The sequence below is a fragment of the Glutamicibacter sp. AOP12-B1-11 genome (genome assembly GCF_052379245.1).
In the GTDB taxonomy this organism is placed as follows: Bacteria; Actinomycetota; Actinomycetes; order Actinomycetales; family Micrococcaceae; genus Glutamicibacter.
On the sequence record NZ_JBQSYL010000003.1, the window covers coordinates 1 to 56,082 of the forward strand.

A 56,082-nucleotide genomic window follows, 5' to 3' on the forward strand; every position below is an offset into this window, starting at 1 on the left:
CAGCGCGCCGCTTTATCTAGAGATCTGGCGGCGCGCTGGCATTTAATCGGCGCTTAGGAACTTGGCCACAGGTCGAGTGACGCATCGATTACTTCGGTTTCCTCGGCCGTGGTGTCATAAACGCTGAAGCCTCGTGCTTGGTAGTTCGGGATGGCCGCTTCCCCATCCAACGAGCAGGTGTGCAGCCACACCCGGCCCACCGGCGGGAGATCTTCGAAGCGCGTGTGCAGTTCCCAAGCCCGACGATTGGCTTCGCTGAGCAACAGACCACCGAGACCCTGCCCGATGGCTTCGGGGAATAGCCCGAAGTAGTAGATCTCTACCTCGCTCTGGGCCTCGGTCACCTCGGTCACCAGTTCCGCGTACCCCTTCGGCACCCCATCCTGGTAGAGCACATAGGTTTCAGAGCCCGCACGGCGCAGCGTCGCATCCCATTGTTCACGGCTGGAAGCCAGCCGATCTGCCCAGTTCAATTTGCTCCCCACGCTTTGATAGAGGAAGCGGGAAAACTCGGCCGAGATCTGTTGGGCGCGTTCGATCCTCGCATGCTGCGGAAGTTTTCTGGCACTCGGGCGCATTTCGGCACTCGAAAGCTGCTGCAAATAGGTGATGGTCACGACTGGCATACCGAACATCCTAAGGCGGTTGGGCAGTTGTTGCGCAGTCTTGTAACACCCGCGGACTCGTTAGACTTGGAACTGTGAATGCCGCTGAATTTTCTGCCATTGAAGATGCCCCTAGTAGTTACGACCTCGCGTTGCTGGACAAGCTCCATGCCGACTTGACAACAATGAAGTTTGGCTTTGATGCCATCACCGAGCTATTAGGTGATGATGCGGTGGCTGCTTATGGTCGGGATCAGATCCACCCGGCGCTTCGAGTTCTGAACAAGCAGCCCGAAGCCGGTTCCCTGGCGTGCGCCGTTCGGCTGTTCCAGTTGGGACAGGCGGAATCAGTCGCGGCGATCGCCGCGGCATTCCCCACGGTGCGTGCCGACGGGCTGCTCAAGCTCGGGTTGATTGAGCCATGGGCCTCGGGGTACCGGGCTAAGGTGGCGTTGGCGGTGCATGGCTCGGATGTAGATGGTGAATTGTGGGTGGCTCACGACCTGGGTTCGCACCAGCGTCCCGGGGTTCTGCGCACGGACCACGTTTTAGGCATTGGCCATGCTTCGCGCACGCTTGCGCAGGTCACCGTCCGTCCGGACGCTGAACGGGCCCTCGATCTCGGCACGGGATGCGGAATACAGCTATTCCATTTGCTCTCGCACTCCAAGCACGTGACCGCCACGGACCTTTCGGACCGCGCACTGGCGTTCACCCGGTTTAACCTGGTGCTCAACCACCGAGCTTTGAAGCTGGACCCGCAGCGGCTAGAAGAGCGGGTTACGCTATTGCAGGGCAGCCTGTTCGAACCGGTGGCCGGCCAGAAATTCGACTTGATCGCCAGCAATCCGCCATTCGTGATCACACCGCGCAATAAGTCCGAGCGTGAGCAAGACCGCTTCACCTACCGTGATGGTGGCATGGCCGGCGATTCCTTGGTGAGCACGCTGATTGCCCAGGCCCCCGAGCATCTGAACCCCGGTGCACATATGCAGATGCTGTCGAATTGGGAGATACCTCGCCTAGATGAGGAATCCAATGAACCATGGGCGCGGCGGGTCTCCGATTGGTTTGCCGATGACTTGGACGTCTGGGTGATTGAACGTGAACAGGCCACTCCGAGCGTTTATGCTGAAACCTGGTTGCGCGATGCGTCGCAAAGCGAGGACAGCGCCGCCTACGCGGCCGCCTATGACGCCTACCTCGACGACTTCGAATCCCGCCAGGTCGGTGCGGTCGGTTTCGGCATGGTGTATTTCCGCCGGCCCGCGCAACCGGAGGTAACCTTCCGTCTCTTCGAACAGATACCGCACCAGGTGGAACAGCCGCTGGCTCCTGCCTTGGAGCGAGACATTCTGATGGCAGATGCATTGCGCGAAGCCGGAGAAGAATGGAAGCAGTGGCACCTGCTAGTCGCAGAAGATGTCACCGAGGAACGTCATCAGCGCCCCGGTGCCGAACATCCAGGAGTGATCCTCTTGCGCCAGGGCGCGGGGATCCGCCGAACCGAAATTTTGGACTCGGCGCAGGCCGGATTCCTGTCGGCCTGCGATGGTGAATTATCGGTCGCGCAGTTGGTTGTAGCCCTTGATTCACTGATCGGTGAGGGCGAGGAGAATTTCACTGAAAGGCTTTATGAAGCTATTGCTCGCCTTCTGCGGCATGGAATGCTTCGTAAAATCTGAAACAAAGGCTAAACTTTTTCGTTATGACACGGAACACAGTCGAGGAAGACGGCGCGCAGCGCGCCGACGCGGAAGATCAACCCCCACAAGTGGTCTCGATCACCGACCCGCAGGCGATCCGCGCGCTGGCCCATGATGCTCGGCTGATCGTGCTCGACGAGCTTTTCGCATCGCAAACCACGCGCACCGCAACGGAGCTGGCATCGATGTGCTCATTGACGCCCAGCGCCATGAGCTATCACTTGCGCGCACTGGAGAAATACGGGTACGTGGCGCGCGCGGCCAGCGAAGGCGACGCGCGAGAACGCCGGTGGCGCGCCGCGGGCGAAAGGCTGGAGCTAAACACCCAGATCGATTCGACGAACGCGAAAACGGCCTACCTCAACGTGCAGTTGAACGCGTTCCGCACAAGGCTGAATGCCGAAGTGGAGCGGCGCGAGGCGGAAGCCAAGTCGGGAATCGAGCCGGATGCCGACCGCCCACCCTTGCTGACCAGTGGTTTAGTGTTTCTTCCCGAAGCGAAGCAAAAGGAGTTTAATCGGCGATTATTGGACCTCGTTTACGAGTATGAGGCAATGGCCACGGCCGAAGAACGCAACATCGACTCAAAGCGTATGTTCTACTTAATCTCACTACTACCCGAGTACCAGCACCCGGGTGGAGATGCGAGCTAGAGAAAAGTTGTGCAGTTCTTCGGTGTAAGATCATCGGGAATTGCGACTGATTCTGGTCGCAAGGAATGGTGCTGCGATTGCCGCCCGAGCGTTACCTCGCTGGGAAGCGTTCGGAACCGCGTTGTATAAAAGGAGAGCTGTGCCCGCAAAGGCCAAGGAAAAGACCGGCAAGAAACTCGTTATCGTGGAGTCTCCTGCCAAGGTAAAGTCAATCGCCAAATATCTGGGCGAGGGCTTCGACGTGGACGCCTCGGTGGGCCACATCCGCGATCTTCCCCAGCCCTCCGAGCTTCCCACCGAGCTCAAGAAAACTTCCGTGGGCAAATTTGCGGTCGACATCGATAACGACTTCGAACCCTATTACATGGTGTACCCGGATAAGAAGAAGCGCGTTTCGGAGCTGAAGGCCAAGCTCAAAGATGCCGACGAACTCTACCTCGCAACAGATGCGGACCGCGAAGGCGAAGCCATCGCGTGGCACCTGCTCCAGGTGCTTAAGCCCAAGGTCCCGGTACGCCGTCTTGCCTTCACCGAAATCACCAAGGAAGGTATCGAGCGCGCCCTGGGCTCGATGCGTGAGCTGGATACCGATCTGGTCGATGCGCAGGAAACCCGCCGCGTCCTGGATCGCCTCTACGGTTACGAGATCTCTCCGGTTCTGTGGCGCAAGATTGCCCGCGGGCTCTCCGCCGGCCGTGTCCAGTCGGTCGCCACCCGGCTGGTGGTTGAGCGCGAACGTGAGCGCATGGCTTTCGTCTCCGCCGGGTACTGGGATGTCAAGGGAAGCTTCGCCACCACCGTTGGGGAAACCTTCGCCGCCAAGCTCTCCTCGGTGGACGGCAAGCGCGTCGCCTCGGGCCGCGACTACGATGACCGCGGCCAGCTGAAGACCACCCGCAACCCGGTCGCGGAGCTGAACCAGGAAGCCGCCGAATCATTGGTCAGCAATTTGGCCAACAGCGACTTTGCCGTCACCTCCGTGGAGGACAAGCCCTACACCCGACGTCCGGCAGCGCCCTTCACCACTTCGACCTTGCAGCAGGAAGCCAGCCGCAAGCTACGCTGGAGCTCGAAGCTGACCATGCAGATCGCGCAGCGTCTGTACGAAAATGGTTACATCACCTACATGCGTACCGACTCGGTATTCCTGTCGAATGAGGCCGTCCGCGCCGCCCGCACCCAAGCCACCGAACTTTATGGCTCGGATTCGATTCCCAAGAGCCCCCGCGTGTACAAGGGCAAGTCCGACTCCGCTCAAGAAGCCCACGAAGCAGTTCGTCCGGCCGGTGACATGTTCCGCCGCCCAAAGGACGTCCGCTCCCAGCTCTCCAAGGATGAATTCACCCTGTACGAGCTGATCTGGAAGCGCACCGTCGCCTCGCAGATGGCAGATGCCAAGGGATTCACCGCCACCATCAAGCTCGCGGGCACCGCTAGCGATCAGCGCGTTGCCGAATTCTCTGCCTCCGGTACCGTCATCACCTTCCGCGGTTTCCTCTCGGCCTACGAAGAAGGCAAGGACTCCGAGAGCGACGCGGCAGATAAGCCGGAGAACGCCGAGGCACGCCTGCCTCAGCTCGCCGTGGGACAGGGGCTGACCGGGGATGAGCTGACCGCACTGGGCCACGAAACCACCCCGCCGGCGCGCTATACCGAAGCGTCCATCGTCGCCGAGCTGGAAAAGCGCGAGATTGGCCGTCCCTCGACCTACGCGCCGACCATCTCCACCATCATGGATCGCGGCTACGTGACCAAGCGCGGCGGCGCCCTGGTGCCAAGCTGGATCGCGTTCTCGGTAATCCGCCTGCTCGAAGAGCACTTCGCCAAGTACGTGGACTACGACTTCACCGCACGCTTGGAAGACGACCTGGACGAAATCGCGCAGGGCAACCGTGCGCGCTCCGACTGGTTGAACATGTTCTACTTCGGCGGCAAGGGCGAAACCAGCCCGGAGGGCCTGAAGCACGTGGTGGACAACCTCGGCGACATTGACGCTCGGGCGATCAACTCCATCAAGATCACCGATGACATCACCTTGCGCGTGGGCAAGTTCGGCCCATACCTGGAACGCGCCATCCCGGAAGGCGCCGAAGAAGGCACCGACCCGCAGCGCGCGAATGTGCCCGAGGAACTGGCTCCGGACGAGCTGACCGCGGCGAAGGCCGAGGAACTGTTCGCCACCGCCCAGGTCTCCGAACGCGAGCTGGGCATCGAAGAGGCTACCGGCCGCAAGATCGTGGCCAAGGACGGCCGTTACGGCGCCTACGTCACCGAGATCATCCCGGAGCTCACGGAAGAGGAAATCGCCGCGCAGCCGGTGGAATACTACAAGAACGGCAAGCCAAAGCCGCCGAAGAAGCCGGTCAAGGTCAAGCCACGCACCGCGTCGCTGTTCAAGACCATGACCGTGGAAACCGTCACCCTGGATGAGGCTCTGCAGCTGATGAGCCTGCCCCGGGTGCTCGGTGCCGACGCCGAGGGCGAAGAGATCACCGTGCAGAACGGCCGCTTCGGTCCGTATCTGAAGAAGGGCAGCGATTCGCGTTCCATCGACAGCGAAGAGCAGATCTTCACCATCACCCTCGACGAGGCGCTGGCGATCTACGCACAGCCCAAGCAGCGTGGCCGCCGCGCCGCGGTGCCGCCGCTAGCCGAGTTCGGGGTGGACCCGACGAGCGAGAAGAACATCGTGGTCAAGGATGGCCGCTTCGGCCCATACATTACCGACGGCGTCACCAACATCACCGTGCCGCGCACAACCTCCTTGGAGGAGCTGACGCGTGAGCAAGCCATTGAGCTGCTGGCGGATAAGCGCGCCCGTGGCCCGGTGAAGCGCACGGCAGCGAAAAAGGCTCCCGCGAAGAAGCCCGCAGCCAAGAAGGCCCCGGCCAAGAAGGCGACCACGGCGAAGAAAACCACCGCCAAGAAGAGCGAGAAGTAGACTTCGTCTCTGAGTTGAGGAGCGCACCATGAGACTTGGCGTTTTGGATATTGGTTCGAATACCGTCCACCTATTATTGGTGGACGCCTACCCAGGCGCCCGACCGGTCTCTTATGCCTCGCATAAACGACCGTTGTCGCTGGTGCGCTACCTCAACGAGTATGGCGCCATCACCGAAGAGGGGCAGCAAGAACTCATCGCCTTCATCAAGGAGGCAGCCGAGTTCGCCAAAAGCCATCGGGTCGAAGACTTCATGGGATTTTGCACCTCTGCCATTCGGGAATCCTCCAATGGCGTAGCGGTGCTCGAACGGGTGAGCCGGGAAACCGGTGTGAGCCTGATGGAGCTTTCCGGCGAAGAAGAAGCCGGAATGACCTTCTACTCGGTGCGCCGCTGGTTCGGCTGGTCGTCCGAATCGATCCTCAACCTGGATATGGGCGGTGGTTCGCTCGAACTTGCGGTGGGCACCGACGAATTCCCCCAGGTCGCCTTCTCCGTGCCGCTGGGCGCCGGCAGGCTGACCCGCGAATGGCTGCCCAACGATTTGCCTTCGATCAAGGAAGTCCGGGAGCTGCGCAACTACGTGCGTGATGTGCTCACCGACCCGACCACCGAACTGCGCCAATACGGCAAGCCCACGCTGGCCACGGCCACCTCGAAAACCTTCCGGTCGCTGTCGCGGATCACCGGATCCGCCCCCAGCGGGGAGGGGCCATACGTCAAACGCGTGCTGCACCGCGATTCGCTGAAACTCTGGACCAACCGGCTGACCGCGATGAGCTGGGACGAACGCGCCGAACTGCCGGGCGTTTCGGAAATCCGCGCCCCGCAGCTGCTCGCCGGTGCGATCGTTGCTCATGAGGCGATGAGCGCATTAAAACTCAAAAGTGTCCGCATCTGCCCTTGGGCGTTACGCGAAGGTCTCATGCTGCGACGTTTTGATCACGTGATGTTTGACTCTTCGACACCGCTCAGTAGTAGCGTGGGGGTAGGAGAGGTTGCCTTGGGCTCGTTGAAGACCTTAAGTCTCGGCGAACCTACGGCCTAGCGCTTCACTGGAAAAGGCGCCGCTATGCAGCGGCGCGACGAGGAGGGGTCGGATATGGAAGACCAGCAGCGTGTACCTCGGGTACCGGTGACACTATCCAGTGCCTCGGTCTATCCGCTGACCGTACATGACGCCTTCGCGATAGCCAAGGACGTGGGCTACGACGGGCTTGAGGTGTTGGTGACCGGCAACCAGGCCAGTCAGTCAGCCACCGCGCTGATGGCCCTGATGGACAAATACCAATTGCCTATTATGGCGATACACGCGCCAACCCTGCTGCTTACCCAGCAGGTCTGGGGTTCGGCGTGGGCAAAAATCGAGCGATCGGTGATCCTGGCGAAAGCGGTAGGAGCCAGCGTGGTTGTTGCGCACCCGCCGTTTCGTTGGCAGGGGAACTATGCCGAAGGATTCGTCGAGGGCGTACGCCGGCTGACCGACTCCACGGGCATGAAAATCGCGGTTGAAAACATGTACCCGTGGCGCAGCCGCGGACGTGAATCCTCCAAGATGTATCTGCCGCATTGGAACCCGGTCCCCGAGGACTATCGCCATGTCACTTGGGACTTTTCCCATGCGGCCATTGCAACGATGAACTCTCGCCAAGCGTTTGAGGACCTGGGGGACAGGTTGACCCACGTCCACCTGTGTGATGGGTTGGATAACGGCAAGGATGAGCATTTGGTGCCCGGATTGGGTACGCAGCCGGTCGTTGAATCGCTGAATTTCTTGCGCGATTCCCAGTGGGATGGCGTGGTCGCGGTGGAAGTATCAACGCGCAAGGCCAAGCAGGCGGGGCAAAAAGAAGAATGGCTGGGCCAGACGCTCGAATTTGCACGCCAGCATCTGTCAATTAATCAAGACTCTGAACGGGGGACAAAATAACTGTATGAGCGAAGCTACGAATAATCTCCGACTCGCATTTTTGGGCACGGGCTCAATGAACGGAGCGATCCTGCGCGGTATCTTGGGCGCCGGACATGACCCGAAGAAAATTACCGCAACCCTGCGCAGCGACAACCGTGCCGCGCAACTGCGCGAACTGGGCATCAACGTGCTGATCGGCGACGAAGATCCCGAAGCGAATTCGAAGGCCGCCGCCGAAGCGGACATCGTTTTCCTCGGGGTGAAGCCGGTAGGGATTACCGCGCTCTGCGCCGAGATTTCCGAAGCCTTGCCTGCGCAGACCGTGGTGGTCTCGGTGGCCGCGGCGATTACCCTCGCCACCATGCAGGGGCAGCTGCGCGACGGACAGCCGGTGATCCGTTCCATGCCGAACACGCCGCTGATGGTTGGTTCCGGAGTCGTCGGCTTGAGCGCAGGCCAGGCGGTGAGCGAGACGCAAATCAACCTTGTCGCCGAGCTCTTTGCCGGTTCCGGGGAGGTCCACGTGATCGACGAGTCGCAGCAAAACGCGCTCGGGGCGATCTCGGGCTCCGGCCCGGCCTATGGCTTCTACCTGGCCGAAGCGATGACCAACGCCGGTATCGCCATGGGGCTCGACGAGAAGCTCGCCATGGATCTGGCCCGTGCCACCGTGGCCGGGGCCGGCAAGATGCTCGCTGACCCGCAGGCCAACCCGGCAGATATGCGTCGTGCGGTCACGAGCCCCAAGGGCACCACCGAGCAAGCGATTCTGACCTTCGATGCGCAGGGGATTCCAGCGATTATCGAAGCCGGGGCCAAGGCCGCCGCCGCGCGTGCCGCGCAGCTCAGCGCAGAACTCGGCTAATCCAGCGATTAAAAGTTCTATGGCGCCGGCACCCCGAACTGGGGGAACCGGCGCCATAGCCGTCTTAACGCCCGTTTAGGGGCGGGCGGCGAAGCGTTCGAGCAGGTCCACGTGCCCGGAGACGATCAATATGTCACGCCTCGTGACCATCGTGTCCGGCACCGCGTAGGTGAAGTCCTCGCCCGGGGTTTTCACCCCGACGATGGTGATCCCGTATTTGGAACGCACCTGCGATTCGGCCAGGGTGAAGCCCTGGGTTTCCTTTGGCGGGTACATCTTCACAATCGCGAAGCCATCATCGAACTCGATGAAGTCCAGCATGCGTCCACCGACCAGGTGGGCCGCGCGAACCCCGGCATCGGCCTCCGGATAAATCACATGGTTCGCGCCGATGCGGGTGAGGATCTTGCCGTGGGAAGGCGTAATCGCCTTCACCCAGAGGTGCTCGATCCCCAGATCCACCAGATTCACGGTAATCAGCACCGAGGACTCGATCGAGGTGCCCACCCCGACCACCGCGGAGCTGAACTCCTGGGCGCCCAGCTGGCGCAGCGCATCGATATTGGTGGCGTCGGCCGCCACCACATGGGTCAGCGTGCTGGCCCACTGCTGGACCAATTCCGGGCTGCGTTCGATGGCGAGCACCTCGCGGCCCTGCTTGACCAGGGTTTCGGCCACCGAGGCGCCGAAGCGTCCCAGTCCGATGACGAGCACCGGTGCGTTGTGCTCCATACTTTTCTCAGCCAATGATCGGCCTTTCTTCGGGGAGGCTATACAGCGTATCGCGATGACGCATGGTCAAGGCGCTGGCCAAGGTGATGCTTCCGATACGTCCGGCGAACATCAGGGCGCTCAGTACGTATTTACCTGCGGGAGGCATCTCTGCGGAGACTCCCATGCTCAGTCCTACGGTACCGAATGCGGAGATCGATTCGAACAATGCGCGGGAGAAACCGACCTCCTGGTCGATGGCCAGCAGCAAGCCGGTGGACACCATCACCAAGGTGGCGCCGAGGGCGACCACCGACACCGCCACGCGCATGGTGCCTTCCGGGATGCGCCGGCCGAAAGCCTTCGCATCGCGCTCGCCGCGCACCTCGGCCATGATCGCCAGGAACATCACGGCGATCGTGGTGACCTTGATGCCGCCGGCCGTGGAGGCCGAACCGCCGCCGGCGAACATCAGCGCATCGGTGATGAGCACCGATACCTGGCTCATGTCGTTTTGGTCCACGAGGTTGAATCCGCCAGAACGGGTCATCACCGAGGCGAACAGGCCGTGGACGAGCTTGTCGCCGGAATCCATGGTCCCAATGGTGCGCGGGTTGTTCCATTCGACCACGAGCCACAGCAGGGCGCCGGCGACCAGCAGGATCAGGGTCACCATCAGGGTGAGCTTGGTGTGCAGATTCCATTTCTTCGCATTGAACCGGTGGACGAGCAGCACCATGATCACGGGGAAGCCCAGGGAACCCAGGAACACCCCGAACATCAGCGGGCCGAGGATCCACAGGTCCGTTCCGTAGGGCACCAGCCCGTCGGAGTGCGGGGTGAAGCCGGCGTTGTTGAAGGAGGAGACCGCGTAGAACACGCCGTGCCAGATGGCCGAAGGCAGGTTTTCGCCGAGCACCGCGAAGCGCGGGACCAGAAGCAGCGCAATCAACGCCTGCAGGCTGACCGCGGTCAGGATCACGATGCGCAGCAGCGAGCCGACCTCGCCCAGGGCGGAGGCCCCGGTGGTGTTCATGGAATTCTGCGCCATCAGCTTGCCGCGCACGCCGAGCTTGCGCGAGACCGCCAGGGAGAGGATCGAGGCCAGGGTCAGGATTCCCAGCCCGCCCATGAAGGCGCCGATGATCATGATCAGCTGCCCGGCGAAGGACCAGTGGACCGCGGTGGAGACCGTGGTCAGGCCGGTGACGCAGACCGCCGAGACGGCGGTGAACAGCGCGTCGTGCAATGCGGTCGCTTCCCCGGAAGCCGAGGAGAACGGGGCTGCCAGCAGGGAAGTGAAAATCGCGATGGCCACGAGGAAGGCGCCTAGGGCCAAGCGGGCGGGGGAGCGGACCGTGAAGTCGGCGATCCGCACGCGCAACGCCAACCACTGTTTGCGCCGCTTTTCGCGTAATTCAGCTACCCGCGCCTTGTCGCGCGGTTCGCTCTGGGTGCTCATCGCCTTAATTCGCCATTTCGTTGGGACGGAGGGTTCTCCTTGTAATTTACGCGTTCGCAACCAATTGCGCTCGTCTTAGCCCCGCGAAACACGTGCAAAATGTCCCGGACGGCCATAAATGGGTTACAAGGATCACAATCGGGTAGCCTACAAAGGTGTTAGAACCTCGACATGCGCCGCAACCCACCCTGGTGCTCTGGGATGAAAAGTACTTGAAGTACAAGTTCAGCGACTACCATCCGATGCACCCCGCCCGGCTTGAGCTGACCCATCGGCTCAGCAAGCAGCTTGAAGTTTATGATGCTCCGACGGTGAGCATCTCGGCCCCCGAGGTCGCCAGCGACGCCGTGCTGCGGACCGTTCACGACCAGGGCTACCTGGACCAGGTGAAGCAGGTCAGCGCCGACCCCACGCTGATCGCGGTCGACTTTGGTTTGGGAACCGAAGACGACCCGGTCTTCGCCGGGATGTATGAGGCGGCCGCGCGCATCGTGGGCGGTTCGGTGATCGCCGCGGAGGCGATCATGGATGAATCAACCGTGCGCGCGGTGAACTTCGCCGGCGGGATGCATCATGCCAAGCGCAACAAGGCCAGCGGCTTCTGCATCTTCAACGACGCCGCCGCAGCCATTCACCGCATGCTGGAGCGTGGTGCGAAACGTGTTTGCTATATCGACGTCGATGCCCACCACGGTGACGGCACCGAATCGATCTTCTGGGACGATGACCGGGTCTTGACGATTTCCATCCATGAGTCGGGGCTTTCGCTCTTTCCCGGCACCGGGTTCGCCAACGAGACCGGAGGCCCGCAGGCCGAGGGCAGCGCGGTGAATATCGCCTTGCCCGCGATGACCGGGGACGCCGCGTGGATGCGCGCCTTCCACGCGGTGGTTCCGCAGCTGGTGCGCGCCTTCAATCCGGAGGTCATCGTGTCCCAGCACGGCTGCGATGCCCATCGCGATGACGACATGACCAATCTGAAGCTATCGGTGGACGCCCAGCGCCAGGTGGCTCTGGATATCTCCCAGCTGGCGGACGAGGTTTGCCAGGGCCGCTGGCTGGCTACCGGAGGCGGCGGCTACAACGTCACCGCCGTCGTGCCGCGCACGTGGACCCACCTGACGGCGATCGCCGCCGGCAAGCCCATTGCCTTGCGTACCTACGTTCCGGAGGGCTTCCGGCGCCATGTGCTGGAAACCTACGGCCGGGCGGTGCCCTATCTGATGGGGGATGACGCCCAATTGTGGTGGCGGAACTGGGAGGTCGGTTATGATCCGGCCGATCCGGTGGACCGTACGATTATCGCCACGCGTAAGGAAGTTTTCCCGCTCTATGGGCTGGACCCGTGGTTTGACTAAGGCGTTCGCTTTCCTGTGATCAATCTCGACCCTCAACAGGGGCAAAAAATTCGTTCCTGTAAGGCCATCTGCCGATAGGGTAATGTCTGTGGCTATTGACGACGTATTTTCTGCATTGGCAGAACCAACCCGACGCAAGATCATCGAGGCGTTAAAGATCGAGCCGATGGCGGTTGGTGCCTTGGTGGTTCAGTTGGAGATTTCTCAACCGACCGTCTCCAAGCACCTGAAGGTTCTGCGTGAAGCGGACCTGGTCAGCATGACAGCCCAAGGCCAACGCCGCATCTACAGTGTGCAGTGCGAAGCGATCGACACCCTGGTGTCCTGGTGCGTAGAGTTTTTGCCGGCCGAGGAGCCGGCGGCGGAGCTGATGCCGGTGGATCTGGACCTGATTCAAGATCCGCAGGACGCCAACGCACTTCCAGCCGCAGCTCATCAGCTCGGACGCAGTGTAGGGCGGGGGCTCGAACAAGTCACGGGACGAGCGCAAGAAATATTGGAGCGCTTCCCACGCTTCGGCCGTCGACGTTAGCTATCTGACCTGACTAAAAGCGGATTCGGGCATTGCGGTCGGTGATATTTAAGTTACGCAGGCGAGCGCTGTATGTAACAAAGAATTTTCATTGAGAATGTCAGGCATGGCATTCTCTTGCGTGGGGCAGAGTTGCCGGGCCGGTGGGCTTTTGCGCGCCCCTGAGGCCTGCCCCAAGTGATGAGGAGAAAAACTTGGACAAGCAACTAGCGAGTATTCGCGACGAAGTCTTCCGCCGTAATCCCGGTGAGGCAGAATTCCACCAGGCCGTGACCGAAGTCTTCGAGAGCCTCGAAGCGGTGTCACAGAAGCACCCAGAGTATGCAGAGGCTGCTATTCTTCAGCGCCTGTGCGAGCCAGAGCGCCAGATCATTTTCCGCGTGCCTTGGGTAGATGACCAGGGTCGTGTGCAGATCAACCGCGGTTTCCGTGTCGAGTTCAACTCCGCGCTGGGCCCATACAAGGGCGGACTGCGTTTCCATCCTTCGGTTTATCTGGGCATCGTCAAGTTCCTTGGCTTCGAACAGATCTTCAAGAACTCCCTGACCGGCATGCCAATTGGTGGTGGCAAGGGCGGCTCGGACTTTGACCCGCGCGGGAAGACCGACGGCGAGGTGATGCGCTTCTGCCAGTCGTTCATGACCGAGCTCTACCGTCATATCGGCGAATACACCGACGTTCCAGCCGGTGACATTGGTGTCGGTGGCCGTGAGATCGGCTACCTCTTCGGCCAGTACAAGCGAATCACCAATCGCTACGAGTCTGGCGTGCTGACCGGCAAGGGGCTGAGCTGGGGCGGCTCATTGGTACGCCCGGAAGCCACCGGCTACGGCGCGGTGATCTTTACCGAAGAGATGCTCAAGACCCGCGGGATGAGCTTCGACGGCCAGCGCGTGGTCGTTTCGGGGTCCGGAAACGTGGCGCTGCATGCCATCGAGAAGGCTCAGGATCTGGGCGCGAAGGTGATTACCGCCTCGGATTCCAGCGGATTCATCGTCGACGAAAATGGCATCGATCTTGATCTGCTGCGCCAGATCAAGGAAGTCGAGCGCGGACGTATCAGCGAATACGCCGAGCGCCGGGGGAGCAAGAAGGTTTCCTACGTGGCCGACGGAAACGTCTGGGACGTGCAGGGCGCGGTAGCCCTGCCGTGTGCCACGCAGAACGAACTTGGAGCAGCCTCGGCGAAGAAGATGGTTGCCGCGGGAACTATCGCCGTGGCCGAAGGCGCCAATATGCCAACCACCGCCGAGGCGACCTCGGTATTCCAGGATGCTGGCATCCTCTTCGGCCCGGGCAAGGCCGCCAACGCCGGTGGCGTGGCTACTTCTGCGCTGGAAATGCAGCAGAACGCTAGCCGCGACTCGTGGACCTTCGAGCACACCGAGCTTCGCCTGACCGAGATCATGGTAGGCATTCACGAGCGTTGCGCAACCACCGCCGACGAATACGGGGTGCCGGGCAACTACGTTGCCGGCGCCAATATCGCCGGCTTCGTCAAGGTTGCCGACGCAATGCTGGCTCAGGGCTTGATCTAGTCCCTCGACCCTCAAGCGACCTCTTGGCCGCTGTTTCGACGCCGTTTCCGGCCTCGGAACGGCGGCCAGCAGCTTTTAAAATCTCTTTTTTGAGATCTAAATGTGGTTCAGGTGTGTTCCGTGATGCAAAAGTTACGTAAGTGCGACTAGACTGGGATCGAGCGAACGTGAATATGATTGCCGATGTTGATCCCAAGTCGTATTTGTTCACGCGAGCAATATAAACGACGAATCAGAGATCAGCGTCAGGAGAAATTCCCCTATGGCGGATAAACAGAATTTTGCAGGAGCCCGTTTCATGACGGTCGCTGAAGTGGCCGAGATGATGCGTGTTTCTAAAATGACGGTTTATCGCCTGATTCATGCAGGCGACTTGCCTGCTGTTCAATTCGGTCGCTCCTATCGCGTTCCGGAAAACGCAGTGGAAGCCTACCTGCAAGCTGCGGCGATTGACCCGCAGCGTGGAACAGGTTCCCTCGGTCGATAGCCGCGCGATGGTCAGAGCATGGCCGAAAAGCGGGTAATCTATTAAGGAACGTTTAACGTCCGGTCAACCTTGTAGCTTATGCTTGTTCTTAAGCCTACATTTTGGTTGACATATTTATTTAGTTTGTGAGGAACCACTATGGGCTCTGTTATCAAGAAGCGCCGTAAGCGTATGTCGAAGAAGAAGCACCGTAAATTGCTTCGTAAAACTCGTCACCAGCGTCGTAATAAGAAGTAAATCTGCTTCAAGCAGCATTTGCCTCTTGGCAATTATCGCCACCGTATCAAGGCTTGACCTTGACGGTGGCGATTGCTTTTTCCCCAGCTATTTCCCGCGGCGGCTTGGTAGTGAACGCTTCGCGGCCCACACCGCGCCCAGCACACCGGCCAGACGCAGGCTGATCCGCGCCGCACGCTGTCCGGTGCGGAAGTCGTAGACCTGCCATCCGCGACGCTTGGCGTAGGCCCTCAGCCGCGCGTCCGGGTTGATCGCAACAGGATGTCCCACCGCCTCTAGCAGCGGCACATCGTTGTAGGAGTCCGAGTATGCCCAGGACTTGGAAAGCTTGATTCCACGTTCCTTAGCCAGCGTACGAACGGCCTGAGCTTTTTCGGCCGCATGCAAGATCGGGGTGGCCAGCGCGCCGGTGTATTTACCATCCACATTTTCAACCACGGTCCCCAAGGCACCGGTGAGTTCCAAGCGTTCGGATATGACGTTCGCTACTTCTAGCGGGGTCGCGGTGACCAGCCAAACTTCTCGGCCCACGGCGCGATGCTGATGGGCGATGGAGACCGTGCCTTTCCATAACTTAGGCTCAATGTACTCGTCATAGATTTCCTGGCCAATCTGCGCCATCTCGGCGACCGAAATGCCCTTGGCCATCAGCAGCGCACGGTCGCGAATCTGATGGATGTCGCCCAGATGCTCGCCGCGGGCGGCAAAGCGAAGCTGCTTGAGGGCAAACCAAAGAATTTCGCGTAGCCGGAAGAAACGACGCTGATGCATCTTCCTGGCCAGCAGATATAGGGAGGCACCACGGACCATGGTGTTGTCCACGTCGAAGAAGGCGGCAACGACGTCGCGTGGCGCCGACGTGTTCTGGCTGGTGAGGTGCTCTGAAGACTGCATTTGATCCAGTTTATTTCATTGCCGACTTAGACGCTGGTTGCGGCTCGTGAGATTATGGACAGGTGAGTAAAATGCATGAGATCCAGTTACTGGTGCGCCAAGGATGCCATTTGTGCGAGGCCGCCAGGGCGACAGTCAACGACGTCACCGAACGGATGAACATGGAGTTCTCCGAAATAGACATCGACGAGCATCCCGAACTGCTGGCACGCCACCACGAAGAGGTGCCAGTACTCCTCGTTGATGGTCAGGTCCGGGACTTCTGGACCATTGATGCCAAACGGCTTGAACGCCTGTTGGGCAGCTAATGGCATGAGAGGCCCCTTGATGCATTTACCGGCCCGTTCGAAAAGCAGAGCAGCGGCGCATGGCTGAAATTGAACCGCGGGTACTGCCCGAAGCGACGCTGACGCGCCTGACCCAGTATTTGCGGGCGCTCAATGCGTTCGAAGCGCAGGGCGTGGAACGCACCAGCTCGGGTGTGCTGGCCAAGGAAGCCGGAGTGAACCCGGCAATCCTCCGCAAGGACCTCTCCTTGCTTGGTTCCTATGGAACTCGTGGCGTCGGATATGTGGTGACCGAGCTGGCCGAACACATCAACCGGACCTTGGGCCTGAACCAGGACTGGCGTGTGGCCATCCTCGGCGCCGGTAACCTCGGACGTGCGCTGAGCGGCTACGCAGGTTTTGCCAGCCGAGGTTTCCAGGTGCGCGCCATCCTCGATGCGGACGTATCCCTGGTCGGCAGCGAGGTCGGCGAATTTATCGTGGAACCGGTCGGTGAGCTCGGCGAGGTGATTGCGCGGGAGCAGATCAATATCGCGGTCCTAGCGGTTCCCGGAGTCGCGGCCCAGGGGCTGATCGACGCGCTTGCGGCGCATGGGGTGAAGTCGGTGCTCAGCTTCGCGCCACAGCCGCTGCGCATTCCGGCGGGCATGATCGTCCGCCGCGTGGACCTGTCCACCGAGCTGCAGATCCTGGCCTACCACGCGGTACAACGCTAGGCGGCAACCGGGCAGTTAAAATCTAACGGCGTAGGCCGTGGCTCAAATGAGCCACGGCCTACGCCAATTTCAGCGCTGGGTCTGAGGACCCGAAACGGTTTAGCGGTAGCCAGCCCGGCGCGCCTGGCTGCGCTGGGCGATGTACTGCGAGGAAGCCGGCAACCAGGCGAAGACCACGCCGACGACGCCAGCAATGAATCCAAGAGCATAAACCACATTGATCATCGTGGCATCAGCCGCGTTGGCGTACATGCTGAACATCGGCAGGCTGATCAGCATGCCAACGACGGAGATGGCCGCCAGGATCGTGGCGATGATCCGCATCGCGCGGACCCCTCGACCGACGAAGAAGCCGACCAAGAAGTAGGCGATGAGCGTGATGAACATGCCCACCACGGTGAAGGTGGTCATGGTGGAAGTGATCTGCGACAGGAAAGTGTCGGGGTTTTCTATCATGCGTTCGATCTCTGCATTCATCGCGGCGTCGTTGGAAGACTCCATCTGCATGCGCATCTGATCTTCGAACATCGTCCACTGCGAACGCACCATATTGCCGAAGAGGTTGGTGCTGTTGATCAGCCAGCTGGCTGCGGCGCTGAGCACCCCGGCAAGCATGATGAAAATAAACGCCATCTGCAAGGTCTTGGGACGCTCGGCAGGCGGCTGGACCGGAGCGTAGCCACCTTGCTGCTGGAATTGCGGAAGCTGCTGCGCTGCCGGCTGACCGTAGGGGGTCGGCTGCCCACCGTAGGGATTTTCGCCGTAGGGGTTCGGGTTCGAACTCCCGGACCCGGCTAACGGGTCATATGGCTGGCCTGGCTGGTTCGGATCGTTGGTGCTCATGATCGTCCTTTGATTGCTGCTAAACGGTGAGTAACTCTAACTACTAGCCTAGTCCGTGGCGTTTGTGATGTGCCCCTCCGAAAGGATGGTTTTTTGATATGGGAATCCCATGCAGAGGCTGTGAATACTTGATCGTGGCCACAATTTTCATCTTTTAGGTTGATTGTTTGAGAGACTGTAACCATGCCAGTTTCAACCGTTCATTTGTTGCGCCATGGGGAAGTTTTCAACCCGAACCGCGTTTTGTATGGCCGGATCCCGGGGTATGGCCTTTCCGAGCTGGGTTTCCAGATGGCGGATCGAGCCGGAGAGTACTTCGCCAAGCGTCAGGCCGAAGGCGCCCGGGTGGTCCGTCTGGTTGCCTCCCCGCTGCTTCGAGCGCAGCAGACCGCGCAACCTGCGGCCCAGGCTCTGGGCCTGCCCATCATCACCGATGACCGGGTGATCGAGGCAGGCAACAGCTTTGAAGGTCTGGCACAGATCAAGTCCCACCTGAAGAATCCGCGGTACTGGCCGCTGCTGCGCAATCCGCTGAAACCCTCATGGGGCGAACCGTACGCCGCGCAGGTCGCTCGCATGCGACAGGCCATGGACGCCCAGCGCCAGGCGGCGGTGGCCGAACACGGCGACGGCGCCGAGATCATTATCGTCAGCCACCAGTTGCCTATTTGGGTGACCCGGCGCGCCGGTGAAGGCAAGCCGCTCTGGCATGACCCACGCCAGCGCGAATGCACGCTGAGCTCAATAACGAGTTTTGAGTTTGACGGAGACGAACTTCGCTCCGTGAATTACACCGAACCGAGCCCAGACCTGCTGGCGGGCGCGGCGAACATCCCTGGAGCCTAAGCCAAATGAATGAATCCTCGCAGAATCCTCGCTTCCTGAATCGTCGCACCATGCTGCGTTCGATGCTGGTTGCCGCGGCGGCTGTGCCGCTGGCCGCATGCTCGGTCACCGAGGATCCGCTAGCCAAGCAGGCGCGCTCCGGAGACAACAAAAACTACATCGCCGGCGACGGCGCGGTGCAGGAATATCTGCCCGCGAAGCGCAGCGAGCCAATCGAACTGACCTCCGAGACCTATCAGGGCACGCCCATCGATCTGGCGGCCCTGCGCGGTAAGCCGGTGGTGCTGAACTTCTGGTACGCCGCGTGCGCACCGTGCCGAATCGAGGCACCGCACCTGAAAGAACTCTCCGAGGACTTTGGCGAGGACGTTCCATTCATCGGAGTCAACGTCCGCGATGAGGCCGAAGCCTCGCTGGCCTTCGAGCGCAGCTTCGAAATCCCTTATGAATCCGTGCAAGACACCGATGGCCAGATCCAATTGGCGATGACCAAATACGTACCACTGCAGGCGGTTCCCTCCACGCTGGTTCTGGACCGCGAGGGACGGGTTCGCGCCCGCGTCATAGGTGCTATCGAAAAGGGGACGTTGAAGTCCCTGATCGACACCGCGCTCACCGAAGAGTTGTGAGCCTCCCGTTGATCTCTTCGAATCCCTTCGCCGACATTGCGCTCGACGGGTCGCTGCTGCTGGCCGCCCCGGTGGCCATGCTTGCGGGACTGGTTTCCTTCCTCTCACCGTGCGTTCTGCCCTTGGTCCCGGGATATCTCGGTTATGTCACCGGGCTGACCGGCGCCGATCTGCGCGAGCACCGCCGCGGTCGGGTCCTGCTGGGCGTGCTGCTGTTTGTCCTCGGATTCTCGGTAGTCTTTATCGCGGCCGGCGTGCTGTTCAGCCAGGCCACCGCGTGGCTGAAGTTCAACGGCGCCTGGGTAACCCAGGCCTTGGGCCTGGTCGTGGTGCTTATGGGCATCGTCTTCATGGGCGGAATTTCCTGGATGCAACGGGACCGAAAAATTCATCGGAAACCACCGGCAGGGCTCTGGGGAGCGCCGGTGCTGGGGCTGACCTTCGGTTTGGGCTGGGCCCCGTGCATCGGGCCTACGCTCAGCGCGGTGCTGATCATGTCCACTGGCACCGATGCGAACGTTGCCCGCGGAACGCTGTTGACGGTGCTCTATTGCCTTGGATTGGGTTTTCCGTTCATCCTGATCGCCCTCGGATTGCAGCGCGGCATGCAGGCGCTGGCATTCTTCCGCAAGCATCAGCTGCTGATTATGCGTCTGGGTGGGGGAATGCTGATCCTGCTCGGACTGGTCATGATCTCCGGGCTCTGGGGAACCTGGGTCGCTGAATTACAAAACTGGTTTGCCAATGAAGTGAGGTTGCCGATCTAATGGCGAAAAATAAACGAACCGGCAAAGACCGAGGCGACGCACCTGCCCTGGGTTTCCTTGGTTCGCTGCGGTGGATCTGGACGCAACTGACCTCGATGCCAACCGCCCTGTTCTTGCTGCTGCTGCTCGCGGTCGCTGCGGTTCCGGGATCGATCTTCCCGCAGCGGTCGATGAACCCCGAGACGGTCAATGAGTATCTCGAGCAGAACCCGGCAACCGGCCCCTGGCTTGACCGGTTCCAGCTCTTCGATGTGTATTCCTCCGCATGGTTCTCCGCGATTTATATTCTGCTCTTCGTTTCGCTGGTGGGTTGCATCATTCCCCGGGTGAAGAAGCACGCGCAGGCACTGCGCACCCCGCCGCCACGCACTCCCGCCCGACTCGATCGGTTGCCGCAGTACACCTCACTTTCGCTGGTTGAAGATGAAGCGGATACTCCTAGCGATGATGAAGTCATCGATGATGCCTACAAGGTGCTGCGCAAGCGCGGTTACCGTGTTGAGCGTCGCTCCGATGCAACCGGTCGTTCGGTAGCGGCCGAACGCGGCTACACCCGGGAAATCGGCAATCTGACCTTCCACATCTCGCTGATCGGTGTGCTCGTTTCGGTGGCCATCGGCGGAGCCTTCGGCTACGCCGGGCAGCGCGTCATCGTGGAGGGGGAGACCTTCGTGAACTCGCTGGTTTCCTATGATTCCTTCACCCCGGGCACCAGCTTCAACCCGGAGAATCTCACCGCCTATTCGGTGAAGCTGGACAAATTCGACATCGTCTTCGACCGCGAATCGAAGACGCACTTCGGCCAGCCCCTGGATTTCACCGCGCATGTGGAGACCCGGCGTTCTGCCGATGCCGAACCGGTGAAAGAAGAGCTGAAGGTCAACCACCCGCTGCGCATCAACGGCGCCGACGTGTACTTGGTCGGCAACGGCTACGCGCCGGTGGTGACGGTCCGTGACGGCAACGGGGATGTGTCCTTCTCCGGCCCGGTGGTTTCGGTGCCGCAGGACTCGGTGTACACCTCCCTGATGGTCATCAAGGCACCGGACGCGAAACCAGAACAGCTGGGTTTCCAGGGCTTCTTGCTGCCCACCGCCTTGGTCGATGAAACCGGCTTTGGCATCTCCGGGGATCCCAACGCGATCAACCCGCAGCTTCACCTGAACTCCTTCGCCGGAAACCTGGGCCTCGACGACGGCGTGCCGCAGAACGTGTATGTGCTGGACACCGAGAACCTCACCGAGGTGAATTCACGCAATCTCGACTCCGGCGGCATAGTGCTCGAAGCCGGGCAGACCTATGACCTGCCCGATGGCAAGGGGAGCATCGCCTTCGACGACCTGAAGCGCTTCATCGCCGTGGATGTGAATTACGATCCGAGCAAAACGCCGATCCTCATCTTCGCCTTCTTGTCCCTCGCGGGGCTGGCGGTCTCGCTCTTCACTCCGCGCCGACGCGTCTGGGTGAAGCTGAAGAACGAGGACGGGCAGCGCAGCATTGAATACGCGCTGCTGGCCCGCGGCGAGGATCCGCGCCTTGAACGTGAATCCGCAGAGTTGCACAATATCTTTGACAGCAAGTGGCCAGTGGCCAGCCAGAAGCAGGACCAAGGAGAAGTAAATGCCTAACGGCTCAAACCTCGCGCCAATCAACGAAACGCTGGGCAACTACAGCCAGCTGTTCATGTTGCTTTCGGCATTCGTCTACATGGTTGCCTTCATTTTCTTCGCGCTGGACCTGGCCAAGAGCAATAAGAGCATCAGCGAAATTGATGCGGCCGCATTAAAACGCGACTCCGAGATGCTCGTTGGTGCCGGAACGACCGCGGTGGCGCAGCCGAAACGCCCGAAGCGCGGTGCGCAGCCGGCGCGCGCCGACAACGTTGGCGAAGACATCGTCAACGACAAGATGAACTACACCGAGCACTCCTCGACGCGCAATATCGCACGCATCGCGGTGGTGCTGACCTGGCTTGGCGTGGCGATGCATGGCTTCGCGGTCGTCGCCCGCGGCGTCGCGGCGCACCGCGTGCCGTGGGGCAACATGTATGAGTTCTTGTCCACCGGCGCGCTGGTGGTCACCGTGGTGTACCTGGTGGTTTTGTTCTTCAAGGACCTGCGGTTCATGGGCAGCTTCATCATCGGCCTGGTGACCCTGATGCTGTGCGGCGCGACCCTGGGCTTCCCCACTCCGTTGGGCCACCTGGTACCCGCCTTGCAGAGCCCGTGGATTGTCATCCATGTGTCCATCGCGGTATTCGCCGCGGCGCTGTTCTCCATCAGCTTCGCCATGAACGTGCTGCAGCTGATCCAGCACTCGCGGATGAGCAAGCTGGCCGCCGGCCAGCCGGACAAGCTGCCATTCATGCGCTTGGTTCCCGGAGCGGGCGCGCTGGAGAACTTCGCCTACCGGATCAATACCATTTCGTTTGTCATGTGGACCTTCACCGTGATGGCCGGCGCGATCTGGGCCGAAGCGGCCTGGGGACGCTACTGGGGCTGGGACCCGAAGGAAGTCTGGTCCTTCGTGATCTGGGTGGTCTACGCCGGCTACCTGCACGCACGTGCCACCGGTGGCTGGACCGGGCCCCGTTCGGCCTGGCTGTCGATCATCGGCTACGGCTGCGTGATCTTCAACTTCACCATCGTGAATATGTTCTTCGACGGCCTGCACTCCTACGCCGGAGTCTAGCCCACACCCGGGACCCCGGTTGCCGGGGCAGCCCCGAGGGACGGACCACTCAAAGGTCCAGCCCTCGGGGCTTTTCCATGCCCGGAAAGCTCCTTGCCGTGACCAGCCGATCCGGAAGTTGAAGTCCACCGCGGCTAGGCCGCCGCCCAACAGCCGCCAGCGGCAGCTTAGCGGCCTTCCGGGCTTGGAATCAGCAACGGGCTAGCACCGCAGCGAAAACGTTGCGTAGTAAGAACTGCAGGGACCGGCATAAGCCGGGCCCTGCAGTTCGCTTCGCTGAAAATTAGCTGTCCTTGGACGGAGTATCTGAATCGTCCGAAGAATTACCCTTGTTAGGTTTCTTCTTCGCTTCGCGCTCTTTTCGTTTGAGTTCTTCCTCACGTGCTTTGAGCTCGGTTTCGCGCTGCTGCTGGCGCCGCCAGATTTCCAGCTGGCGGAGGAAATCCTCGTCGTCGTCGGGAGCATTCTGCTTGTCCGGGGACTTGCTTGCCCCCGCGGCCGGACGACCTAAAACAAACCACAATCCCGGCCCCAGCAGGGGCAGGAGGATGATGATGACTAACCATGCCGTTTTGGGCAGGGAGCGCACCCGATGTCGCTCGGTGCGTGCACACTCGATCAATGTGTAGATCATGAGCGCCACCGAAATGAGTGCGGCAAAAATAATGATGCGGACCATGCCTCTAGTCTAATGACTTTCTGGCTCACAGGTTCATCGGTAGACTTTAACGTATGCAGTTTGTGAAATATTCGGTGCTTCGGTTGGGTCTGTTCTGCGTTGTCTTCTTGGCAATGTGGAAGCTAATGGCCTGGCCGATCTTCACCTCGGGCCTGATTGCCCTGATAGTCGCCTTTGCCGTGTCCTATTTGTTCTTCAACAAACTACGTTTGGCAGCAAACGAGGACGCGCGCAACGCCTTTGCCAAAACCAGCGCATCGAAGACCGAATCCCAGCTGGCCGAAGAAGCCATCGAGGATTCCTTCGACGAATCGCAGCGACCGGAAAACAAATAAGCGAAGCCTTCCAAAGTTGTTCACTTTGGAAGGCTTCTGCCTTAGAGCCAGGCGTGCAGCATGATGGCCAAGCTGAAAAGCGCGGCGTAGACCACGTTCACCAGGCCCGTCTGCTTGAGCACCAGCACCAGCTTAGGCAGCGATTCTTCGCGCAGCATCAGCCAGCTTGGAGCGGCGGCCGGGATGAAGCTGAGCAAGATGAGCCACATCCAACCGTTTGACCCCGTGAGCAGCAGCGGCAAGACAATGGCGGCGCTCAACATCAGCACGTAGCTCAACCGGGCCGACTGTTCGCCCAGTCGCACCGCCAAGGTAATCTTGCCAACTTCGCGGTCCGTGGGAATGTCGCGGACGTTATTTGCCATCAGCAGCGCGCAACCGATCAGGCCGGTGCCGATCGCACCGAGCAGCGAAGCCAGCGTGAGCTGACCAATCTGCGTGTACGTGGTGCCCAGCGTGGCCACCAGGCCGAAGAAAATGAAGACGTAGAGATCTCCCCAACCGCGGTATCCGTAAGGGTTCTTGCCGCCGGTGTAACCCCAGGCGGCAAAGATCGCCGCGACGCCCACCAAGAGCAGTGGCCACGAAGCGGAAAGAATCACGAGCAGCAATCCGAGAATCGCCGCCAACCCGAAGCATCCGAAGGCCGCGTTTCTCACGTGCTTCGGCTTCGCTAGTTTGGAGCCGGTCAAGCGCAGCGGGCCGACCCGTTCGTCGTCGGTTCCGCGGATTCCGTCGGAGTAGTCATTTGAGTAATTCACGCCGACCTGGAGCAGGAGCCCCACAAGCAGGGCAAGGACAAAGCGGAACCATAAAAATTGGCCGGTTTCGCCCACTGCGGCCGCGGTGCCGATAACTACCGGGGCGATGACGATGGGCAGGGTGCGCAGGCGTGCGCCGGCGACCCACTGGGAAAGCGTTGCCACTTCTCGTTCCTTTCGGCGAGATCAAAAACTCGGACCCCTTAGTTTCCCGCGAAACTTCGGGCAAGGCGAATCGGATCAGCCGCCGGCGCGCAACTCGTCGAGGATTCGGCGTCGATCGAACTTCCCGTTGGGCAGCAATGGAAGCCCGGAAGGGTAGTGGCGGACCCGTTTGGGAACGGCCGCGGATCCAATAGTTTGACGCACGGCTTCGAAGGCATCCTGCGTATTTGTCGGACCTGAATAGGCTAAACCTACGCTTTGGCCCCATTGCGCGTCGGGTACCGGCAGCACCAGGCACTGCTTGAAGAACTCTTCGAGCAGGCCCTCAATTTTCCCGGCCGACAGTTTTACGCCACCGGTATTAATCACATCGTCGATACGCCCGGCGATATTCAGCCGGTTGCCGTCGACGCTGCCCAGATCATCGGTGAGGTACCAGCGCGTGCCTTCGTCGATGACGAAGTGTTCGGCGGTGGCTTCGGGATTATTTGCGTAGCCGTCGGCGAGCATCGGCCCGGAGACCAGGATGCGTCCCTGGCGTTCGGCAAGTTTCACCCCCGGCAGGGCGGTTCCGTTGTAGACCAGACCGCCCGAAGTTTCCGCAGCGCCATAGGTTTGGAAGATCTTCAGGCCCAGATGCCGCGAGCTTTGCAGCAGGTCCTTGCTGGCCCGTGCGCCGCCGAGCAAGATGGCGTCGAAACGCTTCAGCGCCGCAATGGTCCGTGGCTCCGGATTGTCCAGCAGGCGGGCCAACTGGGTGGGGACCAGGGAAGTCAGGCGGCGGGCATCGACCATTTCCTCGGCCGCGTCGGTGAACTTCTGCGCAGAGAAGCTGCCGGTCGTGTCCATCACCACCGGCTTGGTGCCAGCGAACAGGGAACGGGTCAGCACGCTCAAGCCGGCGACATAGTGCACCGGCAAGGCCAGCAGCCACTGGCCTTCAAAGCCGAGGAACTCGGCCGTGGCCTGCGCACTGGATGCCAGCGCCGAGACGCTGAGCACCGTGCGCTTGGCCCGGCCGGTGGAACCGGAGGTGCGCACCACTGCCATGGGCTGCTCGAAGCCCGGCAGGTCCGAGGCCGCAAGGTACTGGATGCGCCAGCCGCGGGGGCTGGACTCATCGGCCAATACCTCAACGGCCGGGCCCTCGTCGTTGGCCGCGTCGGCCAAGGCTGCCAGCAGTTCTGCTAGTTGTGCGTCCATATCCGGTTCTCGTTCCTTCACCGACGATTTAGAAGTAGTAAGGGTAGTTGGACCAGTCAGGGTCGCGCTTGCCCAAGAACGCGTCGCGTCCTTCCACTGCTTCATCGGTCATGTAGGCCATGCGGGTGGCTTCACCGGCGAAGACCTGCTGCCCGGCCAAGCCGTCATCGGCCAGGTTGAAGGCGAACTTCAGCATGCGGATGGCCTGTGGCGACTGGCGGGCAATATCTGCCGCATACTCCAATGCGACCTCCTCGAGGCGGGCGTGCTCCACCGATTCGTTGACCGCACCCATGCGGACCATGTCGTCGGCCGAGTATTCGCGGGCCAGGAAGAAGATCTCGCGAGCGGTCTTCTGCCCTACCTGGCGGGCCAGCAAGGCTGAACCGTAGCCGGCGTCGAAGGAGCCGACGGTTGCGTCGGTCTGCTTGAACTTGCCGTTCTGCTTCGAGGCGATGGTCAGGTCTGAGACCACGTGCAGCGAATGCCCGCCGCCGGCGGCCCAGCCGTTGACCACGCACAGCACCACCTTGGGCATGGTGCGCATCAGGCGTTGGACTTCCAAGATGTGCAGGCGTCCGGCACGGGCCGGGTCGATGGACTCGCGGGTCTCGCCCTCGGCATAGCGGTAGCCGTCGCGGCCGCGAATGCGCTGGTCCCCACCGGAGCAGAAGGCATGTCCGCCGTCTTTTTCCGATGGACCGTTGCCGGTCAAGATCACGGTAGCGACATCGCTGGTCATCCGTGCATGGTCCATGGCCCGGTAGAGCTCATCTACGGTGTGCGGGCGGAAGGCATTGCGCACCTCTGGGCGGTCGAAAGCGATGCGCACGGTAGGCAGGTCTCGCACGATGTTTCCCTGGGCGTCACGCTCCACCTGGCGATGGTAGGTAATGTCGGTGAAGTCGAAGCCTTCAACCAAGCGCCAGCGCTGTGGATCGAAGACATCAGAGACCTTCTTGGGCAAAACGGAATTATTCAGGCTACTCACCCTATGCATGCTAGTCGGTTTCGTGCCGAACTCTAAGAAAGCAGGCGTAGACTTTTCACGGCTTAAGACGCAAATGGGCGCGATATTTCCGCCGCCACGCTTCAGCCCGCCTTTTGGATCACGGGATTCATTTCACGATTTTTGTACCGGTTCAGCCTCTGGACCAGTGAGTCAGGAGTTGATCTATGCCATCTGGAGTGCATCACCGGGAAGATGCAGAAATCAGCGCAGAGGGTTATAAGAAATCCCTGAGCCGTCGCCACGTCCAGATGATCGCCATTGGCGGAGCCATTGGTGTGGGATTGTTCATGGGCTCCGGTGGCCGGTTGGCATCCACCGGTCCGGCCCTGGTGCTGTCCTATCTGGTAGCCGGTGCGCTGGCCTACCTGCTGATGCGGGCGTTGGGAGAGCTGATCATGTATCGGCAGACCTCCGGATCCTTTGTCTCCTACGCGGCTGAGCTCTTCGGTCCCAAGGGCGCTTTCGTTTCCGGCTGGATGTACGTGCTGAATTGGATCATGACCGGCGTTGCGGAGCTGATAGCGATTGGCTTGTACTTCCAATACTTCTTCCCGAATATCCCGGTCACCGTTTCGGCGTTCTGCGCGTTGCTGCTGCTGGTGGCAATTAACCTGTTCAGCGCCAAGGCCTTTGCCGAATTTGAATTCTGGGCAGCGTGCATCAAGGTCACCGCGATTATCTTGTTCCTGGCGGTGGGCATCTACATGGTGGTGACCAATGCGCAGGTAGGGGAGCACACAGCATCGGTTTCCAATCTCTTTATCGGAGACGAGAATGGCCAAGGTGGCTTGTTCCCTCGCGGCTTCTTTGTCAGCATCCTGGTGCTGAACTCGGTGATCTTCGCCTACAACGCCATTGAACTGGTGGGTATTGCCGCCGGTGAGATGGAGAACCCAGAAAAGGAAGTTCCCTCTGCGATCCGCGCCGTAGTAGTCCGCATCCTGGTCTTCTACGTAGGCAGTGTTTCGCTGTTGGCCATGGTGCTGCCCTGGCATGAATACGAATCCGGGGTGAGCCCGTTTGTGACTGTCTTCGAGAAGATGGGGCTGGGCTGGGTTGGCAGTGCGATGAACTTGGTGGTCATCACCGCCGCGCTGTCTTCATGCAATTCCGGGTTGTACTCCATTGGACGCATTCTGCGCACCATGAGCGGGAACGGGCATGCTCCGCAGTGGCTGTCGAAAATGAACAAGCATTTTGTTCCTTCCGCCGGCATCATTTTCGTGGGCGTGGTTTACCTGGCCGGGGTCATCTTGAACATCTGGCTTGGCGAATCCTTCGCCTTCGACCTTGCGTTGAACACCGCCTCCATCGGCGTGCTGTTCACCTGGGCTTCGATCTTCGGCTGCCAGCTGATGCTGCGCCGCAAGAAGGGCGCGGTGTCGTCACTGCCCATGCCAGGCTCTCCGGTTACTGGTTGGGTTGGCCTGGTCAGCTTGCTGATCATCACCGTGCTGATTTCCTTCGATACCCTGACCGGAGAAAATGGTGAGGTCTTCCCGGTAGGGCTCTACACCATCGCCACGATTCCGCTGTTTGCCGTGGTGCTGTGGATCGGCTGGCGTTTCGCCCGCAAGCATGCCAAATCGAGCACCAATTTCTAAGCGGGGAACCAACTCGCCTGAAACAGCCAAGGGGCGCATCTGCATAATGCAGATGCGCCCCTTGGCTGTTGTGTTCGAGTGCTTAGGAGGTTCGGGTTTCATCCTGCTTCACTGCAGCGAGGATGCCGGTGTCCAATGCATCGGGGATCTCGGTGCCGCGCAGCGAAGCACCTGCGGTTTCCGGCATGAACTTGATGGCGATCGCACCAATGACACATGCTGCCATCATGTAGATGGCTGGGAAGAGCAGGAAGCCGGTGGCATTGATCGCTGCCTCGTTGACCATGGCTGCGGTGCCACCGAAGATCGCCGTAGCGATGTTGTAGGTGATGGCAAAGCCTGCGAAACGCACATGGGAAGGGAACATGGCCGGGAAGGTTGCGGTAATCGTGGCTAGCTGTGGAATATAGAGCAGGCCCAGTACTGCGAAGCCGACAATGGCCAAGGCGAAGGACTGGCCCATCAGCCAGAACATTGGCAGCGCCAGCACGAACAAGCCGATCACCGAGGCGTACCACATTGGTTTTCGCCCGACCCGGTCAGAGAGCGAGCCGGCAAATGGAATGACCGCCATCATCGCTACCTCACCAATCAAGATGGTGGCCAGCGAAGCGTTGGGATCCAATCCCAGCTGGGTTTCCAGATAGGTAGGCATGTAGCTGAGCAGCGTGTAGTTCACGACGTTCAGTGCGATGACCAGACCGGTCATGGTCAGCATCGGGCGCCAGTAGGTCATTACCAGTTCCTTGAGCGAACCGCCCTGCTGGGCTTCGCCGGCTGCTTCGATCTCCTGGAAGACAGGGGTGTCCTCCAGCTTGCTACGCAGGTACAGGCCGATCAGGCCCATTGGCAATGCGAGGAAGAATGGAATACGCCAGCCATAAGCCATCATGGCTTCTTCGCTGAGCATCACTTGCAGGCCAAGCATCACGGCCGTACCCAAGGCGAAACCGCCCAAGGTGCCGAATTCCAAGAATGAGCCGAAGAATCCGCGCTTGCGGTCCGGCGCATATTCTGCCATGAACGTGGCCGCACCGCCGTATTCGCCGCCGGTGGAGAAGCCCTGGACCATGCGCAGCAGCACCAGCAGAATTGGTGCGGCGATGCCAATGGTTTCAAAGGTCGGCAGTACGCCGATGAGGAAGGTGGCCAGGGACATCAAGATAATGGTCAACGCCAAAATCTTCTTGCGTCCCAGCTTGTCGCCCAGTGGGCCCCAGACCAGGCCGCCAATCGGGCGGACCAGGAAGGAGAGGGCGAAGGTGGCCAGAGCCATGAAGGTGCCGCCCTCGGTGGGGAAGAAGTGGGCGGTGATATAGGTGACGGCTACGGCGTAGACACCGTAGTCGAACCATTCTGTCATATTACCCATGGCCGAAGCGGCGGTGGCCTTGCGTACTTCTTGCCGGCCTTCTTGGGTGTTCATGTCCGGACCAATGTCATGGTCAAGGTCTGGAGTGAAATTATGGGTATTCGTGTTGTCGTTTGGCTGGCTATTTTCCGGTTGCATCGCTGCTCCGTCGTTTTCAGCTTTCCGTCGACCGATCGTCCAAAGGCCAGGAAGTAATTCATCGCCTTGGCCGCGGTCCACGATCTGGGATTTTTCCAGAGTCCGTTAAGTACCAGAGGGTATTCGAATCAATTTCTAATATCAACCGCTGACATGGAATCGATTGGACGCCGCGTGGGATAAAAGGCAATTAGAACAGCCAGGAGCAGCCCGGATGGCCGAGGGCTGAAAAAGTGCAATTGTGAAAATTTGCTGACCCGCGACTTTATTATTGAACGAATGGTCGGTAAGTTTAGGTGTTGAGAGTCACTTACCACTTTGGCATAAGGAGCACAGATGACCGAGGCATTTCTCGTTGGTGGAGCACGTACGCCGGTAGGCCGTTACGGCGGAGCGCTCAGTGCTGTGCGCCCCGACGACCTGGCCGCAGTGACCATCCGCCGTGTCATTGAAGACGCAGGGATCGATCCGGCACACGTGGATGAAGTGATCTACGGAAACGCCAACGGCGCCGGCGAAGAGAACCGCAACGTGGCACGCATGGCAGCCTTGCTCGCAGGCCTTCCGGTGACAGTCCCCGGGATAACCGTCAATCGCCTATGCGCCTCGGGCATGAGCGCCATTACGATGGCCAGCCATATGATCAAGGCAGGAGCTGCGGACATCGTGATCGCCGGCGGCACCGAATCCATGTCGCGCGCCCCCTGGGTGATGGAAAAGCCATCCAAGGCCTTCGCCATGCCAGGAGCAACCTTCGACACCTCCATCGGCTGGCGCTTCACCAACCCGCAGTTCCTCTCCGGCGACTACTCGCGTGATGGCAAGGCCACCTTCTCCATGCCGGAGACCGCTGAGGAAGTCGCCCGCGTCTACAACATCTCCCGTGAGGACTGCGACCAGTTCGCCGTGCAGTCCCACGAAAAGGCCATCGCCGCCATTGAAGCTGGCCGCTTCGTCGATGAAATCGTCCCGGTGACCGTCAAGCACCGCAAGGGCGAGAGCATCGTGGACACCGATGAAGGCCCGCGCCCCGGCACCACCATGGACGTGCTGTCCGGACTGCGCCCGGTCGTCAAGGGCGGCAGCGTAGTTACCGCCGGCAACGCCTCCACGCTGAACGACGGCGCCTCGGCCATCCTGGTGGTTTCCGAACGCGCCCTGAAGAAGTACGGGCTGACCCCGCGCGCCCGCATCGTCGATGGCCAGGCCGCCGGCCTGGAGCCGGAAATCATGGGCATGGGCCCAGTTCCAGCCACCCGCAAGGTGCTGGAACGTGCCGGGCTGGGCATCGAGCAGATCGGCGCCATGGAGATCAATGAAGCCTTCGCCAGCCAGTCGCTGGCCAGCATGCGCGAACTCGGCGTCGACCAAGAGATCGTGAACCGCGACGGCGGAGCCATCGCGCTGGGCCATCCGCTGGGATCAAGCGGTTCGCGCATCGTGATCACGCTGCTGGGCCGCATGGAGCGCGAGCTGGCAACAGCTGGGCGCAAGCTCGGGGTGGCCACCATGTGCGTCGGCGTGGGTCAAGGCTCGGCCATCTTGCTGGAAGGAGCCTAAAATGGAAAGCCTCGATAGCGAATTCCAGACCCTCAAGGTCAGCGAAACCGATGATCGACTATGGGTCCGGCTCCACCGGCCCGAGGTGCGCAATGCGATCGACCAGGCGATGGTCGACGAACTGCATGCCGTCTGCGATTACCTGGAAAGGAATCCCAAAATCCTGATCTTGGCCGGCACTGCCAGCCAAGCGCCCAGCGCCGCGAATCCCAAGGGGAGCAAGGGGATCTTTGCTTCCGGTGCCGACATTTCGCAGCTGCGAGAACGCCGCCGCGATGATGCACTCGCCGGGATCAACTCTGGGATCTTCGATCGCGTCGCCAAGCTGCCGATGCCCGTGATCGCCGCCCTTGACGGATTTGCTTTGGGCGGGGGAGCAGAACTGGCCTACGCCGCGGACTTCCGCATCGGCACCGAAGAGCTGCGCATGGGCAATCCCGAAACCAACCTCGGCATCATCGCCGCGGCCGGCGCGACCTGGAGGCTCAAGGAGCTGGTGGGTGAACCGATGGCCAAGGAGATCCTCCTGGCTGGCAAGGTGCTCACCGGCCGGCAGTGCCTGGAAACAGGACTGATCACGGAAATGCATCCGGCAAGCGAACTGGATGCGGCGGCTGAGGCGCTGGCTGATCGCATTGCGGCCCAGGATCCCTTGGCTGTGCGGATCACCAAGTCGGTATTCCACGCTCCGCGTGAAGCCCATCCGGTCATCGACACTTTGGCCCAGGGGATGCTGTTCGAATCCCAAGCCAAGTTTGAACGCATGCAGGCATTCCTTGATCGAAAGAAGAAGTAACCATGAGTGCAACCAATGAAATTGTGATGGGCCAGCTGCCTAAGTACAGCGGAGTACTCGGCGGCGGCCGCATGGGCGCGGGAATCGCCCACGCCCTGCTGACCAGCGGCAGCACGGTGGTTGTCGTTGAGCGCGATGAGGACTCTGCGCAGGCTGCCTATGAGAGGGTCGCCGAGTCCGTCGACAAGTCCATCGCGCGCGGCGTCGTGTGCGAATCCAAAGATGAGCTCATGCAGCGTTTCTCGGTGAGCACGGACTACGAGCAATTCGCCACCGCTCAATTGGTGATCGAGGCAGTTCCGGAAATCTGGGATTTGAAGGTCTCCTCGCTGCAGGCTGTGGAGCAGGTGCTGGACGCCGAGGCCGTGCTGGCCTCGAATACGTCCTCCCTGTCGGTCAGCGGGCTGGCTAAGGAACTGGCTCGGCCCGGCAAGTTCCTCGGGCTTCATTTCTTCAACCCGGTGCCCGCTTCGACGCTCATCGAGGTGGTCATCGGCGAGCAGACTGATAAGAACCTGGTTGATGCATCGCGCAGCTGGGTACAGGCGCTGGGGAAGACCGCCGTGGTGGTCAATGACGCTCCGGGCTTCGCTTCTTCGCGCCTGGGCGTGGCAATCGCCCTGGAAGCCATGCGCATGGTGGAAGAAGGCGTAGCCAGCGCCGAAGACATCGATAATGCCATGGTCCTGGGTTACAAGCACCCGACCGGACCGCTGAAAACCACCGACATTGTCGGCTTGGATGTGCGCCTGGGAATCGCAGAATACCTCCATGAGACCTTGGGTGACCGGTTTGCTCCACCGCAGATCCTCAGGGATATGGTGGCCGAGGGCAAGCTGGGGCGCAAGAGCGGCCAAGGCTTCTACAGCTGGTAGGAAACCCGCCATATAACCTTCAGCGACAATGGCCTCCGCCGGTCAGGAATGACTCGCGGAGGCCATTGTCCCTCTGGATCCTAGAAGAGATGTCCTAGCAGTGAAGCAAAGAGCTCATCTGGATCATGTGACAGTCCCTTGGAATCAAACCACTCGCACAAATTGACGCAGTCGCGGTGCAAGAAGTCCATGCCTTGCGGATTGCCCGCCAAATCCACGCACTGCGGAACATCGATGACCACTAGGCGCTCGCCGGAAACCAGGAGGTTGTAGGCGGACAGGTCGCCATGGGCAATGCCCAATCCAGCGAACTTCTCAAGGGCGTCAGTGAGTTGATCCCATAGTTCGGGAAGCCGTGGATCAAAGCGCGCAAGCTGTTGCAGGCGGGGTGCTGCCGCCAGCGAATTGTCCGGGTCGGCAATGAATTCCATGAGGATTTCGGTGCCGTCAATCTGTACCGGATACGGCACCGAAATGCCGGCTTCGTAACAGCGCAAGAGGTAGGTCCATTCCGCGTTGGCCCACTGCAAAGCGGCGATGTCCCGGCCGTAGGCGGAATTGTGGCTGATGGCTCGATTATCGCGCGAGCGCCGGGCAGACCTGCCATCGCTATAAGCTTGCGAACGGCTGAATTGAAGGTGGTCGCGGGAGCGATAGCGTTTGGCGGCCAGTAAGCTTGAGCGCTCCTGTGTTGCTCGTTCCAACAGGAAGACGTCGCCTTCTTTGCCGGTTTTGAGGATGCCTAATTCGGTGTCTACGGCACCGGCGTCCTCAATCAGCCATAGCGGGTATGGTTGCGGCCCGCGCATGCCCTTTTCGATAAACGGCCAGGTGGAGTAGCGCTGGCCAGCCGGTGGCTCATCCGAGGATGATTCGTTCCATACGGGCTTGTGCCTGCGGAATTTGAGTTTGGTATCTGCGTCAGCGAAGTTGGACGAGGTTACCTGTGAGCTGGTGGTTGGTTCTCCAGCAGGAAAATGCATGGGGATAAGTCCTTAGAAAAAGAGATCAATGACCGGGAACGGCGGTAAGCAATCATCGTTACCCCTCCTTCAATAGACTGATTGGCAGTTGCCAATGAGTAGAACTCTACAACAGAGAATCAATATGTTGCAATGGGTAAATGAGCCGGGGCCTGAACTATCAAAAGCAAAGCGGAGATCTGGAATGGGAAGGATCCGTGAATGCGCGGCATATTTGCGGAGCCTTTTATCGAATGGGTCGCCACGAGTGGCTTAGTGCCCGGGGCTGGCAGCAAATGCACGAGGGCGGAGTCAGCAAGGTCGTGGACCTGCGCAACCCCAACGAGATCCGCCGGCGGGAGCATGACCCCGCCGTACCCCAGGCAGCGTTCTCCGGCATTGAACTGGTGAACCTGCCGCTGGAGACGCCCGGCAATCCGAGGTTCGAATCGATTGCCGTGCCATATATGAATCACACCGCCATGTACAGGTTGGTGTGCGAAGAATTCGGCGACCAACTGCGTGCAGTCTTCGAGAATTTGGCGAACTCCCAAGGGTCAACCGTGATCCACTGTTCGGCAGGCCGCGACCGCTCCGGCTTGATTGCCACCATGCTGCTGGATCTCGCAGGTTCCCGGGATCAGATTCTCGTCCATGATGAGCTGGCGGTGCGGGGTATCAATGAATGGCATCGTGTCTCGCCGCGAAAGCATCCCTACGAGAGCTATCGGGGTGAAGAAGAGCTGCGGGAAATCATTCAAGAAAGAGCCACGGCCCTGTCGGAATGCTGTGCATGGCTTGGTACGGCCCGCTCCTATCTGCTGTCCCAGGGCATGAGCGAGGAGGGTCTCGATCACCTGAGTGATCTCGCACGGAATTCCTGAGTAGCGGGCGGGGTGGAGAATTCTCGCGAACAACAATTTGAGGTGTTCACGGTCACGCCCTTGCTGATAAGGTTAAGGTTAATACTGACCGACCGTTCAGGAAGGAATTATGTCGATGTCGACAAAACAGATCAGCGTGGTACCCAGCTTTATCGCCGGACAATGGCGGACCCCGCAGTCCGAGGGCGGAACAGAAGTCCGTGACGCCAACACCGGAGAACTTCTAGCCACTGTCACCAATGACAAGCTGGATGTTGCAGCGGCGGTGGACTATGGCCGTGGCACCGGGCATCAGGAGCTGGCCAAGCTCTCCTTGCATGAGCGCGCACTCAAGCTCAAGGAACTCGCGCTGTATCTGAACGAGCGACGCAAAGACCTTTACGAGATTTCCTTCAAGACCGGGGCCACCAAAATCGATTCCATGGTGGATATCGATGGCGGAATCGGTGTTCTGTTCACATTCTCATCCAAGGGCCGCCGTGAACTTCCCAATAGCAATGTCATCCTGGACGGGCCAACGGAACCGCTGAGCAAGGACGGCTCTTTTATCGGCACGCATATCTACACCGCAATGAGTGGTGTCGTGGTGCAGGTCAACGCGTTCAACTTCCCGGTATGGGGCATGCTCGAAAAGTTTGCCCCGGCGTTTATCGCTGGTGTTCCCACCATCGTCAAGCCAGCGACTCCAACGGGGTACCTCACCGAGGCAGCCGTGAGGATGATGCTCGAATCAGGCATCCTTCCCGAAGGGTCCCTGCAGCTTCTCTCGGGATCAGCCCGCGACCTGATGGACCACCTCGACTACCGTGACATGTTCGCCTTCACCGGCTCGGCCGCCACGGCCAGCAAGCTGAAGTCCCATCCAAATGTCATCGACGGGGGAGTGCGCTTCGCAGCAGAAACCGACTCCCTGAACGCGGCCATCCTCGGCCCTGATGCAGAGGAGGGAACAGCGGAATTCGAGGCCTTCGTCAAGGTCGTCGTCACCGAGATGACCTCCAAGGCCGGCCAGAAATGCACCGCGATCCGCCGCAATATCGTGCCTTCCCATCTGGTAGAACCGGTCATTGCCGCCATCGGCCAGCGAATCGAGCAGCGGGTTGTCATTGGCGACCCCCGCGTCGAGGGCGTGACCATGGGTGCCTTGGCTTCCCTGGAACAGCTGGCTGATGTGCGTGCTGCAGTGCAGGACATGATTGACGCTGGTGGCGAGCTGGCCTTTGGCCGCCTGGATGCCCCAGCCGTACGCGTGGCGCCAGAACGCGACGCCGTGGCCGAATTCGGTGCCTTCATGTCTCCGGTGGTTCTGCGATGGGCCGATGCCCGCAACCCGCTTGTGCACTCCCGCGAGGCGTTCGGACCGGTCAGCTCCGTCATCGGCTACGACAATCTTGACGAAGCCGTGCGGCTGGCCGCCATGGGTGCAGGGTCGCTGGTAGCCACCGTGTGCAGCAATGACACCGACACCGTGCGTTCACTGGCCCTGGGAATCGCCGCCCACCATGGCCGCGTGCACATCCTGAACCGGGAAACCGCGCGATCAACGACCGGTCACGGTTCACCAGTGCCACACCTGGTCCATGGTGGCCCAGGGCGCGCCGGCGGCGGCGAGGAGCTGGGCGGAATCCGATCAGTGAAGCACCATATGCAGCGCACTGCCGTTCAGGGCTCGCCGAATATGCTCACTGCGCTCAGCGGCGTGTGGCATGCCGGTGCTGAACAGCGCCTGGCCGGATGCGAAAAGTTCGGCGGCCAGGAGCAATACACGCACCCGTTCCGCAAGTCGCTGGCCGAGCTGCAAGTAGGCGATGGCTTCGCCTCTGATCTGCGCGTAGTGAACCTTGAAGAGATCAGCGAATTCGCCAAGAAAACTGGCGACACCTTCTACGCCCACACCGATGCAAAGGCAGCCGAAGCGAACCCGTTCTTCCCGGGAATCGTCGCCCACGGGTACCTGCTCGTGTCGTGGGCTGCCGGCCTCTTCGTAGAGCCAGCGCCGGGGCCAGTGTTAGCCAACTACGGATTGGAATCCCTGCGCTTCATCACCCCGGTGGCTGCCGGAGATTCAATCCGCGTGACCCTGACGGCCAAGAAAATCACGCCGCGAGTCACCGATGAATATGGCGAGGTCGCATGGGATGCGATCTTGCACAACCAGAATGATGAGATTGTCGCGACCTACGATGTCTTGACCTTGGTGGAGAAAGAAAACCTCACCTACGCCAACTTCGAAGGCTAAAACGCAACTTCAGCAAGGGTGGATGCCGTCAACCACGGCATCCACCCTTTTGCGTGCTCGGAGCCAGGACAGCTTTGCCGGATATCTATGAAAGCGTTTCCAATTTTGGCAAGATTTGACGCGGAGTGAAAAAATTTTAGGGCAATTTACGCGGACAGTTTCGCGGGTTTCCTGTATTTACAGGAATTTACTTATTGAAGAGAGCTAAGAAAACGCTTACAGTTGTGTGACAGGTCACGCGTTGATGGGGAACGTGTGGTTGAGCGATCCCGACGCTGTCGCGTCGAGCTATCGCAGCCCGATCATCACAATAAAGGAGTTTTTCTGTGGAACTTTTGCCATCACGCGCCAAATCAACACAACGCCGGCACGGAGCCAGGACGGTGAAGCCGGTGGCAGCACTCGGCGCCACGCTCGCCCTGCTCGCCGCACCGTTGTTCGCAGCACCCGCCCAAGCCGCCACCCCATCCAACGACGGCAAGGATGTCATCCTCAACCTGTTCCAATGGAACTGGAATTCGGTAGCCCAGGAATGCGAGTCCAGCATCGGCCCAGCAGGATATGGCTACGTCCAGGTCTCGCCTCCAGCTGAGCACCTGCGCGGCACTGAATGGTGGACCTCGTACCAGCCGGTGAGCTACAAGGTGGACTCGAAACTGGGCAACCGCGAGGAATTCTCCGCCATGGTCAAAAGCTGCAACGACGCAGGCGTGAAAGTGATCGCAGACGCCGTGGTCAATCACATGACCGGAGCCGGGCAGACCGGTACTGGAACCGCAGGCTCGGCTTTCTCCGATGACAACTTCCCAGAGTATTCGGCCCAGGACTTCAACGATTGCCGCACCAACATCAACAACTATGCCGACCGCTGGCAAGTGCAGCACTGCCGCCTCGTGGGCTTGCAGGATCTGAAAACCTCCAGCAGCTACGTCCAGCAAAACATCGCCGACTATCTCGATGACCTCGTCTCGCTTGGGGTATCCGGATTCCGCATCGATGCCTCGAAGCACATGCCCGCAACGGACCTCGAAGGCATCAAATCCAAGATGAAGAACCCCGGCGTGTACTGGGTGCACGAGGTGATCGGGGCGTCGGGTGAACCGATCCAGGAAAGCGAGTACCTCGGCAGCGGCGACTCGCACGAATTCGACTACGCACGACAGCTCCATCATGATTTCGACGCGCAAATCGCCAACTTGCGCTTCATCGGCGACGGCAAGCTCACCAGTGACCGGGCCGGGGTTTTTGTCACCAACCACGACACCGAACGCAACGGCGAATCCATGAACTACAAGTGGGGCGCCAAGTACCTGCTGGGCAATGTTTTCATGCTGTCCTGGCCCTACGGGTCACCCACCGTGTATTCCGGATACGAGTTCACCGACAAGGATGCAGGCGCTCCGGGCGTCAGTGACGCATCGGTACCCAATGCCGACTGCGACTCCTCCGCCTGGACCTGCGAACAGCGGCAAGATGAAATCACCGGAATGGTGGGCTTCAACAACACCGTCGGCGACGCGGCTGTCAGCAATTGGTGGGACGATGGCGGCAACCAGATCGCATACGGCCGCGGCAATAAGGGCTTCGTAGCCATCAACAACACCTCGGCGGCAACCACCCGCGAATACACCAGCTCGCTGGCCGGTGGCACCTATTGTGATGTGGTGTCCGGAGGCGATTGCTCGAAGACCATCACTGTGGGCGCCGACGGCAAGTTCACCGCGACACTGCCTGCCTACGGTGCCATGGCCCTGCACATCGGTGCCGAATCCGATGGCGGATCAGGAACGCCGGATCCGGTCGAGGACACCGCTGATGTCAGCGTCGCGGTCACCGCCCAAACCGTCATGGGGCAGAACATCCGCATCGTCGGCAACCAGCCGGAACTAGGAAGCTGGGATCCGGCCAAGGCGCCACAGCTATCAGCTGCCAGCTACCCGAGCTGGAGCGGAACGGTGGACCTTCCGGCAGGAACGCAGTTCGAATACAAGTACGTCAAGTACGACCAGAGCGGCAATGCCACGTGGGAATCAGGGGCCAACCGCGTCGCGACCGTGAATGCGGACGGTTCCCTGAACCTGAACGACAGCTGGCGCAAGTAGCCACAAAAAAATGATCCCGCCCCAGTTCACACTGGGGCGGGATCATTCTAGGTTCAGCTACTTTTCGGTTTTGGCATTCAGCTTGTCCAAGGTTGCCTGCTTGGCTTTTTGCAAGGCCAGGCCTTCCTCGTCCAGCTCGACCTGCACCGGCTCGGCAGCCTGGGCAGGAAGACCGCGCCACAGGAAGTAGCCGTACGCGGCGGCCAGGGCGATGAAGACGTAGAGGCCAAGCATGCCCAGCATTGGCGAAATCAAGAAGTACACCACCAGGTCCGCGATAGCTGCCACAGCCAGCAGCAGCCAGCCTTCGCGAACGCCGCGCGCAATCATGACGAAGGAAGCGAAAATGGCGGCGTCAGCGAAATACATCACCCAGACTTCCGGGGTGGCGGTCAAGAAGCCGGAGTTGAAGAGGAAGGGGCCGAAGCGCAAGGCCACCAGCAGGATCAAGCCGACAACCATGCCCACGGCAGACCAGAGGGTGACCGGGGTCTTGGTCACTTCGCGCGTGAACTTGCCGTTGAGCATGAACTGCGAAAAACGCCATAGGCCGAAAATCGGCAGAAGCAGCAACGGGATCGCGTAGATCAGGCCCAGCAGGTCATACTGCAATGCGGAGATCATGGGTCCTACGAAAACCGAGAGAATCAGCGTCCACCAACCCAAATCATTGCGGTGCGCAAGAAGGATTGCGGAGACGAAAACTAGCAGCATGCTAGCGGCTGACAGCAGGATCTGGACATAGGAACTACCGCTGTCTGCAGTAGCCATGAACAGGGTTTCTAAGAAGGAATCCACGGTGCTCTTCACTCGATCGATTGGCAACGACAGGTGCACGAGGCACCCCTTAGATGCTAACGGTGATTCCTGTGAGGAAGACAAGATTACAAGGAGGCATACGCCACATTGCCGCTTGCCCTGTGGCACGCTTAAACGACGCTGGCTCCCACCGATCAGGTGGGAGCCAGCGCAAGATGCAATCCAGCGATTAAGCCGCTGTGGTGTGCAATCCGTTGAAGAGCAATGAAATGGCTTGGTCTTCCAATTCTGGTCCGTTGATCGGACCGTCAGCGCGGTACCAATCCACTACAGAGTTGATCAGGCCGAACAGCAACCTGGCCGTGGCCCGCGGTTCCAAGTCCGCGCGCAGCTTGCCGTCGGATTGGGCTGCGGTGACCAGCTCAGCGAGCTGGCGGTCCATCGCCCGTCGGCGCTGAAGAGCTTGGCGTTCCAGTTCGGTGTTGCCGCGCAAGCGCAGCAGCAGTGTCACGTAGGAACGCTTGGCCAACAGGATCCGGAAGGTAGCGCGCAAGAAGAATTCCAAACGCTCATCGGCGCTGCCCTCATGGGAGCGGACCTCGGCGATCACCGCTTCCAGGGGAATGAGCGCTTCATCCAACGCCAGACGCAGCAGGTCCTCTTTGGAAGGGACGTGGTGGTAAATCGCGGACTTGCTGATACCCAGCCGGTCAGCGAGCTTGCCCATGGAGGTCGCGTCGTAGCCGTATTCGTTGAATGCCTCTACGGCAATGCGCAATACGGTTTCCTGGTCGTACCCGGGGCGGCCACGCTTGGCCGGACGGTTCACAATATCGGTAGTTTCCATGATTTATCGATTATCCCATGTGCTCACTGGGTTAGCTGTTGCGCAGATCAAAGATGCGCTTGAGCTTGCCCATGGAACGCTCCAAGGATTCTGGCTCGACCACGTCGATGGCGCAGGAAGAACCGACGTGGATCTTGATCAGCTTGGCCAGCTCCTTGGCCCCGTTGGCGGCGTCCCCGGATGAGGCATCCATGCGGCGCTCCACCTTCACTGCCAGCTGGTCCATGCGGTCTGGACGGGAAAGGATGAGCTGGAAGTGCGGCGAAAGCGATGGCACCTTCAGGATCAATTCCTCGATCTGGCTTGGGAACAGGTTCACCCCGCGCAGGATGATCATGTCATCGCTGCGTCCGGTGATCCGGCCCATGCGACGGTGACCTGGGCGGGAGGTACCTGGCATCAGGCGGGTCAGATCATGGGTGCGGTAGCGGATGATCGGCAGCGCCTGCTTGGTCAGCGAGGTGAAGACCAGCTCGCCGTGTTCGCCGTCGTTCAATACTTTGGTTTCGTCGAACGCATCCACGATTTCGGGACGGAAATGGTCCTCCCAGATGTGGCTGCCGTCCTTGAGCTCGACCGATTCGCCGGCCACGCCCGGGCCCATGACTTCGGAGAGGCCGTAGATATCGCAGGCGTCGATGCCGAACATCTCTTCCAGCTCGTGGCGCATCTCTTCGGTCCACGGTTCGGCGCCGCAGACGGCGACCTTCAGCGAGGTGTCGCGCGGGTCCAAGCCTGCCCGCTGCATGGCATCGCCAATAGTCAGCAGGTAGGTCGGGGTGCACAGGATCGCGTCCGGCTCGAAGTCCTTGATCAGCGTAATCTGTTTTTCGGTCTGTCCGCCGGACATCGGAATGACGGTAGTGCCCAGGCGCTCGGCAGCCGCGTGCGCGCCCATGCCACCGGTGAACAAGCCGTAGCCGTAGGCGTTGTGGACCTTCCAGCCTGGCTTGACTCCGGAGAGGCGCAAGCAACGTGCGCCCATCTTGGCCCAGTCATCCAAGTCCTGCTGGGTGTAGCCCACCACGGTGGCGCGGCCGGTGGTGCCCGAGGAAGCGTGGATCCGCGCCACCTGATGCTGCGGAACGGCGAACATGCCGAAGGGGTAGCTCTTGCGCAGATCTTCTTTTTCGGTGAACGGGAACAGCTTCAGATCTGCCAGTTCCTTCAAGTCTGTGGGGTGCACGCCAGCCGCATCGTATTTGTCCTTGTAGTAAGGAACATTGGTGTACGCGTAGTCCAGCGTTTCCTTCAGTCGAGTGAGCTGAATCGACTCGATCTGGTCCCGGCTCATCGTCTCTTCGGGATCCAGTGGGTTGGGCAAGTTATCGCGGTCAGTTGGCTGTGACATGCTCATACTTTCGTGTGGTGACTGAATGTTTTAGCGGTTCTTAGGCTTGGGAACGGTGCGCGAGCGGCCCCTGAACTCGGCCACGGTTTCAATCCCGCCATTCGTTCCCGGCTGGGTGACCGTGATGTCGTAAATTCCGCTGCGTCCTTGCTGCGAGACGCGCTGCGCGGTTGCCGTCAGCAGGCGTCCCGGGATCCCTGGCTTGAGGAAATTGATGTCTGCGCCGGAGGCCACGGTGATGGTGTCCGCGGAGCCTTCCGGCGGATTGCAGCTCAAGGCAAACGCGGTATCGGCCAGCGAGAAGATCATTCCGCCATGGGCGATGCCGAAGCCGTTGAGCATTTCCTGGCGAAGCGTCATCGTAATGACCGCAAACCCGTCGCTCACTTCCACCACTTCAATGCCCATCCACTGGGTGGCATAGTCATTGTGCAAGATTGCGTGGGGTAGTGACTTATCGATTTGGGTTTCGCTCATAGGGACCTCCGCCGAATTAGTTACCGAACGATCATTAGGTAATACTAGATTGTGACCCATCTCAAGCCCTGCTGTCTAATGGCGGACGTCACAATTGCGCGGAGAGCCGGCGCCTCCCAGCGGCAAAGGCGCTGGTGAACACGCAGAATAGCGGGTTCCTTGAATTGCTGATATTCCATCGCCGAGCCGCCCTTGTCCGGCCCGGCGGCCGGCTCCGGCAGGGCTGCGCGCCGGTCGAGAAGTGCTTCCGGTGGTGGAACTTCGCCGAGGGCACGGCCAGAGGATTCCCCGCGGCTGAAAACGAAACCGCCCACAGCCATCGAAAACAATCGAAGGTTGCGGGCGGATCGGTGAATTCAGGCTTAGGTGTCCTCGCGGGCTACTTCGCCGTGGCCGGGTTCTTGCCCAGCGCATCGAGGGCGAAGGCGTAATCCCAGGCGCGATTCTTCCACGCCTCGTAGCGGCCCGAGGCGCCGCCGTGGCCGCCCTCCATCTCGGTTTTCAGCAAGATCGGTTCGCTGCCGGTGCCGACCTCGCGCAGCTTCGCCACCCATTTGGCCGGCTCCACATACAACACGCGGGTGTCGTTCAAGGAAGTCACCGCGGCGATGCGCGGGTAGTCCACGGCCGTAACGTTCTCGTAGGGGGAGTAGGCCTTCATGTACTCGTAGACTTCCTTGTCCTCGATCGGGTTGCCCCATTCTTCCCACTCCAGGGCCGAGAGCGGCAGCTCCGGATCCAGGATCGAGGTCAGCGGGTCCACGAAGGGAACCTGCGCGATGATCGAGGTGTACAGCTGCGGCGCCAGATTGGCGATGGCGCCCATCAGCAGGCCGCCCGCCGAGCCGCCCAGGGCCGCGATGCGCGCCGGATCGGCCCAGCCCGCATCGATCAGGTACCGCGTGGCATCGATGAAGTCGGTGAAGGTGTTCCGCTTGGCGAGCTTCTTGCCCTGCAGGTACCAGTCGCGGCCCAGCTCGCCGCCGCCGCGCACGTGGGCGATCACGAAGACCACCCCGCGGTCCAGCACGCTCAACCGCGGAATCCCGAATCCCGGATCCATCGACACCTCATAGGAGCCGTAACCGTAGATCAGCACCGGATTCGGCACCGAGGTGTCCAAATCCGCGCGGCGCATCACCGTCAACGGAATCTTGGTGCCATCGGCGGCCGTCGCCCATTCGCGTGTGGACAGGTAATCCGCCGAGTCGTAGTCATTGACCGGAGTCTGCTTGCGCAGCACCAATTCCTTGTCATCCAGCCACAGGTCGTAGACGCGCGCCGGAGTGAAGTCCGAGGTGTAGCCGATGCGGATCAGCGGGGCTTCCAGATCGGCGAAGGTGGCAGCGGCGGTGAACAGCTCCTCGTCGAAGGCCGGCTCGAGCACCGGCAGCTGGGATTCGGTGCCCAGCGACTCCAATGGGATCAGCTGAACCCGTTCGCAGGTATCGCGACGCACGGAAACCACCAGATGCGTGGCGGTCAGCGCGGTGCCCTCGATCTTGACCGTGGACTCGTGCCCGAGCACGGTGCGCCAGCTCGCCGGATCGGTATCGGCGCCCAGCTGCGCCAGCTCGACCAGCGAGAGCATATTGTTCGGTGCCTGATGATCGTGGGTGATCAGGGCGCGCCGATCGTCTCCGGGCAACAGGTCGACCCCGTGGAGCAGGCGCAGTTCGCGCGGAACGAGCAGGCGAACCTGTCCGTCCTTGTCGTTCAGATCCAAGACGCTGGTTTCCGCGTATTCGGAGTTGCCGCTGGAAATGAGCAACTGCTGGAGATCGGCGCTGAGATCGAAGCCGAGCCACATGCCCGGATCATCTTCCTGGAAAACTACCGTATCGCTGGCCGGATCGCTGCCCAGCACATGGGCGCGCACCTGATGCGGGCGCCACGTATCGTCAACGACCAGGTAGTAGACGGTGGAGGAATCGGGGGAGAAGGCCAGCCCGTAAAACACGCCTTCGATGACGTCCGGAAGCAGCTGCCCGGTTTCCAGATCCTTGATGTACAGGGTGAAGCGCTCGTCCCCCTGGGTATCGATGCAGTATGCCAGCAGGTTGCTCGGCTCGTTGATGGCCATGCCGCCCAGCGCGAAGAATGACTGGCCCTCGGCCAGCTCGTTGCCATCGAGCAGCACCTGCTCTCCGGGCAGGGCTTCGACCGGGTCGATGACCGGAGGAGTCCAGTCGGCGCGGGCATCGGGGGAGTCTTCGGCCTTGACCCGGCACTGGATGGTGTAGGGCTTGCCCTCAACCGAACGGGTGTAGTACCACCAGCCGCGCCGCCGCGTGGGAACCGACAAATCGGTTTCGACGGTGCGCGCCTTGATCTCCTTGAAGATCTCCTGGCGCAGCTCTTCCTGATCCGCGGTGACCGCATCGGTATAGGCATTCTCCGCATGCAGGTGGTCGAGTACCTGCTTGCTGGTTTTTTCCCGCAACCACTCATATTCGTCGGTGAAGTTATCACCATGGAATTCGCGGATCGTGGGAATCTTCGCTGCGAGCGGCGCGCTAGCGGTAATCGATGCAGAAGTCATGCACCCATTCAATCTCACCAGCGGCGATTGTGGGGTTGGCTATGCTCAGCGCGGACAGGAATCGGGCGGCAAATTCCTCGTTTTGGCACGCGGACATGGTGCAAAGGGTGTCGGCCGGCCGACATTGGCCATAGGCTAACTAACATAAAGAATCGAACTGCACCAAGGGCAAAGCGCCCTATTCGCAATAGAAAGTGATTCAGCAGTGAAAAACACACGCACAACTTTGAGGTCGAGGCGTTTGACTCGGTGGATTGCTGCGGCTGCCATCGGTTTCATGGCGCTGGTGGCCGGGGCCCCCGGGGCGTTGGCCCAGGGCAACGAGAGCGTCGAGGGTCAAACCTACGTCATCGGCACCGACACCACCTTCGCTCCGTTCGAGTTCCGCCAGGATGGCGAGCTCACCGGGATCGACATGGATCTGATCAATACCATCGCCGAGGAACAAGGCTTCAACGTCGAGATTCGTTCCCTGGGCTTCAGCGCTGCCTTGCAGGCGTTGTCCTCGAATCAGGTCGATGGCGTGATCGCCGGTATGTCGATTACCGACGAGCGCAAGGAAATCTATGATTTCTCCGAGCCATACTTTGAATCCGGTGTTCAGATGGCGGTGGATCGCGACGATGAGACCACCAAGGGCTATGAGGACCTGGAGGGCGAAACCGTTGTAGCCAAGACCGGTTCAGAGGGCGAGACCTATGCGAAGTCCATCGCGGACGAGTATGGCTTCACCGTCAAGTCCTTGGACCAGTCGGCCACCATGTACGAATCGGTGAAATCCGGCAGCGCCGTGGCCGTCATCGACGACTACCCGGTCCTTGCCTACGGCATTGCGCAGAACAACGGATTGAAGACCGTGACCGACAAGGTGCCGGGCGGCTCCTACGGATTCGCGGTCAACAAGGGCGAGAATACCGCACTGCTGGCGGCCTTCAACGACGGGCTGGCCGAGCTGAAGGCCAGCGGGGAGTACGACAAGATCCTGAACGAGTACCTGGCCGATCCGAGCGCCGCGGTGCCGAGCAACTTCTTCGACCTGGTGGCCAAGTCCTTGCCGGCGTTGATGACCGGTTTGGGGAACACCCTGTTGGTGACGGCGATTTCCTTCGCGGTGGCCATGGTCCTTGGTTTGCTCTTTGGCTTCATGAAGATTTCGGGCAACATCGTGGTCCGCGGAATTTCGACGTCATTCGTCAATATCTTCCGTGGCACGCCGCTGCTGCTCTGGGCTTTCATGTTCTACTTCGGCCTGCCTCAGCTCACCGGCTGGGATGTCAGCATCTGGGTTGCAGGTGTGCTCACGCTGTCGCTGAACGCCGGCGCCTATATTGCCGAGATCGTTCGCGGCGGCATCCAGTCGGTTGATCCAGGACAGCTGGAAGCCTCCCGTTCGCTGGGCCTTGGCTACGGGAAGTCAATGCAGAAGGTTGTGGTGCCGCAGGCCTTCAAGATGATGACTCCTTCCTTGATCAACCAGTTGATCATCATGCTCAAGGATTCCTCCTTGCTGCTCGCCATCGGCTTTGCCGAGCTGCTCTACCAGGGTCAGCAGATCTACGCGGCGAACTTCCGTGTCACCGAGACCCTGCTGATCGTTGGCGTCATCTACTTCATCGCCATCATGGCCCTGACCAAATTGGCAAACTTTGCCGATCGGAGGTTTAACAAGTGAGCACCGTAAGCGAGCAAACTGCCACGTCGAAGATCCAGGTCAAGGAACTGCGCAAGTCCTTCGGCTCAAACGAGGTCCTCAAGGGCATCGATCTTCAGGTGGGCGAAGGCGAAGTTGTCTGCGTGATCGGGCCTTCGGGCTCCGGCAAGTCCACGCTGCTGCGCTGCCTGAATAAGCTGGAAGATATTTCCGCGGGCAAGGTGATTGTCGACGGATTCGACGTCACCGATCCGAAGGTGGATATCAACGAGGTCCGTCGCCATGTGGGCATGGTGTTCCAGCATTTCAACCTGTTCCCGCATATGTCGGTGGCAGAGAACATCATGTTGGCGCCGGTGGAGCTGAAGAAGCTGAACCGGACCGAGGCGCGGGCCAAAGCCGAAGAGCTGCTGACCCGTGTGGGCTTGGCGGAAAAGGCCAATGCCCGTCCGGCCTCGCTTTCCGGCGGACAGAAGCAGCGCGTGGCGATCGCCCGTGCGTTGGCGATGTCCCCGGGCATCATGCTCTTCGACGAGGCAACGAGCGCGTTGGACCCGGAGATGGTTGGCGAGGTGCTGCAGGTGATCAAGGAGCTCGCCGACTCGGGCATGACCATGGTGTTGGTCACGCACGAGATGGGCTTCGCCCGTGAAGTGGGGGACCGTGTGGTCTTCATGGATGGTGGCGTGGTTTGCGAGGAAGGCAAGCCAGAGGAGCTGTTCGGAAACCCCCAGCAGGAACGTACCCGCGACTTCCTGTCCAAGGTGCTCTAGGTTTTCCCAGCGCTACCGCATAAATTCGGCCCACCCTTGCAGCGTCCTCATCCGAGGCGGTGCCAGGGTGGGCCGAATTTGTGTGCGCACTTTTGGGCTTGGTTGTTGCGCCACGCAACGTTAGTTGAAGATTAAAGTAAATTAACTTAGTCTGGAACCAGAGCTAGCGCCGACCCGTCGACGCGGAGCTGACCATTCGAGATCCGATGCTTTCGGATCAACCCACTAGGAGTCGCCCATATGAATAACCTCATCGACAACCCGCGCCTGCAGGTCATTGCCCAAACGATGCTGCGCCTTGCCTTTGGCTTCCTCTTCCTAGCTCACGGCTGGCAGAAGTACTTCCAGTACACCTTGGAGGGCACCACGGCGTCCTTTGACCAGATGGGAATTCCGGCCGCCGGAATTATCGCACCGGTCGCCGCGACCCTGGAGATCGTCGGTGGCGCAGCCTTGATCCTCGGCCTGCTGACCCGCGTGTTCGCAGGCTTGCTGGGTGCGCAAATGGTCGTTGCGCTATTCATGGTTCACATTCCAGGTGGCGTCTTCGTGGAGAACGGCGGCTTTGAGCTGGTGCTGGCGTTGGCCGCCGGCGCCCTTGCGCTGTTCCTCGTGGGACCGGGCCGCGTATCGGTTGATGCGTTGATCTTCAAGAACAAGAAGGCCGCCGTAAACGCATAACCGGCAGCCGCACGACCCTCAAATGCCCCAGGCGATGCCTGGGGCATTTTTGTGCCCGCGGGCCCGGTTCGCGGTCATTACCTTCAAGTGTGACGCCGCATCGCGGCGTTGCTGTTGACGTGATCGAGCGCACTCTCATATACTGAACGAACGGTCAGTATGTAAATTGAATTTCAGTGAGGTGAACCATGGCCCCGACCACACCGCAGGAGCCGGGACTGAGTGCCGTCCCAAGCTATGAAGAGCAGCAATCACAGGCGCGCTTCGACGCCCTAATTAACGACGATTCCCGTGTTGAACCTCGTGACTGGATGCCAGAGCCCTACCGCAAGACATTAACCCGTCAGGTGTCCCAGCACGCTCACTCCGAAATCATTGGCATGCAGCCAGAGGCCAACTGGATTACGCGCGCCCCTTCGTTGAAGCGCAAGTCGATTCTGATGGCGAAGGTCCAGGACGAGGCCGGCCACGGGCTGTACCTGTACTCCGCGGCAGAAACCCTGGGCACCGACCGTGACGAGCTGAACGACCAGCTGCTGACCGGACGCGCCAAGTACTCCTCGATTTTCAACTACCCGGCACGCACCTGGGCCGACATGGGTGCCATCGGTTGGCTCGTCGATGGTGCTGCAATCGCCAACCAGGTGCCGCTATGCCGTGCCTCCTATGGCCCATACGGACGCGCAATGGTGCGCATCTGCAAGGAAGAATCCTTCCACCAGCGCCAGGGATTCGAAATCCTGCTCTCCCTCTCCCGCGGCACCGAGGCACAGAAGAAGATGGCGCAAGAGGCCATCAACCGCTTCTACGAGCCGTCGCTGATGATGTTCGGTCCACCGGATGACCAGTCGCCGAACTCCGCCCAATCCATGGCCTGGAAGATCAAGCGCTTCTCCAACGATGAACTGCGCCAGCGCTTCGTGGGAATGATCGAAGAACAGGTGAAGGTGCTGGGCATGACCCTGCCGGATCCGGACCTGCACTTCGATGAAGAGAAAAAACAGTGGATCCACAAGGATCTGAACTGGGACGAATTCATGAACGTCATCAAGGGCAATGGTCCAGCCAACGCCCAGCGGCTTGAACATCGCCGCAAGGCCCACCGCGAAGGTGCCTGGGTCCGTGAAGCCGCTACCGCATACGCCGCAAAGCAAGAACAAAGTGAGGTTGCCTAGCATGAGCCAAAAGAGCAATTGGCCCCTGTGGGAAGTATTCGTCCGTTCCTCCCGCGGACTCTCGCATGTGCACGCCGGATCGCTGCATGCCCCGGATAAGGAAATGGCGCTGCGCAACGCACGGGATCTGTACACCCGGCGCAACGAAGGCATTTCCCTCTGGGTGGTGCTTTCCACCGATATCATCACCTCCGACCCGGACAGCAAGGACGCGTTCTTCGAGTCGCCGCAGGGCAAGGACTACCGCCACGCCACCTACTACAAGGCAAGCGAAGGGGTGAAGCACCTGTGAACCACGAAGAACTCGATGCTTCGCTCGATAGCTTCGGCGACGCGCTGGCCTCGGCCACCCGCGTCACGCCGGGCAACGCGCTGCGTCCGGAAGATATCGCGGTGGCAGGAGCCAAGCCAAGCGACGAAGTCGCCCAGTATGCCCTGCACCTCGGTGATGACGCGCTGATCCTCGCCCAGCGGCTTTCGCACTGGATCTCCCGTGCTCCGGAAATCGAGGAAGACATTGCCTTGGGCAATATTGCCCTCGATGTCCTTGGCCATGCCCGTTCGTTCCTGACCTATGCCGGTTTGGCGTGGGATAAGACCGAAGACGATCTGGCCTATTGGCGCGAGGAAGAGGAATTCACCTCGCTGCAGATCGTGGAACAGCCAAATGGCCATTTTGGCGTCACCATCATGCGCCAGCTCATCGTCTCGATCTACCAGCACCTGCTCTACAGCCGATTGCTGGAATCCGCGGATGAAACCATCGCGGCGATCTGCGCCAAGGCGGTCAAGGAAGTTGACTACCACCGGGACCACGCCATCGCCTGGACCATCCGCTTGGGACAGGGAACCGAGGAATCGGCCGAAAAGATGCGCCACGCGCTGGAGATCCTTTGGCCTTACACCGGAGAGATGTTCCAGGACGAAGAGATGCACAGCGAACTAGGCGATGTGGCGGTTCTCCCGTCCTCGCTGCGCGAAGCATGGGACGCCGAGATCACCTCCGTCCTCGCCGAAGCCGGGCTAGAAATACCGAAGTCGGGATTGGCGATGGCGCATGGACGCGCCGGAGAGCATTCCGAGCATATGGGCTACATTCTGGCCGAGATGCAAGTTCTTGCCCGCAAGCACCCCGGTGCGAGCTGGTAACCGATTCCCTAATCCGTTTGAAGGGAGCAACAGTCTTGAGCAGTGCAATAACCAGTGCAGAAGAACTCTATGGCGTTGCCGCCAAGGTCAACGATCCAGAAATCCCGGTGCTTTCCATCGCGGATCTGGGCATCTTGCGCGAGGTCAACGCCAATGCGGACGGCAGCGTGCAGGTGGTGATCACCCCGACCTATTCCGGTTGCCCGGCCATGGACGTGATTACCGAAGATCTGTACCTGGCCTTCCGCGCGGTGGGCATCGAGAAGGTCGACGTGAAGCTGGTACTGACCCCGGCCTGGTCGACCGACTGGATGACCGATGATGGGAAGCGCAAACTCGAAGAGTATGGAATTGCCCCGCCGACCGGTACCGGACATAGCGGGCGCGTCACCGTGGGCATGAGCGTCAAGTGCCCACGGTGCCATTCCTTGAATACCCGAGAGCTCGCGCGCTTCGCGTCGACTTCGTGCAAGGCGTTGTACTCCTGCAAAGACTGTTTAGAACCCTTCGACTATTTCAAGGTGCTTTCATGAGCGAACAAACTACCCCCACCCGTCGTCGGGCCACTTTCCACCGCCTGACGGTCGCCGAGGTGCGCCGGCTGACCAAGGATTCCATCGAGGTCAGCTTCGCGATCCCGGAAGAGCTTTCGAGCGACTTCGATTACTTGGCAGGCCAGTACGTCGCGCTGCGCAAAGAACTGCCAAACGCCGAAGGCGAGCTAGTTGAGGTTCGCCGCTCCTACTCGATCTGCGCGGCACCGACCGGAGAGCTGATCAAGGTCGCAATCAAGCGCGACCTAGGCGGTCAGTTCTCCACCTGGGCCAACGAAGAACTTGTCGCCGGAGACCAGATCGATGTGATGAGTCCCACCGGAGCGTTCATTTCGAAGCATAAGCTCACCGAAATGAACGATCCAAGCTCGGTGGATACCGTGAACCAGGACCAGTTCGTGGCCGTGGCCGCAGGCAGCGGGATTACCCCGGTGTTGGCGATTGCACGCACCATTCTCGAAGCGAACGAAAATACCCGATTCGATTTGATCTACGCTAATAAGGCAGCCATGGACGTCATGTTCCTGGAGGAGCTGGCAGATCTGAAAGATCGCTACCCGGCACGCCTGGCATTGCACCACGTGCTGAGCCGCGAACAGCGAATTTCCCCATTGCTCTCCGGACGTATCGATGCCGAGAAGCTTTCGGCCTTGCTCACTAACGTCTTGCAGGCGCCGAAGGTCGACGAATGGTTCCTCTGCGGTCCCTTCGAACTGGTTCAGATGGTTCGCGATCAACTCACCGAGCTGGAAGTCCCGAGCGAAAAGGTGCGCTTCGAGTTGTTCACCACCGGCGAGCCGAATCGTCCGCAGGGCCATGTGGGACGGCCAGTGCTTGTCGATGAAAACGAGAAGAGCATCGAAATCAGCTTCACCCTCGATGGTTTGCAGGGCGAGGTGAAGTCCCCGGTACGGGCCAACGAAACCGTGCTCAATGCGGCTCTGCGAGTTCGCCAGGACGTTCCCTTCGCCTGCGCCGGCGGGGTCTGCGGCACCTGCCGTGCCAAGGTCACTTCGGGAACCGTGACCATGGCGGAGAACTACGCGCTGGAACCGGAAGAGGTGGAAGCCGGCTACGTGCTGACCTGCCAGTCGCACCCAACCAGCGACAAGCTCAGCGTCAACTTCGACTCCTAGGGGATAAGCCATGATCGAGCTAAGCATTGACCAGGGCGTTGCCCGCGTGGTGCTCAACGCACCGACGAAGATGAATTCTTTGGACCCGGCCGCTCTGCATGAGCTCTCCGAGGCCTACGACCAGGCAGCCGCCAGGGTGGCCGAGGGAACGGTACGTGCGCTGGTGCTCACCGGCGAAGGCCGCGGATTCTGCGCGGGCCGCGATATTTCCAGAGTCAACCCGGCCGATGACGACGTTATGGGGTACCTGGATGGCCAGGTTCAGCCGTTGCTGGAGAAGATGTCCAGCTTCCCGGCTCCCACCTTCGCCATCGTGCAAGGCGCCTGCCTGGGTGTTGGGCTGGGGCTCGCGGTAGCCACCGACGTAGTGTATGTCGCGGAGAATGCGAAGATCGGTTCGCCGTTCGCAAATCTCGGCGCAACCCTCGACTCCGGCGGGCACTGGCTGCTCACCGAGCGTTTGGGAGCCCACCGCACGCTCGACATGATCTATACCGCCGAGCTGATTTCCGGTGCTGAGGCCGTGCGCTCGGGACTATTTTCTCGCGCGTTCCCGGCCGAGGAGCTGATCGAGCGCAGCGAAGAGATCATCTCGAAGGTGGCCCACGGCGCGACCCAAGCCTTTGTCGCGTCCAAGGCGCTCGTTGCCGAGATCCGCGATCAGCGGGTAGGCCTCTGGGCCTCCATGCGCACCGAAAACAAGGCGCAGGCGGCGCTGTGCGACACCAGCGACTATGCCGAAGGGTTCAAAGCCTTCCAGGAGAAGCGGCCACCGGTCTTTACCGGCGGCAATTAAACGGCGCAAAGCGGGCGGAACAGTAAATACTGTTCCGCCCGCTTTTTGCTGTCCGCGCTTAGCGGGTATCGGAATCCTCGAAGATCAACAAGGTCTGGGTATCCAGCACCGTAGGCAAGGATTGCAGATGTTCAAAAACCACGCGTCGCAGATCTAAATTGTCTTTGGCCCGGACCAGCAGAATCACATCGAAATTTCCGCCGACCAGACCGATATGATGCACCTCGGGAATCGAGGCGAGATGGTCGCGCAGCTCGCGCCAGGAGTGCTGGCGCAATTTCAGGGTCACATATGCGCTGGCCTTTAATCCCGCTTTCACCGGATCAATCACGGCGGTATATCGGGTAATGACCCCCGCATCTTGCAGCTTTGCGATACGTGAATAGGCATGGGCCCGGGAAACGTGAACGCGCTGCGCCACCGTCGTCACCGATTGCCGCCCGTCGCTGGTGAGCTCGGCCAGGATCGCTCGGTCAACATCGTCCAGCTTCAGCTCCGCATCCGCGGCCATTTCTTCTCCTTGCAGGGGCAGGACGAGTATCCGCCAAACCCATTTTGTTCGTACTAATCGTCTACAAGTATACGGATCTTCAGCGCAACTTTCTACGATTCAACTCCGGAGTGGATACAAATTGATCGTCCTGCGCATAATTGATTGCAAATGATGTTTGGGTGAGTTGAGTCACAAGGCGTGGTTTCTTGAGGCCCAACCAGAGAACGAAAGGCGGGATGGCATGAGCACCGAAGCTCACGAAGATCGCATCTCCGAAGTCAGTAAGAAGTTCGGGATTACCCCCGAAGATTACATGCTGCCAGCACGGCACATGATTAATCTTCTGGATCCGGATGGAACGCTGCGCGAGCAGAGCGACCAAGGCACCGAGCCGGGACACGAGTACCCGCTGCCGAGCCCCGCCGAGCTCATGGACGCATATTCTGCCCTCGCCGTTGGCCGCCGCGTAAACGACCAGAACTCGGCCCTCGTCCGCCAGGGCCGCATGGCCGTGTACCCCTCAAGCCACGGACAGGAAGCCTGCCAAGTGGCCGCCTCCCTGTGCCTCGAAGCCGGCGACTGGCTGTTCCCGACCTACCGCGACACCGTCGCCGTGCTCACCAAGGGCGTAGCCCCGATGGAGGTTATGACCAGCTTCCGCGGTGAATGGCACTGCGGCTACGATCCCAAGGCCTACAACTGCGCGCCGATGTCCACCCCGCTGACCACCCAGCTGCTGCACGCGGTCGGCGTGGCCCACGCGGCGAAGCTGCGCGGGGAAAACACCGTGGTGGTCGCCATGTGCGGCGACGGTGCCACCAGCGAGGGCGACTTCCACGAGGCGCTGAACTTCGCCGCGGTCTTCAAGCTTCCGGTGATCTTCTTCGTTCAGAACAACAAGTACGCCATCTCCGTGCCGCTCGCGCAGCAGTCGGCCGCACCCTCCTTGGCGCACAAGGCCGTCGGCTACGGCATGGCGGGCGAGCGGGTAGACGGCAACGACCTGATGGCGCTGATGGCCGTGATGGGACGCGCGGTCCGGCTGGCCCGCGAAGGCAACGGCCCATTGCTGATCGAGGCGCACACCTACCGCATGCAGGCCCACACCAATGCCGACGATGACAAGCGCTACCGCGAGGACGCCGAGGTCAAGGGCTGGATCGCTAAGGACCCGGTGACGCGTATGCAGGCCTACCTCGACGATGCCGGACTGCTCACCGAGGCGGCGCAGGCGAAGATCACCGAGCGCGCCGAGGCGGTCGCGAAGAAGCTGCGCGACGGCATGAACCAGGACGCCGATACCCCGCCGAGCGAATTGTTCGAACACGTATTTGCTTCCAAAACCACCCAGCTGGCCGAGCAGCAGGCGCTGCTGGCCGACGAACTAGCCCGCGAGGAGGCCTAGCAATGACCGCCACGACATCACGGGTGAACCCGAACGTCAGCGATGCAACCGCACGCGCAGCCGCCCAGGCAGCCAACGAAAACCAACCGGTCACCTTCGGCAAGGCGCTGAACACCGCGCTCGCCGACGCGCTGGTGGCCAACGACTCCGTGGTGATCTTCGGCGAGGACGTGGGAACCCTGGGCGGGGTCTTCCGCATCACCGACGGGCTGACCGAACGCTTCGGCACCGACCGCTGCTTCGACACCCCGCTGGCCGAATCCGGCATCGTCGGCATGGCCATCGGCATGGCCATCAACGAGATGCGCCCGGTGATCGAAATGCAGTTCGACGCCTTCGCCTACCCGGCCTTCGAGCAGATCGCCTCGCATGTGGCCAAGATGCACAACCGCACCCGCGGAAACGTGGAGCTGCCGATGGTTATCCGCATCCCCTACGCCGGCGGCGTGGGCGGCGTGGAGCACCACTGCGATTCCTCCGAGGCGTACTACGCGCACACCCCGGGCCTGAAGGTCTTCACCCCGGCCACCGTCAAGGACGCCTACCTGATGCTGCGCGAGGCGATCGACTCGCCGGACCCGGTCGTGTTCTTCGAACCCAAGAAGCTCTACTGGTCCAAGGAGCAGGTGGACCTCGCGGCGCTGGCCGCCGAGTACGAAGCCAAGCGTGCGGCACGCACCGAAGGCAGCGCGCGGATCGCGCGTGCCGGCTCCGACGCCACGCTGATCACCTACGGGCCGAGCGTGTCCACCGCCATGGAAGCGGCTAAGCTCGCCGCCGAAGAGGGCATCAGCCTCGAAGTCATCGACATCCGCACCATCGTGCCCTTCGACGACGAGACCGTCTGCGCCTCGGTACGCAAAACCGGACGCGCGATCGTGGTGGCCGAAGCCCAAGGTTTCGTCTCCGTAGCAAGCGAAATCGTG

General features: G+C 60.6%; 54 protein-coding genes (1 of these 54 only partly in view). 37 read left to right on the plus strand and 17 right to left on the minus strand.

Annotated features, from left to right (window positions below; genetic code table 11):
- Positions 1–53: 53 nt before the first annotated feature.
- Positions 54–626, minus strand: coding sequence for a GNAT family N-acetyltransferase (locus ACT3UQ_RS02090; RefSeq protein WP_444636425.1), 573 nt, complete (start codon positions 624–626; stop codon positions 54–56).
- Between the two features lie 74 nt (positions 627–700).
- Between ACT3UQ_RS02090 and ACT3UQ_RS02095 the strand changes: the two genes are divergently transcribed.
- From ACT3UQ_RS02095 to proC, 6 genes are all read left to right on the plus strand, one after another.
- Positions 701–2,290 carry a DUF7059 domain-containing protein gene (locus ACT3UQ_RS02095; RefSeq protein ID WP_096283384.1) on the plus strand — a complete coding sequence of 530 codons (1,590 nt, stop codon included), beginning with the start codon at positions 701–703 and terminating at the stop codon, positions 2,288–2,290.
- A gap of 23 nt (positions 2,291–2,313) precedes the next feature.
- Complete coding sequence (locus ACT3UQ_RS02100; protein WP_105650052.1) at positions 2,314–2,964, plus strand: ArsR/SmtB family transcription factor; 651 nt, start codon at positions 2,314–2,316, stop codon at positions 2,962–2,964.
- A 139-nt stretch (positions 2,965–3,103) separates the two neighbouring features.
- Entirely contained in the window at positions 3,104–5,905 is a 2,802-nt protein-coding gene (gene topA, locus ACT3UQ_RS02105) for a type I DNA topoisomerase (protein WP_096283387.1), read from the plus strand.
- Positions 5,906–5,933: 28 nt separating this feature from the next.
- Positions 5,934–6,953 carry a Ppx/GppA phosphatase family protein gene (locus ACT3UQ_RS02110; protein WP_096283389.1) on the plus strand — a complete coding sequence of 340 codons (1,020 nt, stop codon included), beginning with the start codon at positions 5,934–5,936 and terminating at the stop codon, positions 6,951–6,953.
- A gap of 24 nt (positions 6,954–6,977) precedes the next feature.
- Positions 6,978–7,835: a sugar phosphate isomerase/epimerase family protein gene (locus tag ACT3UQ_RS02115; protein ID WP_444636426.1), complete on the plus strand. Its 858-nt coding sequence runs from the start codon at positions 6,978–6,980 to the stop codon at positions 7,833–7,835.
- A 4-nt stretch (positions 7,836–7,839) separates the two neighbouring features.
- Positions 7,840–8,682: a pyrroline-5-carboxylate reductase gene (gene proC / locus ACT3UQ_RS02120; protein ID WP_096283391.1), complete on the plus strand. Its 843-nt coding sequence runs from the start codon at positions 7,840–7,842 to the stop codon at positions 8,680–8,682.
- Positions 8,683–8,757: 75 nt separating this feature from the next.
- Here proC and ACT3UQ_RS02125 read toward each other — a convergent pair whose 3' ends face one another.
- Positions 8,758–9,414 carry a potassium channel family protein gene (locus ACT3UQ_RS02125; protein ID WP_096283393.1) on the minus strand — a complete coding sequence of 219 codons (657 nt, stop codon included), beginning with the start codon at positions 9,412–9,414 and terminating at the stop codon, positions 8,758–8,760.
- Between the two features lie 7 nt (positions 9,415–9,421).
- Positions 9,422–10,855: a TrkH family potassium uptake protein gene (locus ACT3UQ_RS02130; protein ID WP_105553226.1), complete on the minus strand. Its 1,434-nt coding sequence runs from the start codon at positions 10,853–10,855 to the stop codon at positions 9,422–9,424.
- A gap of 242 nt (positions 10,856–11,097) precedes the next feature.
- Between ACT3UQ_RS02130 and ACT3UQ_RS02135 the strand changes: the two genes are divergently transcribed.
- The 5 genes from ACT3UQ_RS02135 to ACT3UQ_RS02155 all read left to right on the plus strand — a co-directional run bounded on the left by ACT3UQ_RS02135 (position 11,098) and on the right by ACT3UQ_RS02155 (position 15,007).
- Positions 11,098–12,213 carry an acetoin utilization protein AcuC gene (locus ACT3UQ_RS02135; RefSeq protein WP_105569231.1) on the plus strand — a complete coding sequence of 372 codons (1,116 nt, stop codon included), beginning with the start codon at positions 11,098–11,100 and terminating at the stop codon, positions 12,211–12,213.
- 82 nt (positions 12,214–12,295) lie between these two features.
- The gene (locus ACT3UQ_RS02140; protein WP_374954772.1) at positions 12,296–12,745 is read left to right on the plus strand and encodes an ArsR/SmtB family transcription factor; all 450 of its coding nucleotides are present in this window, start codon (positions 12,296–12,298) and stop codon (positions 12,743–12,745) included.
- 194 nt (positions 12,746–12,939) lie between these two features.
- The gene (gene gdhA, locus ACT3UQ_RS02145; protein ID WP_105553225.1) at positions 12,940–14,283 is read left to right on the plus strand and encodes an NADP-specific glutamate dehydrogenase; all 1,344 of its coding nucleotides are present in this window, start codon (positions 12,940–12,942) and stop codon (positions 14,281–14,283) included.
- A gap of 262 nt (positions 14,284–14,545) precedes the next feature.
- The gene (locus ACT3UQ_RS02150) at positions 14,546–14,770 is read left to right on the plus strand and encodes a helix-turn-helix domain-containing protein (RefSeq protein ID WP_096257016.1); all 225 of its coding nucleotides are present in this window, start codon (positions 14,546–14,548) and stop codon (positions 14,768–14,770) included.
- 138 nt (positions 14,771–14,908) lie between these two features.
- A complete protein-coding gene (locus ACT3UQ_RS02155; RefSeq protein WP_005504750.1) occupies positions 14,909–15,007 on the plus strand; it encodes a 30S ribosomal protein bS22 in 99 nt (32 codons plus the stop codon).
- 87 nt (positions 15,008–15,094) lie between these two features.
- Here the strand turns inward: ACT3UQ_RS02155 and ACT3UQ_RS02160 are convergent, their stop codons facing one another.
- On the minus strand, positions 15,095–15,901 hold the full coding sequence (locus tag ACT3UQ_RS02160; RefSeq protein WP_105553224.1) for an HAD family hydrolase: 807 nt from the start codon (positions 15,899–15,901) through the stop codon (positions 15,095–15,097).
- A gap of 71 nt (positions 15,902–15,972) precedes the next feature.
- On the opposite strand from ACT3UQ_RS02160, the gene ACT3UQ_RS02165 reads away from it, so the two are divergent.
- Positions 15,973–16,209, plus strand: coding sequence for a glutaredoxin family protein (locus tag ACT3UQ_RS02165; protein ID WP_105553223.1), 237 nt, complete (start codon positions 15,973–15,975; stop codon positions 16,207–16,209).
- A gap of 23 nt (positions 16,210–16,232) precedes the next feature.
- Positions 16,233–16,904, plus strand: coding sequence for a redox-sensing transcriptional repressor Rex (locus ACT3UQ_RS02170; protein ID WP_374954779.1), 672 nt, complete (start codon positions 16,233–16,235; stop codon positions 16,902–16,904).
- 99 nt (positions 16,905–17,003) lie between these two features.
- Here ACT3UQ_RS02170 and ACT3UQ_RS02175 read toward each other — a convergent pair whose 3' ends face one another.
- A complete protein-coding gene (locus tag ACT3UQ_RS02175) occupies positions 17,004–17,747 on the minus strand; it encodes a DUF4199 domain-containing protein (RefSeq protein ID WP_105650051.1) in 744 nt (247 codons plus the stop codon).
- A gap of 183 nt (positions 17,748–17,930) precedes the next feature.
- Here ACT3UQ_RS02175 and ACT3UQ_RS02180 point away from each other — a divergent pair, with 183 nt between their 5' ends.
- The 5 genes from ACT3UQ_RS02180 to ccsB are packed head-to-tail and all read left to right on the plus strand — an operon-like array spanning position 17,931 to position 22,680.
- The gene (locus ACT3UQ_RS02180; RefSeq protein ID WP_105650050.1) at positions 17,931–18,593 is read left to right on the plus strand and encodes a histidine phosphatase family protein; all 663 of its coding nucleotides are present in this window, start codon (positions 17,931–17,933) and stop codon (positions 18,591–18,593) included.
- Between the two features lie 5 nt (positions 18,594–18,598).
- Positions 18,599–19,222, plus strand: a complete 624-nt coding sequence (locus ACT3UQ_RS02185) for a TlpA family protein disulfide reductase (protein ID WP_096283410.1) — start codon at positions 18,599–18,601, stop codon at positions 19,220–19,222.
- Complete coding sequence (locus ACT3UQ_RS02190; protein ID WP_444636427.1) at positions 19,219–19,989, plus strand: cytochrome c biogenesis CcdA family protein; 771 nt, start codon at positions 19,219–19,221, stop codon at positions 19,987–19,989. Before ACT3UQ_RS02185 ends, ACT3UQ_RS02190 begins: the two co-directional genes overlap by 4 nt.
- The gene (resB, locus tag ACT3UQ_RS02195) at positions 19,989–21,617 is read left to right on the plus strand and encodes a cytochrome c biogenesis protein ResB (protein ID WP_096283412.1); all 1,629 of its coding nucleotides are present in this window, start codon (positions 19,989–19,991) and stop codon (positions 21,615–21,617) included. Before ACT3UQ_RS02190 ends, resB begins: the two co-directional genes overlap by 1 nt.
- Positions 21,610–22,680: a c-type cytochrome biogenesis protein CcsB gene (gene ccsB / locus ACT3UQ_RS02200; RefSeq protein ID WP_096283414.1), complete on the plus strand. Its 1,071-nt coding sequence runs from the start codon at positions 21,610–21,612 to the stop codon at positions 22,678–22,680. Before resB ends, ccsB begins: the two co-directional genes overlap by 8 nt.
- A gap of 283 nt (positions 22,681–22,963) precedes the next feature.
- On the opposite strand, the gene ACT3UQ_RS02205 is transcribed toward ccsB, so the two are convergent.
- The gene (locus ACT3UQ_RS02205; RefSeq protein ID WP_105553219.1) at positions 22,964–23,359 is read right to left on the minus strand and encodes a PLDc N-terminal domain-containing protein; all 396 of its coding nucleotides are present in this window, start codon (positions 23,357–23,359) and stop codon (positions 22,964–22,966) included.
- Between the two features lie 53 nt (positions 23,360–23,412).
- On the opposite strand from ACT3UQ_RS02205, the gene ACT3UQ_RS02210 reads away from it, so the two are divergent.
- Positions 23,413–23,694, plus strand: coding sequence for a DUF4229 domain-containing protein (locus tag ACT3UQ_RS02210; RefSeq protein WP_096283418.1), 282 nt, complete (start codon positions 23,413–23,415; stop codon positions 23,692–23,694).
- A gap of 41 nt (positions 23,695–23,735) precedes the next feature.
- On the opposite strand, the gene ACT3UQ_RS02215 is transcribed toward ACT3UQ_RS02210, so the two are convergent.
- From ACT3UQ_RS02215 to ACT3UQ_RS02225, 3 genes are all read right to left on the minus strand, one after another.
- Complete coding sequence (locus tag ACT3UQ_RS02215; RefSeq protein WP_105553218.1) at positions 23,736–24,620, minus strand: 1,4-dihydroxy-2-naphthoate polyprenyltransferase; 885 nt, start codon at positions 24,618–24,620, stop codon at positions 23,736–23,738.
- 75 nt (positions 24,621–24,695) lie between these two features.
- Positions 24,696–25,823: an AMP-binding protein gene (locus ACT3UQ_RS02220; protein WP_105553217.1), complete on the minus strand. Its 1,128-nt coding sequence runs from the start codon at positions 25,821–25,823 to the stop codon at positions 24,696–24,698.
- 28 nt (positions 25,824–25,851) lie between these two features.
- Positions 25,852–26,823: a 1,4-dihydroxy-2-naphthoyl-CoA synthase gene (locus tag ACT3UQ_RS02225; protein WP_181148211.1), complete on the minus strand. Its 972-nt coding sequence runs from the start codon at positions 26,821–26,823 to the stop codon at positions 25,852–25,854.
- A 176-nt stretch (positions 26,824–26,999) separates the two neighbouring features.
- Between ACT3UQ_RS02225 and ACT3UQ_RS02230 the strand changes: the two genes are divergently transcribed.
- Complete coding sequence (locus ACT3UQ_RS02230; RefSeq protein WP_105568717.1) at positions 27,000–28,439, plus strand: amino acid permease; 1,440 nt, start codon at positions 27,000–27,002, stop codon at positions 28,437–28,439.
- An 82-nt stretch (positions 28,440–28,521) separates the two neighbouring features.
- Here ACT3UQ_RS02230 and ACT3UQ_RS02235 read toward each other — a convergent pair whose 3' ends face one another.
- A complete protein-coding gene (locus ACT3UQ_RS02235; RefSeq protein WP_013349788.1) occupies positions 28,522–29,949 on the minus strand; it encodes an MFS transporter in 1,428 nt (475 codons plus the stop codon).
- Positions 29,950–30,285: 336 nt separating this feature from the next.
- Between ACT3UQ_RS02235 and ACT3UQ_RS02240 the strand changes: the two genes are divergently transcribed.
- From ACT3UQ_RS02240 to ACT3UQ_RS02250, 3 genes are read left to right on the plus strand one after another with little or no spacing between them, the layout of a single operon-like run.
- On the plus strand, positions 30,286–31,509 hold the full coding sequence (locus ACT3UQ_RS02240) for a thiolase family protein (RefSeq protein ID WP_105553214.1): 1,224 nt from the start codon (positions 30,286–30,288) through the stop codon (positions 31,507–31,509).
- Between the two features lies 1 nt (position 31,510).
- Positions 31,511–32,305 carry an enoyl-CoA hydratase/isomerase family protein gene (locus tag ACT3UQ_RS02245; protein WP_105553213.1) on the plus strand — a complete coding sequence of 265 codons (795 nt, stop codon included), beginning with the start codon at positions 31,511–31,513 and terminating at the stop codon, positions 32,303–32,305.
- Positions 32,306–32,307: 2 nt separating this feature from the next.
- Complete coding sequence (locus ACT3UQ_RS02250; RefSeq protein ID WP_105553212.1) at positions 32,308–33,180, plus strand: 3-hydroxyacyl-CoA dehydrogenase family protein; 873 nt, start codon at positions 32,308–32,310, stop codon at positions 33,178–33,180.
- 80 nt (positions 33,181–33,260) lie between these two features.
- Here the strand turns inward: ACT3UQ_RS02250 and ACT3UQ_RS02255 are convergent, their stop codons facing one another.
- A complete protein-coding gene (locus ACT3UQ_RS02255; protein ID WP_105553211.1) occupies positions 33,261–34,163 on the minus strand; it encodes a serine protein kinase RIO in 903 nt (300 codons plus the stop codon).
- A 140-nt stretch (positions 34,164–34,303) separates the two neighbouring features.
- Here ACT3UQ_RS02255 and ACT3UQ_RS02260 point away from each other — a divergent pair, with 140 nt between their 5' ends.
- From ACT3UQ_RS02260 to ACT3UQ_RS02270, 3 genes are all read left to right on the plus strand, one after another.
- Positions 34,304–35,026: a tyrosine-protein phosphatase gene (locus tag ACT3UQ_RS02260; RefSeq protein ID WP_105553210.1), complete on the plus strand. Its 723-nt coding sequence runs from the start codon at positions 34,304–34,306 to the stop codon at positions 35,024–35,026.
- Between the two features lie 115 nt (positions 35,027–35,141).
- Entirely contained in the window at positions 35,142–37,265 is a 2,124-nt protein-coding gene (gene paaZ / locus ACT3UQ_RS02265) for a phenylacetic acid degradation bifunctional protein PaaZ (protein WP_105553209.1), read from the plus strand.
- A gap of 326 nt (positions 37,266–37,591) precedes the next feature.
- A complete protein-coding gene (locus tag ACT3UQ_RS02270) occupies positions 37,592–39,367 on the plus strand; it encodes a carbohydrate-binding module family 20 domain-containing protein (RefSeq protein WP_444636428.1) in 1,776 nt (591 codons plus the stop codon).
- Between the two features lie 57 nt (positions 39,368–39,424).
- On the opposite strand, the gene ACT3UQ_RS02275 is transcribed toward ACT3UQ_RS02270, so the two are convergent.
- From ACT3UQ_RS02275 to ACT3UQ_RS02295, 5 genes are all read right to left on the minus strand, one after another.
- Positions 39,425–40,204 (minus strand): nicotinamide mononucleotide transporter, encoded by a 780-nt coding sequence (locus ACT3UQ_RS02275; protein ID WP_105553208.1) that lies wholly within the window; start codon positions 40,202–40,204, stop codon positions 39,425–39,427.
- A gap of 151 nt (positions 40,205–40,355) precedes the next feature.
- A complete protein-coding gene (locus ACT3UQ_RS02280; RefSeq protein WP_013349779.1) occupies positions 40,356–40,973 on the minus strand; it encodes a TetR/AcrR family transcriptional regulator in 618 nt (205 codons plus the stop codon).
- Between the two features lie 31 nt (positions 40,974–41,004).
- Positions 41,005–42,324 (minus strand): phenylacetate--CoA ligase family protein, encoded by a 1,320-nt coding sequence (locus tag ACT3UQ_RS02285; protein WP_105553207.1) that lies wholly within the window; start codon positions 42,322–42,324, stop codon positions 41,005–41,007.
- Between the two features lie 30 nt (positions 42,325–42,354).
- Positions 42,355–42,801: a hydroxyphenylacetyl-CoA thioesterase PaaI gene (gene paaI / locus ACT3UQ_RS02290; protein ID WP_096283446.1), complete on the minus strand. Its 447-nt coding sequence runs from the start codon at positions 42,799–42,801 to the stop codon at positions 42,355–42,357.
- 379 nt (positions 42,802–43,180) lie between these two features.
- A complete protein-coding gene (locus ACT3UQ_RS02295) occupies positions 43,181–45,343 on the minus strand; it encodes a S9 family peptidase (protein WP_444636429.1) in 2,163 nt (720 codons plus the stop codon).
- Positions 45,344–45,620: 277 nt separating this feature from the next.
- Between ACT3UQ_RS02295 and ACT3UQ_RS02300 the strand changes: the two genes are divergently transcribed.
- The 9 genes from ACT3UQ_RS02300 (at position 45,621) to ACT3UQ_RS02340 (ending at position 53,258) form a co-directional block, all read left to right on the plus strand.
- Positions 45,621–47,015 carry an amino acid ABC transporter substrate-binding protein/permease gene (locus ACT3UQ_RS02300; protein WP_105553204.1) on the plus strand — a complete coding sequence of 465 codons (1,395 nt, stop codon included), beginning with the start codon at positions 45,621–45,623 and terminating at the stop codon, positions 47,013–47,015.
- Positions 47,012–47,767: an amino acid ABC transporter ATP-binding protein gene (locus ACT3UQ_RS02305; RefSeq protein WP_105553203.1), complete on the plus strand. Its 756-nt coding sequence runs from the start codon at positions 47,012–47,014 to the stop codon at positions 47,765–47,767. Before ACT3UQ_RS02300 ends, ACT3UQ_RS02305 begins: the two co-directional genes overlap by 4 nt.
- Positions 47,768–48,007: 240 nt before the next feature.
- Positions 48,008–48,448 (plus strand): DoxX family protein, encoded by a 441-nt coding sequence (locus tag ACT3UQ_RS02310; RefSeq protein WP_105553202.1) that lies wholly within the window; start codon positions 48,008–48,010, stop codon positions 48,446–48,448.
- Positions 48,449–48,636: 188 nt separating this feature from the next.
- Positions 48,637–49,623, plus strand: a complete 987-nt coding sequence (gene paaA, locus ACT3UQ_RS02315; RefSeq protein WP_105568720.1) for a 1,2-phenylacetyl-CoA epoxidase subunit PaaA — start codon at positions 48,637–48,639, stop codon at positions 49,621–49,623.
- 1 nt (position 49,624) lies between these two features.
- Complete coding sequence (gene paaB / locus ACT3UQ_RS02320) at positions 49,625–49,915, plus strand: 1,2-phenylacetyl-CoA epoxidase subunit PaaB (protein WP_096283458.1); 291 nt, start codon at positions 49,625–49,627, stop codon at positions 49,913–49,915.
- A complete protein-coding gene (gene paaC / locus ACT3UQ_RS02325) occupies positions 49,912–50,772 on the plus strand; it encodes a 1,2-phenylacetyl-CoA epoxidase subunit PaaC (RefSeq protein WP_105650049.1) in 861 nt (286 codons plus the stop codon). Before paaB ends, paaC begins: the two co-directional genes overlap by 4 nt.
- A gap of 35 nt (positions 50,773–50,807) precedes the next feature.
- Positions 50,808–51,305: a 1,2-phenylacetyl-CoA epoxidase subunit PaaD gene (gene paaD / locus ACT3UQ_RS02330; protein WP_105650048.1), complete on the plus strand. Its 498-nt coding sequence runs from the start codon at positions 50,808–50,810 to the stop codon at positions 51,303–51,305.
- Entirely contained in the window at positions 51,302–52,462 is a 1,161-nt protein-coding gene (paaE, locus tag ACT3UQ_RS02335; RefSeq protein ID WP_444636430.1) for a 1,2-phenylacetyl-CoA epoxidase subunit PaaE, read from the plus strand. Before paaD ends, paaE begins: the two co-directional genes overlap by 4 nt.
- Before the next feature lie 10 nt (positions 52,463–52,472).
- Positions 52,473–53,258 carry an enoyl-CoA hydratase/isomerase family protein gene (locus ACT3UQ_RS02340; protein WP_444636431.1) on the plus strand — a complete coding sequence of 262 codons (786 nt, stop codon included), beginning with the start codon at positions 52,473–52,475 and terminating at the stop codon, positions 53,256–53,258.
- A gap of 58 nt (positions 53,259–53,316) precedes the next feature.
- Here the strand turns inward: ACT3UQ_RS02340 and ACT3UQ_RS02345 are convergent, their stop codons facing one another.
- Entirely contained in the window at positions 53,317–53,769 is a 453-nt protein-coding gene (locus ACT3UQ_RS02345; RefSeq protein ID WP_105553196.1) for an Lrp/AsnC family transcriptional regulator, read from the minus strand.
- Between the two features lie 223 nt (positions 53,770–53,992).
- Between ACT3UQ_RS02345 and pdhA the strand changes: the two genes are divergently transcribed.
- Together pdhA and ACT3UQ_RS02355 are read left to right on the plus strand one after the other, a co-directional pair.
- Positions 53,993–55,156 carry a pyruvate dehydrogenase (acetyl-transferring) E1 component subunit alpha gene (gene pdhA / locus ACT3UQ_RS02350; protein ID WP_105553195.1) on the plus strand — a complete coding sequence of 388 codons (1,164 nt, stop codon included), beginning with the start codon at positions 53,993–53,995 and terminating at the stop codon, positions 55,154–55,156.
- A gap of 2 nt (positions 55,157–55,158) precedes the next feature.
- On the plus strand, positions 55,159–56,082 hold the 5' portion of the coding sequence (locus ACT3UQ_RS02355) for an alpha-ketoacid dehydrogenase subunit beta (RefSeq protein ID WP_105553194.1). It continues 159 nt past the right edge of the window; 924 of the gene's 1,083 nt are visible here — the first part of the coding sequence; it begins with the start codon at positions 55,159–55,161; its stop codon lies off the right edge, out of view.

Excerpts from the sequence above, each read along its gene's own strand:
- ACT3UQ_RS02090 (WP_444636425.1), bottom strand. The coding sequence starts at position 626 with ATGCCAGTCGTGACCATCACCTATTTGCAGCAGCTTTCGAGTGCCGAA.
- ACT3UQ_RS02100 (WP_105650052.1), top strand. The coding sequence starts at position 2,314 with ATGACACGGAACACAGTCGAGGAAGACGGCGCGCAGCGCGCCGACGCG.
- ACT3UQ_RS02110 (WP_096283389.1), top strand. The coding sequence starts at position 5,934 with ATGAGACTTGGCGTTTTGGATATTGGTTCGAATACCGTCCACCTATTA.
- ACT3UQ_RS02115 (WP_444636426.1), top strand. The coding sequence starts at position 6,978 with ATGCAGCGGCGCGACGAGGAGGGGTCGGATATGGAAGACCAGCAGCGT.
- proC (WP_096283391.1), top strand. The coding sequence starts at position 7,840 with ATGAGCGAAGCTACGAATAATCTCCGACTCGCATTTTTGGGCACGGGC.
- ACT3UQ_RS02125 (WP_096283393.1), bottom strand. The coding sequence starts at position 9,414 with ATGGAGCACAACGCACCGGTGCTCGTCATCGGACTGGGACGCTTCGGC.
- ACT3UQ_RS02130 (WP_105553226.1), bottom strand. The coding sequence starts at position 10,855 with ATGAGCACCCAGAGCGAACCGCGCGACAAGGCGCGGGTAGCTGAATTA.
- ACT3UQ_RS02135 (WP_105569231.1), top strand. The coding sequence starts at position 11,098 with ATGCACCCCGCCCGGCTTGAGCTGACCCATCGGCTCAGCAAGCAGCTT.
- ACT3UQ_RS02140 (WP_374954772.1), top strand. The coding sequence starts at position 12,296 with ATGTCTGTGGCTATTGACGACGTATTTTCTGCATTGGCAGAACCAACC.
- ACT3UQ_RS02150 (WP_096257016.1), top strand. The coding sequence starts at position 14,546 with ATGGCGGATAAACAGAATTTTGCAGGAGCCCGTTTCATGACGGTCGCT.
- ACT3UQ_RS02155 (WP_005504750.1), top strand. The coding sequence starts at position 14,909 with ATGGGCTCTGTTATCAAGAAGCGCCGTAAGCGTATGTCGAAGAAGAAG.
- ACT3UQ_RS02160 (WP_105553224.1), bottom strand. The coding sequence starts at position 15,901 with ATGCAGTCTTCAGAGCACCTCACCAGCCAGAACACGTCGGCGCCACGC.
- ACT3UQ_RS02165 (WP_105553223.1), top strand. The coding sequence starts at position 15,973 with ATGCATGAGATCCAGTTACTGGTGCGCCAAGGATGCCATTTGTGCGAG.
- ACT3UQ_RS02175 (WP_105650051.1), bottom strand. The coding sequence starts at position 17,747 with ATGAGCACCAACGATCCGAACCAGCCAGGCCAGCCATATGACCCGTTA.
- ACT3UQ_RS02180 (WP_105650050.1), top strand. The coding sequence starts at position 17,931 with ATGCCAGTTTCAACCGTTCATTTGTTGCGCCATGGGGAAGTTTTCAAC.
- ACT3UQ_RS02185 (WP_096283410.1), top strand. The coding sequence starts at position 18,599 with ATGAATGAATCCTCGCAGAATCCTCGCTTCCTGAATCGTCGCACCATG.
- resB (WP_096283412.1), top strand. The coding sequence starts at position 19,989 with ATGGCGAAAAATAAACGAACCGGCAAAGACCGAGGCGACGCACCTGCC.
- ccsB (WP_096283414.1), top strand. The coding sequence starts at position 21,610 with ATGCCTAACGGCTCAAACCTCGCGCCAATCAACGAAACGCTGGGCAAC.
- ACT3UQ_RS02205 (WP_105553219.1), bottom strand. The coding sequence starts at position 23,359 with ATGGTCCGCATCATTATTTTTGCCGCACTCATTTCGGTGGCGCTCATG.
- ACT3UQ_RS02210 (WP_096283418.1), top strand. The coding sequence starts at position 23,413 with ATGCAGTTTGTGAAATATTCGGTGCTTCGGTTGGGTCTGTTCTGCGTT.
- ACT3UQ_RS02220 (WP_105553217.1), bottom strand. The coding sequence starts at position 25,823 with ATGGACGCACAACTAGCAGAACTGCTGGCAGCCTTGGCCGACGCGGCC.
- ACT3UQ_RS02225 (WP_181148211.1), bottom strand. The coding sequence starts at position 26,823 with ATGCATAGGGTGAGTAGCCTGAATAATTCCGTTTTGCCCAAGAAGGTC.
- ACT3UQ_RS02230 (WP_105568717.1), top strand. The coding sequence starts at position 27,000 with ATGCCATCTGGAGTGCATCACCGGGAAGATGCAGAAATCAGCGCAGAG.
- ACT3UQ_RS02235 (WP_013349788.1), bottom strand. The coding sequence starts at position 29,949 with ATGCAACCGGAAAATAGCCAGCCAAACGACAACACGAATACCCATAAT.
- ACT3UQ_RS02240 (WP_105553214.1), top strand. The coding sequence starts at position 30,286 with ATGACCGAGGCATTTCTCGTTGGTGGAGCACGTACGCCGGTAGGCCGT.
- ACT3UQ_RS02245 (WP_105553213.1), top strand. The coding sequence starts at position 31,511 with ATGGAAAGCCTCGATAGCGAATTCCAGACCCTCAAGGTCAGCGAAACC.
- ACT3UQ_RS02250 (WP_105553212.1), top strand. The coding sequence starts at position 32,308 with ATGAGTGCAACCAATGAAATTGTGATGGGCCAGCTGCCTAAGTACAGC.
- ACT3UQ_RS02255 (WP_105553211.1), bottom strand. The coding sequence starts at position 34,163 with ATGCATTTTCCTGCTGGAGAACCAACCACCAGCTCACAGGTAACCTCG.
- ACT3UQ_RS02260 (WP_105553210.1), top strand. The coding sequence starts at position 34,304 with ATGAGCCGGGGCCTGAACTATCAAAAGCAAAGCGGAGATCTGGAATGG.
- paaZ (WP_105553209.1), top strand. The coding sequence starts at position 35,142 with ATGTCGACAAAACAGATCAGCGTGGTACCCAGCTTTATCGCCGGACAA.
- ACT3UQ_RS02280 (WP_013349779.1), bottom strand. The coding sequence starts at position 40,973 with ATGGAAACTACCGATATTGTGAACCGTCCGGCCAAGCGTGGCCGCCCC.
- ACT3UQ_RS02285 (WP_105553207.1), bottom strand. The coding sequence starts at position 42,324 with ATGTCACAGCCAACTGACCGCGATAACTTGCCCAACCCACTGGATCCC.
- paaI (WP_096283446.1), bottom strand. The coding sequence starts at position 42,801 with ATGAGCGAAACCCAAATCGATAAGTCACTACCCCACGCAATCTTGCAC.
- ACT3UQ_RS02295 (WP_444636429.1), bottom strand. The coding sequence starts at position 45,343 with ATGACTTCTGCATCGATTACCGCTAGCGCGCCGCTCGCAGCGAAGATT.
- ACT3UQ_RS02300 (WP_105553204.1), top strand. The coding sequence starts at position 45,621 with ATGGCGCTGGTGGCCGGGGCCCCCGGGGCGTTGGCCCAGGGCAACGAG.
- ACT3UQ_RS02310 (WP_105553202.1), top strand. The coding sequence starts at position 48,008 with ATGAATAACCTCATCGACAACCCGCGCCTGCAGGTCATTGCCCAAACG.
- paaA (WP_105568720.1), top strand. The coding sequence starts at position 48,637 with ATGGCCCCGACCACACCGCAGGAGCCGGGACTGAGTGCCGTCCCAAGC.
- paaB (WP_096283458.1), top strand. The coding sequence starts at position 49,625 with ATGAGCCAAAAGAGCAATTGGCCCCTGTGGGAAGTATTCGTCCGTTCC.
- paaE (WP_444636430.1), top strand. The coding sequence starts at position 51,302 with ATGAGCGAACAAACTACCCCCACCCGTCGTCGGGCCACTTTCCACCGC.
- ACT3UQ_RS02340 (WP_444636431.1), top strand. The coding sequence starts at position 52,473 with ATGATCGAGCTAAGCATTGACCAGGGCGTTGCCCGCGTGGTGCTCAAC.
- ACT3UQ_RS02345 (WP_105553196.1), bottom strand. The coding sequence starts at position 53,769 with ATGGCCGCGGATGCGGAGCTGAAGCTGGACGATGTTGACCGAGCGATC.
- pdhA (WP_105553195.1), top strand. The coding sequence starts at position 53,993 with ATGAGCACCGAAGCTCACGAAGATCGCATCTCCGAAGTCAGTAAGAAG.